Annotated in this window: 53 protein-coding genes (1 of these 53 only partly in view); 36 read left to right on the forward strand and 17 right to left on the reverse strand. The window is 55.7% G+C overall.

Annotation, left to right across the window (positions count from 1 at the left end):
• Positions 1–184, forward strand: the 3' end of a protein-coding gene (locus tag SB13_RS15890) for a citrate synthase (protein ID WP_026741289.1). It extends 1,100 nt beyond the left edge of the window; the window shows 184 of its 1,284 coding nt (coding positions 1,101–1,284); its start codon lies beyond the left edge, outside the window; its stop codon occupies positions 182–184.
• 21 nt (positions 185–205) lie between these two features.
• On the opposite strand, the gene poxB is transcribed toward SB13_RS15890, so the two are convergent.
• The 4 genes from poxB to greB form a co-directional block, all read right to left on the reverse strand.
• A complete protein-coding gene (poxB, locus tag SB13_RS15895; protein WP_026741290.1) occupies positions 206–1,927 on the reverse strand; it encodes a ubiquinone-dependent pyruvate dehydrogenase in 1,722 nt (573 codons plus the stop codon).
• A gap of 219 nt (positions 1,928–2,146) precedes the next feature.
• Positions 2,147–3,889: a bifunctional ornithine lipid synthase OlsF gene (gene olsF / locus SB13_RS15900; RefSeq protein WP_051616386.1), complete on the reverse strand. Its 1,743-nt coding sequence runs from the start codon at positions 3,887–3,889 to the stop codon at positions 2,147–2,149.
• A gap of 63 nt (positions 3,890–3,952) precedes the next feature.
• Positions 3,953–4,195: a hypothetical protein gene (locus SB13_RS15905; RefSeq protein WP_026741291.1), complete on the reverse strand. Its 243-nt coding sequence runs from the start codon at positions 4,193–4,195 to the stop codon at positions 3,953–3,955.
• 48 nt (positions 4,196–4,243) lie between these two features.
• The gene (gene greB, locus SB13_RS15910; RefSeq protein ID WP_026741292.1) at positions 4,244–4,726 is read right to left on the reverse strand and encodes a transcription elongation factor GreB; all 483 of its coding nucleotides are present in this window, start codon (positions 4,724–4,726) and stop codon (positions 4,244–4,246) included.
• Between the two features lie 248 nt (positions 4,727–4,974).
• Here greB and ompR point away from each other — a divergent pair, with 248 nt between their 5' ends.
• Both ompR and envZ read left to right on the forward strand, forming a co-directional pair.
• The gene (gene ompR / locus SB13_RS15915) at positions 4,975–5,694 is read left to right on the forward strand and encodes an osmolarity response regulator transcription factor OmpR (RefSeq protein WP_026741293.1); all 720 of its coding nucleotides are present in this window, start codon (positions 4,975–4,977) and stop codon (positions 5,692–5,694) included.
• The gene (gene envZ, locus SB13_RS15920; protein ID WP_051619136.1) at positions 5,691–7,064 is read left to right on the forward strand and encodes a two-component system sensor histidine kinase EnvZ; all 1,374 of its coding nucleotides are present in this window, start codon (positions 5,691–5,693) and stop codon (positions 7,062–7,064) included. The genes ompR and envZ overlap by 4 nt, the downstream gene beginning before the upstream one ends.
• 304 nt (positions 7,065–7,368) lie before the next feature.
• Here the strand turns inward: envZ and pckA are convergent, their stop codons facing one another.
• The 5 genes from pckA to SB13_RS15945 all read right to left on the reverse strand — a co-directional run bounded on the left by pckA (position 7,369) and on the right by SB13_RS15945 (position 13,432).
• A complete protein-coding gene (gene pckA, locus SB13_RS15925) occupies positions 7,369–8,988 on the reverse strand; it encodes a phosphoenolpyruvate carboxykinase (ATP) (RefSeq protein WP_026741294.1) in 1,620 nt (539 codons plus the stop codon).
• Positions 8,989–9,188: 200 nt separating this feature from the next.
• Positions 9,189–10,061 (reverse strand): Hsp33 family molecular chaperone HslO, encoded by an 873-nt coding sequence (gene hslO, locus SB13_RS15930; protein WP_026741295.1) that lies wholly within the window; start codon positions 10,059–10,061, stop codon positions 9,189–9,191.
• 25 nt (positions 10,062–10,086) lie between these two features.
• Positions 10,087–10,500: a ribosome-associated heat shock protein Hsp15 gene (gene hslR / locus SB13_RS15935; RefSeq protein WP_026741296.1), complete on the reverse strand. Its 414-nt coding sequence runs from the start codon at positions 10,498–10,500 to the stop codon at positions 10,087–10,089.
• Positions 10,501–10,509: 9 nt separating this feature from the next.
• Positions 10,510–11,196, reverse strand: a complete 687-nt coding sequence (yrfG, locus tag SB13_RS15940) for a GMP/IMP nucleotidase (RefSeq protein WP_026741297.1) — start codon at positions 11,194–11,196, stop codon at positions 10,510–10,512.
• Between the two features lie 91 nt (positions 11,197–11,287).
• Positions 11,288–13,432 carry an intracellular growth attenuator family protein gene (locus SB13_RS15945; protein WP_026741298.1) on the reverse strand — a complete coding sequence of 715 codons (2,145 nt, stop codon included), beginning with the start codon at positions 13,430–13,432 and terminating at the stop codon, positions 11,288–11,290.
• Positions 13,433–13,821: 389 nt separating this feature from the next.
• Between SB13_RS15945 and nudE the strand changes: the two genes are divergently transcribed.
• Complete coding sequence (gene nudE / locus SB13_RS15950) at positions 13,822–14,385, forward strand: ADP compounds hydrolase NudE (protein WP_026741299.1); 564 nt, start codon at positions 13,822–13,824, stop codon at positions 14,383–14,385.
• Positions 14,386–14,441: 56 nt separating this feature from the next.
• Here nudE and mrcA read toward each other — a convergent pair whose 3' ends face one another.
• On the reverse strand, positions 14,442–17,000 hold the full coding sequence (mrcA, locus tag SB13_RS15955) for a peptidoglycan glycosyltransferase/peptidoglycan DD-transpeptidase MrcA (RefSeq protein WP_026741300.1): 2,559 nt from the start codon (positions 16,998–17,000) through the stop codon (positions 14,442–14,444).
• 114 nt (positions 17,001–17,114) lie between these two features.
• On the opposite strand from mrcA, the gene pilM reads away from it, so the two are divergent.
• The 15 genes from pilM (at position 17,115) to argD (ending at position 30,220) form a co-directional block, all read left to right on the forward strand.
• Positions 17,115–17,975 (forward strand): type IV pilus biogenesis protein PilM, encoded by an 861-nt coding sequence (gene pilM / locus SB13_RS15960; RefSeq protein ID WP_026741301.1) that lies wholly within the window; start codon positions 17,115–17,117, stop codon positions 17,973–17,975.
• Complete coding sequence (locus tag SB13_RS15965) at positions 17,975–18,550, forward strand: PilN domain-containing protein (RefSeq protein ID WP_051616390.1); 576 nt, start codon at positions 17,975–17,977, stop codon at positions 18,548–18,550. The genes pilM and SB13_RS15965 overlap by 1 nt, the downstream gene beginning before the upstream one ends.
• A gap of 41 nt (positions 18,551–18,591) precedes the next feature.
• The gene (locus tag SB13_RS15970) at positions 18,592–19,095 is read left to right on the forward strand and encodes a hypothetical protein (protein WP_026741302.1); all 504 of its coding nucleotides are present in this window, start codon (positions 18,592–18,594) and stop codon (positions 19,093–19,095) included.
• Positions 19,092–19,502, forward strand: a complete 411-nt coding sequence (locus SB13_RS15975; protein ID WP_051616391.1) for a HofP DNA utilization family protein — start codon at positions 19,092–19,094, stop codon at positions 19,500–19,502. Before SB13_RS15970 ends, SB13_RS15975 begins: the two co-directional genes overlap by 4 nt.
• 20 nt (positions 19,503–19,522) lie before the next feature.
• Positions 19,523–20,788 (forward strand): DNA uptake porin HofQ, encoded by a 1,266-nt coding sequence (gene hofQ / locus SB13_RS15980; protein ID WP_026741303.1) that lies wholly within the window; start codon positions 19,523–19,525, stop codon positions 20,786–20,788.
• Between the two features lie 316 nt (positions 20,789–21,104).
• Positions 21,105–21,626 (forward strand): shikimate kinase AroK, encoded by a 522-nt coding sequence (aroK, locus tag SB13_RS15985; RefSeq protein WP_026741304.1) that lies wholly within the window; start codon positions 21,105–21,107, stop codon positions 21,624–21,626.
• Between the two features lie 52 nt (positions 21,627–21,678).
• Positions 21,679–22,764, forward strand: coding sequence for a 3-dehydroquinate synthase (aroB, locus tag SB13_RS15990; RefSeq protein ID WP_026741305.1), 1,086 nt, complete (start codon positions 21,679–21,681; stop codon positions 22,762–22,764).
• 127 nt (positions 22,765–22,891) lie between these two features.
• Positions 22,892–23,911, forward strand: a complete 1,020-nt coding sequence (locus tag SB13_RS15995; protein WP_026741306.1) for an SPOR domain-containing protein — start codon at positions 22,892–22,894, stop codon at positions 23,909–23,911.
• A 77-nt stretch (positions 23,912–23,988) separates the two neighbouring features.
• Positions 23,989–24,819, forward strand: a complete 831-nt coding sequence (gene dam / locus SB13_RS16000; RefSeq protein WP_026741307.1) for an adenine-specific DNA-methyltransferase — start codon at positions 23,989–23,991, stop codon at positions 24,817–24,819.
• Positions 24,820–24,939: 120 nt separating this feature from the next.
• Positions 24,940–25,617: a ribulose-phosphate 3-epimerase gene (gene rpe, locus SB13_RS16005; RefSeq protein WP_026741308.1), complete on the forward strand. Its 678-nt coding sequence runs from the start codon at positions 24,940–24,942 to the stop codon at positions 25,615–25,617.
• Positions 25,610–26,314 carry a phosphoglycolate phosphatase gene (locus SB13_RS16010; protein WP_026741309.1) on the forward strand — a complete coding sequence of 235 codons (705 nt, stop codon included), beginning with the start codon at positions 25,610–25,612 and terminating at the stop codon, positions 26,312–26,314. The genes rpe and SB13_RS16010 overlap by 8 nt, the downstream gene beginning before the upstream one ends.
• Positions 26,311–27,315 carry a tryptophan--tRNA ligase gene (gene trpS / locus SB13_RS16015; protein ID WP_026741310.1) on the forward strand — a complete coding sequence of 335 codons (1,005 nt, stop codon included), beginning with the start codon at positions 26,311–26,313 and terminating at the stop codon, positions 27,313–27,315. The genes SB13_RS16010 and trpS overlap by 4 nt, the downstream gene beginning before the upstream one ends.
• A 241-nt stretch (positions 27,316–27,556) precedes the next feature.
• Positions 27,557–28,126, forward strand: coding sequence for a peptidylprolyl isomerase A (gene ppiA / locus SB13_RS16020; protein WP_026741311.1), 570 nt, complete (start codon positions 27,557–27,559; stop codon positions 28,124–28,126).
• 164 nt (positions 28,127–28,290) lie between these two features.
• A complete protein-coding gene (locus SB13_RS16025; protein ID WP_026741312.1) occupies positions 28,291–28,872 on the forward strand; it encodes an aminodeoxychorismate synthase component II in 582 nt (193 codons plus the stop codon).
• 115 nt (positions 28,873–28,987) lie between these two features.
• A complete protein-coding gene (argD, locus tag SB13_RS16030) occupies positions 28,988–30,220 on the forward strand; it encodes a bifunctional acetylornithine/succinyldiaminopimelate transaminase (protein ID WP_026741313.1) in 1,233 nt (410 codons plus the stop codon).
• Between the two features lie 55 nt (positions 30,221–30,275).
• On the opposite strand, the gene crp is transcribed toward argD, so the two are convergent.
• Positions 30,276–30,908, reverse strand: coding sequence for a cAMP-activated global transcriptional regulator CRP (crp, locus tag SB13_RS16035; RefSeq protein WP_026741314.1), 633 nt, complete (start codon positions 30,906–30,908; stop codon positions 30,276–30,278).
• A gap of 322 nt (positions 30,909–31,230) precedes the next feature.
• Here crp and SB13_RS16040 point away from each other — a divergent pair, with 322 nt between their 5' ends.
• Complete coding sequence (locus tag SB13_RS16040) at positions 31,231–31,638, forward strand: OsmC family protein (protein ID WP_026741315.1); 408 nt, start codon at positions 31,231–31,233, stop codon at positions 31,636–31,638.
• 36 nt (positions 31,639–31,674) lie between these two features.
• Here the strand turns inward: SB13_RS16040 and SB13_RS16045 are convergent, their stop codons facing one another.
• The 3 genes from SB13_RS16045 to SB13_RS16055 form a co-directional block, all read right to left on the reverse strand.
• Positions 31,675–32,544: a phosphoribulokinase gene (locus tag SB13_RS16045; protein ID WP_026741316.1), complete on the reverse strand. Its 870-nt coding sequence runs from the start codon at positions 32,542–32,544 to the stop codon at positions 31,675–31,677.
• 126 nt (positions 32,545–32,670) lie between these two features.
• A complete protein-coding gene (locus SB13_RS16050; protein WP_026741317.1) occupies positions 32,671–32,901 on the reverse strand; it encodes a YheU family protein in 231 nt (76 codons plus the stop codon).
• 1 nt (position 32,902) lies between these two features.
• Positions 32,903–33,895, reverse strand: coding sequence for a hydrolase (locus SB13_RS16055; RefSeq protein ID WP_026741318.1), 993 nt, complete (start codon positions 33,893–33,895; stop codon positions 32,903–32,905).
• An 82-nt stretch (positions 33,896–33,977) separates the two neighbouring features.
• Between SB13_RS16055 and SB13_RS16060 the strand changes: the two genes are divergently transcribed.
• The gene (locus SB13_RS16060; protein ID WP_026741319.1) at positions 33,978–34,583 is read left to right on the forward strand and encodes a LysE family translocator; all 606 of its coding nucleotides are present in this window, start codon (positions 33,978–33,980) and stop codon (positions 34,581–34,583) included.
• Between the two features lie 40 nt (positions 34,584–34,623).
• Here the strand turns inward: SB13_RS16060 and SB13_RS16065 are convergent, their stop codons facing one another.
• Positions 34,624–36,528 (reverse strand): ABC transporter ATP-binding protein, encoded by a 1,905-nt coding sequence (locus tag SB13_RS16065; RefSeq protein WP_026741320.1) that lies wholly within the window; start codon positions 36,526–36,528, stop codon positions 34,624–34,626.
• 127 nt (positions 36,529–36,655) lie between these two features.
• Between SB13_RS16065 and kefG the strand changes: the two genes are divergently transcribed.
• The 4 genes from kefG (at position 36,656) to slyD (ending at position 39,925) form a co-directional block, all read left to right on the forward strand.
• On the forward strand, positions 36,656–37,207 hold the full coding sequence (kefG, locus tag SB13_RS16070; protein ID WP_026741321.1) for a glutathione-regulated potassium-efflux system ancillary protein KefG: 552 nt from the start codon (positions 36,656–36,658) through the stop codon (positions 37,205–37,207).
• A gap of 1 nt (position 37,208) precedes the next feature.
• Positions 37,209–39,020 carry a glutathione-regulated potassium-efflux system protein KefB gene (gene kefB, locus SB13_RS16075; protein ID WP_026741322.1) on the forward strand — a complete coding sequence of 604 codons (1,812 nt, stop codon included), beginning with the start codon at positions 37,209–37,211 and terminating at the stop codon, positions 39,018–39,020.
• A 32-nt stretch (positions 39,021–39,052) separates the two neighbouring features.
• A complete protein-coding gene (locus tag SB13_RS16080; protein WP_026741323.1) occupies positions 39,053–39,256 on the forward strand; it encodes a YheV family putative zinc ribbon protein in 204 nt (67 codons plus the stop codon).
• A 90-nt stretch (positions 39,257–39,346) separates the two neighbouring features.
• The gene (gene slyD, locus SB13_RS16085; RefSeq protein ID WP_026741324.1) at positions 39,347–39,925 is read left to right on the forward strand and encodes a peptidylprolyl isomerase; all 579 of its coding nucleotides are present in this window, start codon (positions 39,347–39,349) and stop codon (positions 39,923–39,925) included.
• Positions 39,926–40,016: 91 nt separating this feature from the next.
• Here slyD and eat read toward each other — a convergent pair whose 3' ends face one another.
• The gene (eat, locus tag SB13_RS16090; protein WP_026741325.1) at positions 40,017–41,384 is read right to left on the reverse strand and encodes an ethanolamine permease; all 1,368 of its coding nucleotides are present in this window, start codon (positions 41,382–41,384) and stop codon (positions 40,017–40,019) included.
• Between the two features lie 299 nt (positions 41,385–41,683).
• Here eat and SB13_RS16095 point away from each other — a divergent pair, with 299 nt between their 5' ends.
• Positions 41,684–42,697: a phosphotransferase enzyme family protein gene (locus SB13_RS16095; protein ID WP_026741326.1), complete on the forward strand. Its 1,014-nt coding sequence runs from the start codon at positions 41,684–41,686 to the stop codon at positions 42,695–42,697.
• A gap of 211 nt (positions 42,698–42,908) precedes the next feature.
• Positions 42,909–43,952, forward strand: a complete 1,044-nt coding sequence (qhpR, locus tag SB13_RS16100) for an AraC-like transcriptional regulator QhpR (protein ID WP_026741327.1) — start codon at positions 42,909–42,911, stop codon at positions 43,950–43,952.
• A 21-nt stretch (positions 43,953–43,973) separates the two neighbouring features.
• Here the strand turns inward: qhpR and SB13_RS16105 are convergent, their stop codons facing one another.
• Positions 43,974–44,192 carry a SlyX family protein gene (locus SB13_RS16105; RefSeq protein WP_026741328.1) on the reverse strand — a complete coding sequence of 73 codons (219 nt, stop codon included), beginning with the start codon at positions 44,190–44,192 and terminating at the stop codon, positions 43,974–43,976.
• 215 nt (positions 44,193–44,407) lie between these two features.
• Here SB13_RS16105 and fkpA point away from each other — a divergent pair, with 215 nt between their 5' ends.
• From fkpA to tuf, 9 genes are all read left to right on the forward strand, one after another.
• A complete protein-coding gene (fkpA, locus tag SB13_RS16110) occupies positions 44,408–45,244 on the forward strand; it encodes an FKBP-type peptidyl-prolyl cis-trans isomerase (RefSeq protein ID WP_026741329.1) in 837 nt (278 codons plus the stop codon).
• Between the two features lie 545 nt (positions 45,245–45,789).
• Entirely contained in the window at positions 45,790–46,512 is a 723-nt protein-coding gene (locus SB13_RS16120) for a helix-turn-helix transcriptional regulator (RefSeq protein WP_026741331.1), read from the forward strand.
• Entirely contained in the window at positions 46,512–46,901 is a 390-nt protein-coding gene (gene tusD / locus SB13_RS16125; RefSeq protein WP_026741332.1) for a sulfurtransferase complex subunit TusD, read from the forward strand. The genes SB13_RS16120 and tusD overlap by 1 nt, the downstream gene beginning before the upstream one ends.
• Positions 46,902–46,915: 14 nt before the next feature.
• Positions 46,916–47,275: a sulfurtransferase complex subunit TusC gene (gene tusC / locus SB13_RS16130; RefSeq protein WP_026741333.1), complete on the forward strand. Its 360-nt coding sequence runs from the start codon at positions 46,916–46,918 to the stop codon at positions 47,273–47,275.
• Between the two features lie 10 nt (positions 47,276–47,285).
• The gene (tusB, locus tag SB13_RS16135; protein WP_026741334.1) at positions 47,286–47,573 is read left to right on the forward strand and encodes a sulfurtransferase complex subunit TusB; all 288 of its coding nucleotides are present in this window, start codon (positions 47,286–47,288) and stop codon (positions 47,571–47,573) included.
• A 129-nt stretch (positions 47,574–47,702) separates the two neighbouring features.
• Complete coding sequence (gene rpsL, locus SB13_RS16140; protein WP_012768095.1) at positions 47,703–48,077, forward strand: 30S ribosomal protein S12; 375 nt, start codon at positions 47,703–47,705, stop codon at positions 48,075–48,077.
• A gap of 96 nt (positions 48,078–48,173) precedes the next feature.
• A complete protein-coding gene (rpsG, locus tag SB13_RS16145; RefSeq protein ID WP_009111198.1) occupies positions 48,174–48,644 on the forward strand; it encodes a 30S ribosomal protein S7 in 471 nt (156 codons plus the stop codon).
• 95 nt (positions 48,645–48,739) lie between these two features.
• Positions 48,740–50,848, forward strand: coding sequence for an elongation factor G (gene fusA, locus SB13_RS16150; RefSeq protein ID WP_026741335.1), 2,109 nt, complete (start codon positions 48,740–48,742; stop codon positions 50,846–50,848).
• A 68-nt stretch (positions 50,849–50,916) separates the two neighbouring features.
• A partial coding sequence (tuf, locus tag SB13_RS16155) for an elongation factor Tu (RefSeq protein WP_026741336.1) occupies positions 50,917–52,037 on the forward strand: 1,121 nt, incomplete at its 3' end.

Raw genomic sequence — 52,037 nt, forward strand, 5'->3', positions numbered from 1 at the left:
GGTGATCCTTAAGGCGATGGGCCTGCCGCCCGCGATGTTCCCGGTCATTGCCGCCGTGGGCCGCACCAGTGGTTGGATTGCCCATTGGAAAGAGATGCACGAGCAGGGACTGACTCTGTATCGTCCCCGTCAGGTGTACAACGGCCAGCCGCTCCGGGACTTTCGGTCCGCATTAAACGACTGACCGTGTTGCGCTGGCGGGCGGCTAGCGCAGCCAGTTGGTTTTCGCCAGCTCAATCACTTCGTCGCCGCGTCCGCTGATGATGGCTCGCAGCATGTACAGGCTGAACCCCTTGGCCTGTTCCAGCTTGATTTCCGGCGGCATCACCAGCTCGTCCGTGGCGGTGACCACATCCAGCAGAACCGGGCCGTCGTGGGCGAAAGCTTCTTGCAGCGCAGCGTCCAGCTCGGAGGCTTTCTCCACGCGGATGCCCTTGACGCCGCAGGCGTTGGCGATCTCCGCGAAGTTGGGATTGTGCAGTTCGGTGCCGTCCGTCAGGAAGCCGCCCGCTTTCATCTCCATCGCCACGAATCCCAGCGCGCTGTTATTAAACACCACGATTTTCACCGGCAGTTTGAGCTGGGCGACGGAGAGAAAATCGCCCATCAGCATGGTGAAGCCCCCATCGCCGCTGAACGACACGACCTGCCGGTTAGGATCGACCGACTGCGCGCCCAGCGCCTGAGGCATCGCGCTGGCCATGGAGCCGTGGCTGAAGGAACCGATAAGACGGCGTTTGCCGTTCATTTTCAGATAACGCGCGGCCCAGACGGTCGGCGTGCCGACGTCGCAGGTAAAGATGGCGTCTTCGCTGGCATAGTGGCTGATCTGCTGGGCGAGATACTGGGGATGAATCTCCTGTTTGTCGTTCGGCTTCGCCAGATCGTCCAGCCCCTTGCGCGCGTCCGCATAGTGCTTCAACGCCTTATCGAGGAAGTGGCGGTCGTCCTTCTGATCCAATAACGGCAGTAGCGCCGTCAGGGTAGATTTGACGTCGCCCAGCAGCGCCATGTCCACGTGGCAGTGGGAGCCGATACTGCCGGGATTGATGTCGATCTGGATAATCTTGGCGTCCGTCGGATAGAACGCGCGGTAGGGAAACTGCGTGCCCAGCAGTAATACCATATCGGCATTCATCATCGCGTGGTAGCCGGATGAAAAGCCGATTAGCCCGGTCATACCGACGCTGTAGGGGTTGTCATATTCGATGTACTCTTTGCCCCTGAGCGCGTGAACGACCGGGGCCTGTAGCGTGGCCGCCAATTGCACGACATCATCATGCGCGTCCGCGCAGCCGTTGCCGCACATCAGGGTAATGTTTTTAGAGGCGTTCAGCAGCTCGGCCAGCTTGTGCAACTCACTGTCCACCGGCAGCACGCGCGGCGCGGGGATAGGATACCAGTCGGTCGATGCGTCTTCCGGCGCAGGCTTCAGCGCGATGTCGCCGGGCAGTACGATGACCGAAACGCCACGGTTGAGGACCGCTTTGCGCATGGCGATAGCCAGCACGTGCGGAAGCTGTTCAGGGTTGGAAATCAGTTCGCAGTAGTGGCTGCATTCTCGAAACAGTTCCTCCGGGTGCGTTTCCTGAAAATAGTTGCTGCCGATCTCGCTGGAAGGAATGTGCGCCGCGATGGCGAGAACCGGAACGTGGTTTCGATGGCAGTCGAACAGCCCATTAATCAGATGAAGGTTGCCGGGTCCGCAGGATCCGGCGCAGACGGCCAGTTCCCCGGTCAACTGCGCTTCGGCGCCTGCCGCGAAGGCGGCGACCTCTTCGTGACGGGTCGGCATCCAAGCAAGGGTGCCCATGCGGTTCAGGCTGTCGCTCAGCCCGTTCAGAGAATCGCCGGTGACTCCCCAAATACGTTTTACTCCGGCGCTTTCCAGCGTTTTTGCTACAAAATCGGCAACGGTTTGCTTCATACGCTTTCGCTCCTTACGACGATGTGGCATCTCTTCGATGGCGAAGTATCTCCAGAAAAGCGTAGCTGAATAACGTGCCGCTCGGGCGCGCCGGGGCGCTGAAAAGTGTGAACTGATGTTGTGATCGTAAGCCTGGCGTCGGGGGATGACGCAGGAGGTGATTGGGAAAACAAGACGGGAAGGGGGGCAACCCCTCCGCGTCCATTGGTTCGATATCGGTTAGCCGGGGACCTCGGCTTTGTCGCTTTGCGGCGCGTCCTCGGGCGCGGATTCCGCAGCGAACGGCGCGATGTAGCGCTGATAACGCGAGGGTTTGAGCTGCTGTAAGTCCACCAGTACCAGCCCGTCGATGCAGTTGTTGAAGTCCGGGTCGATGCCGAAGTCGATGAATTGCACGCCGCCGGTTTCACACAGTTCGGAATACTGTTTGTAAAGCGTCGGGATCGCGCAGCCCAGGTTGTTGAGCATACTCTTGAGACGCGTGAGATCTTCCTGATAGTCGGTGCCTTCGAACTGCTTCAGGACATCCGGCAACGACGCGGGGTAAGGGCGCCGGGACCGCGCCAGCGGCTGACGCGGCGGGAAATACAGCCGATAGAACGCCACCAGCAGGTCCCGGGCGGTGATGGGCAGCGTGCCGGACAGCGACACCGGGCCGAACAGATAACGATATTGCGGATAGCGCGCCACATAGGCGCCGATGCCCAGCCACAGATATTCCAGTCCCCGTTTTCCCCAATACTTGGGCTGAATGAAGCTGCGACCTAGCTCGATACCGCTGGCGAGTATCGTCTCCATCTCGCTGCCGTACTGAAACAGGCTGTGGCTATACAGCTGATGCGGGTCCTGATGGGCGGTGGTCGTGAAACGGTAGGCCCCCACGATATCGAGCTTCTCTTCATCCCACAGCACCAGATGCAGATAGTGGTCGTCAAAGTGATCCAGATCTCGCCGCATCCCGCAGCCTTCGCCGACGGCGCGGAAGGCGATCTCCCGCAGGCGCCCAAGCTCCCGCAGAATCGGCGAATAGTCTTCGTCTTTACGCTGATAGAGATAAATCGTTTTACCGTCTGGGGTGGTGCCCAGTACGTCGCATTCGGTCAGCGCCCGCTTCAGCCGCGACCGATCTTCCGGCAGCGCGATAGGCTTCTCACCGGAGAAGCAGCCCGGTTTGCCCTGACCCAGCCGGTAAACATGGCGGCGGAAACGGGCCGCCATATCGTTGGCCTGCCACTCTCCCTGGCTCCATGTCGCGTAAGGGATCTGCGGCCCGATACGCAGGCTGAGCTTATTGCCGCGCTGATGAAACATCTCTCTTACCAGCAGCAGCGTGGATAATGGGCGATAGATCAGCGACGAGAGGTAAAAAAGTCCGCTGTTGCGTCCCTTGATGTGGATGGGGACGATGGGAGCCCGCGCTTTGGCCGCCATCCGAATAAAGCCGCTGTGCCAGTGGCCGTCGCGGATCCCATGCAGGCTGATGCGCGAGACCTCGCCGGCGGGGAACAGGATGACGGCGCCATCCTGATTGAGATGAGTTTGGATGTGGGCGATTTGCTGACGGTTGGTGCGGTTGCTGAAGTTGTCGACGGAGAAGAACAGCGATTTCAGCGGTTCTACGTAGGAAAGCAGCTGGCTGGCGACGATGCGGACATCCGGCCTCACGCTGGCGACGTGCCGCAGCAAGGCGAGACCATCCAGCGAGCCGATGGGATGATTCGCCACCAGAACCACCGGACCGTGGCTAGGTATGTTTTCCAGATCGCCTTCAACCATTTCACAGTCGAGGTCGAAATAGTCCAGTATTTCTTCAACCAGATCGAGTCCCCGCAGGTGGGGATGACGTTGAGCGAACTGCTGCATCTCCTGCTCAAACAGCAGCGTTCGTAATACCGTGCGTTGCCAGGTTGGCGTGTGTCTATGCGGAGCCAGATCCTGCAATAAGGTGTCTAAGCTGAACATATTCGGATCTCCATGATCAACAAGAGTCACGGTAAGTGATAAAAATGACACATATATTTCAGATTAGATTAAACCGGTGATTTTGCTTTTTTCGCCGCGTGTTTGGGCCTCTTCTATGGCCGCAAAAATAGCGCTGTAAAGCGGTGGGATATTGAGCGTTTTATTTCGTCGAAAGCGTAGAAATAACACGCTGATGAAAGGGGAAATAATGTTTTGCGCGCCAATGCGGTTATTTCTTGCGTGAAAAGCACCGCCGTTAATAAAGGAATCAGGCGCTTTATTGTTGTGATAACAGGGTATTTTCACGCATCCGCCTGACGTGTGAATGAGGGTGGCGGATGCGTGACAGCGGCGCTATGGGGCTGTCGTACCGTAGGCGATTTTATTGATGTACCAGGTTTTTCTCCCGGTGGGCGTCGGAACGTCCGCCTCTTCGTCGACGCTTTTTTTCAGCAGCGCCCGGGCCATCGGCGCGTCGATGGAGATGTAGTCCTTACGGCCGTATATCTCGTCCGGGCCGACAATACGAAACAGCTTCACGTCGCCGTCTTCATTTTCTACCTCGACCCACGCGCCGAAAAAGACTTTGCCGTCCTGCTGCGGCGAGTAATCCACCACGCGCACCACCTGTAGGCGTTTGCGCAGGTAGCGGACGCGCCGGTCGATTTCACGCAGGAGCCGTTTGTTGTACTGGTAGTCGGCGTTTTCGCTACGGTCGCCCAGACTGGCGGCCCACGCGACTTTTTCTGTGATTTCCGGTCGGCGCTCTTTCCACAGGTAATTGAGTTCCTGATGCAGGGACTCGTATCCTTCACGGGTAATAAGATCGGTTTTCATACGTCTCGGTTAAAAATATATGTTATTAAATCTCGGTGTCACGACGGTCGTCTGTCAACGATAACGGAATTAATGTTGTCTATATGTCATGCTCTTCGAATATGGACAAAGGAAATGTTTGATTACAACGTATTTTTATATGGTTTGTAACAATTATGATTAGAATATATACCAGAAAAGATTGTCCAGTGTTTAACAAGTTTTGAACAATATCAACATAGGCGTTCATCCCGTCTTTGGAGAATAAAATGCAAGAGAACTACAAAATTCTGGTCGTTGATGACGATATGCGTCTGCGTGCGTTATTGGAGCGTTATTTAACCGAGCAAGGATTTCAGGTACGCAGCGTCGCCAACGCGGAACAGATGGACCGTCTGCTGACGCGCGAGTCCTTCCACCTGATGGTGCTGGACCTGATGCTGCCGGGCGAAGATGGCTTGTCTATCTGCCGTCGCCTGCGTAGTCAGAGCAACCCGATGCCGATCATCATGGTGACCGCGAAAGGGGAAGAGGTGGATCGCATTGTCGGGTTGGAAATCGGCGCGGACGNCTATATTCCGAAGCCGTTCAATCCACGTGAACTGCTGGCCCGTATTCGTGCGGTACTGCGCCGTCAGGCGAACGAACTGCCGGGCGCGCCGTCGCAGGAAGAGGCGATTGTCGCTTTCGGCAAGTTCAAGCTGAATCTGGGGACGCGCGAAATGTTCCGCGACGATGAGCCGATGCCGCTCACCAGCGGCGAATTCGCCGTATTGAAGGCGCTGGTCAGTCATCCGCGTGAGCCTTTGTCTCGCGATAAGCTGATGAATCTGGCCCGTGGTCGCGAATACAGCGCGATGGAACGTTCCATCGACGTACAGATTTCCCGCCTGCGCCGCATGGTCGAGGAAGATCCGGCGCACCCGCGCTATATTCAGACCGTCTGGGGTCTGGGCTACGTCTTCGTCCCGGACGGCAGTAAGGCATGAGACGCTGGCGCTTCTCTCCGCGCAGCTCCTTTGCCCGAACGCTGTTGCTGATCGTCACCCTGCTGTTCGTCAGCCTGGTGACCACCTATCTTGTCGTGCTGAACTTCGCCATCCTGCCGAGTTTGCAGCAGTTCAATAAGGTGCTGGCCTATGAGGTCAGGATGCTGATGACCGATAAGCTGCAGCTGGAAGATGGATCTACGCTGGAAGTGCCGCCGGCCTTTCGGCGAGAAATCTACCGGGAGCTGGGCATTTCGCTGTATACCAATGCCGCGGCGGAAGAGAGCGGGTTGCGCTGGGCGCAGCATTATCAGTTTCTGAGCCAGCAAATGGCGCAGCAGCTGGGCGGCCCGACGGAAGTGCGGGTCGAAGTCAGTAAAAATACCCCTGTGGTGTGGCTGAAAACCTGGCTGTCTCCCGACATCTGGGTGCGCGTGCCGCTGACCGAAATTCATCAGGGCGACTTCTCGCCGCTCTTCCGTTATACCCTGGCGATTATGCTGCTGGTGATTGGCGGCGCCTGGCTGTTTATCCGGGTGCAAAACCGACCGTTGGTGGAGCTGGAGCACGCAGCGTTACAGGTCGGGAAAGGCATTATCCCGCCGCCGCTGCGGGAGTATGGCGCGTCTGAGGTACGATCGGTGACCCGCGCCTTCAACCAGATGGCGGCAGGCGTCAAGCTTCTGGCGGACGATCGCACCCTGCTAATGGCGGGCGTCAGCCATGATTTGCGCACGCCGCTGACGCGCATTCGTCTGGCGACGGAGATGATGGATAAAGAGGATGAGTATCTGGCGGAGTCGATTAATAAAGATATCGAAGAGTGCAACGCCATCATTGAACAGTTCATCGACTATCTGCGCACTGGTCAGGAGATGCAGATGGAGATCGCCGACCTCAACAGTATTCTGGGCGAGGTGGTCGCTTCGGAAAGCGGTTATGAACGTCAAATCGACAGCGAGTTTTGGGAAGGTGAGCTGTTGGTCAATGCCAGCCCGCTTTCCATCAAACGCGCGGCGCTGAATCTGGTGGTCAACGCCACCCGTTACGGTAATGGCTGGATCCGCGTCAGCAGCGGCAGCGAACTTCAGCGTGCCTGGTTCCAGGTAGAGGACGACGGAGAAGGTATCGCTCCCGAGAACCTCAAACATCTGTTCCAGCCGTTTGTCCGCGGCGACAGCGCCCGTAGTACCAGCGGTACCGGCCTGGGACTGGCTATCGTGCAGCGCATCATTGACGCGCATCACGGTTCGCTGGAAGTGGGCAGCAGCGAACGCGGAGGACTGCTGGTCAGAGTCTACCTGCCGCTGACCTACGCCAGAACGGCCCTCGAACCGGCAGACACGGCGGATAATCTCCCCGGCGCCTGAAGATAATGGATTTCCCGCTATCGCCGGTTTCCCAACCGGCGACACCTCTGGGTTTTACACGTCGTTAAGCTCGCTTCCCGGTTAGTCCTCCCACTTCGTTGGAGGGCTTTGCTCGGGTGAGTGTAGAGCGCAAAAACAGCGAGCGTCATTTCGTCTCCCTGCATAGTCTCCCGGTAATCCCCCGGACTATTCAACGATTATCGAATGGGCTGGCATCGATCTTCGGCGGCGCGACGGCCTGTCCTTTGGATCAAAAAAAATGCCTGCGGTTGCAGGCATTCGTTGTGGTGGTCGCTGATGACGATCAGATCTTCGGACCGGCGGCGACCAGCGCTGCCCCTGCCGGGGTATCGGTGTATTTGTCGAAGTTGGCGATAAAGCGTTGAGCCAGATCTTCGGCATTCGCTTGCCACTGTGCGGCGCTCTCATAGGTGTCGCGCGGATCCAGAATTGATGGGTCCACGCCGGCCAACGCCGTTGGGACAGACAGATTGAAGATAGGCAGCGTTTTTGTTTCCGCCTCCTCAATGCTGCCATTCAGAATGGCGGCGATAATGCCCCGCGTATCCTTGATGGAAATGCGTTTGCCGGTGCCGTTCCAGCCGGTATTGACCAGGTAAGCCTGTGCGCCGGAAGCCTGCATCCTTTTCACCAACACTTCGGCATACTGCGTGGGATGCAGCGTGAGGAAGGCGGCGCCGAAGCAGGCGGAGAACGTTGGGGTTGGCTCGGTAATGCCGCGTTCCGTCCCGGCCAGTTTAGCGGTGAATCCGGACAGGAAGTGATACTGCGTCTGATCGGACGTCAGGCGAGACACCGGCGGGAGCACGCCGAACGCATCGGCGGTCAGGAAAATGACCTTGGTGGCATGGCCCGCTTTGGAAACCGGTTTGACGATATTAAGAATGTGATCGATCGGATAAGAAACCCGGGTGTTTTCGGTTTTCGATCCGTCGTCGAAGTCGATGCTGCCGTCCGCGCGCACGGTCACGTTTTCCAGCAGCGCATCACGCTTGATGGCGCCGTAAATATCCGGCTCGGCTTCCTGCGAGAGCCTGATGGTTTTGGCGTAGCAGCCGCCTTCAAAGTTAAAGACGCCGTCGTCGTCCCAGCCGTGTTCGTCATCGCCAATCAACTGGCGGTTAGGATCGGTGGACAGGGTGGTTTTACCCGTGCCGGAGAGGCCGAAGAAGACTGCGACGTCGCCCGCTTCGCCGACGTTGGCGGAGCAGTGCATGGAGGCGATGCCTTTTAGCGGGAGCAGGTAGTTCATGATGGCGAACAGCCCTTTCTTCATCTCGCCGCCGTACCACGTTCCGCCGATCAGCTGGATGCCTTCGGTAAGGTTAAAGGCAACAAAGTTCTCTGAATTGAGTCCTTGTTCCCGCCAGTTCGGATTGGTGCACTTCGCGCCGTTCAGCACGGTGAAGTCTGGGACGAAATCGCGCAGTTCGTCGTCGCTGGGACGAATAAACATGTTTTTGACGAAATGCGCCTGCCAGGCGACTTCGGTAATGAAGCGGACTTTCAGCCGGCTGTCGGGGTTGGCGCCGCAGTAGGCATCAACGACAAAGAGGCGTTTCCCGGAGAGCTGCTCGCCGACCAGCTGTTTCAACTGTAGCCAGACGTCCTGGCTGAGGGGATGGTTGTCATTCTTGCCGGTGCCCTGATCGGCCCACCAGACGGTATCGCGCGTCACGTCATCACGGACGATGTATTTATCTTTCGGGGAACGTCCGGTGAAAATACCGGTGTTGACGGCGACGGCACCCAGCTCAGTTTCGATGCCGCGTTCGTAACCTTCTAATGTAGGGGATGTTTCTTCTTCAAACAGTAAATCGTAGCTCGGGTTATAGACGAGTTCGCGGATGTCATGAATGCCGTAAGCGGAAAGCGCCTGTGACATCTGGCCGTTGATCTCCATGTGGCTACTCCTCAGTGGGTATTGTCCTACTGCCTATTAGTGTAGGGCCAGAGCTTATTTTAACTACGAGAACTATCATAAAATTAAATAAATTCTTTAATAACTTTGCTTATTCTTGTGACGTAAAAGTAATTAAAATGTGATATCGAGCACAGATTGAAAAGAAAGGGCGCCTGACGGCGCCCTCTTCATAGGCGGGATTAGTGCAGGTGGGTGCGTGAGGCGGACTGACGAATTTCGTTAATGTCGGCCGTGTTGAAGATGTAATGGCTACCGCAATAATCGCAATGCATGTCGATGTTGCCGTCCTGCGCCAGAATATCGTCCACTTCGCTTTCCGACAGCGTTAGCAGGGCGTTCTCACAGCGTTCGCGCGAGCAGTGGCAGTGGAAACTGACCGACTGCGGCTCATACACCGTTACCTCTTCCTGATGATACAGGCGATATAACACTTCGTTGGCTGGCAAAGAGAACAGTTCCTCGCCTTTCACGGTGGTCGTCAGCTGAGAGAGATGATCGAAGTCGTCTCGGTGACCTTCCTGGGCTGGCAGCACCTGCAGCAGCATACCGGCGGCGCAAGGTTTGCCTTCGTGCTCGCCGGTACGGATAAACAGGCGCGTCGGCAGCTGTTCTGACTGCAGGAAGTAGTTTTCCAGGCAGGCAGCCAGCGTGTCGCCTTCGAGGCCGACGACGCCCTGATAGCGCTCGCCTTCGGTTGGCGTGATGGTGATCACCAGATAGCCGTTGCCGATCATGTCGTGCAGCGAGCTTTCAGGGGCGATGTCTCCCTGCAAGCGAGCCACGCCGCGCATCTGCTGATCGTTGTTGCCATTGATGACGGCCAGTTTGAGCGGACCATCGCCCTGTAGCTGAACCGTGATGTCGCCGCTAAATTTCAGCGTGGCAGTCAGCAGGCTGGTGGCCACCAGCAGTTCGCCGAGCAGAGTTTGTACGGGGGCCGGGTATTCATGATTCTCCAGCACCTGCTGGAGCGTGTCGCTGACCGTAACCAGTTCACCGCGAACGGCGTGGCTTTCGAACAGGTAACGGTGCAATTGATCGTGTGTGGACATAATATTTTCTCGCGGCGACGGCGGGTTATTCCGCATCGCTGTATTTAAATTTAATCAAATCCCGGCGCTCTTTTTTATCTGGGCGACGGTCGGGGTGGGGCATGGACAGCGCGTTCATTTTTCTTGCCTGCGCCATTTTTTCCCGTTTTTCGATACTGACCTCGGTTTCCCGGTACATTGCCTGCGCCTGAGGCGCAGAACGGCGCTGCGCGCAGATTTCCTGGATCACGATAGTGCGTTCGTCGTTGCCCTGACGTAGTTTGAGCTCGGCATTCAGTTCGACCAGTTTGCTGGGCTTGCTGCGCTGACCGTTATAGTGAACCTTGCCGCCTTCAACCATATCGCGGGCGACGGCACGGGTTTTGTAAATCCGCGCCGCCCACAGCCACTTGTCCAGCCGGACCGCGGCGTTGTCTTCATGCTGGCTGGCTTTGCTCATACATGCTCCTCAAAAACCGGTTGCGCCTGTTAAGGCGGGGATCAGCGTCCGGTAATCGTTGGTCGCCGGATGACGATGGAACGTTTTTCCCTCGGGCAGACTGGAGTCCGGATTGCTGACGCCGAGACAGTAGCCGATTCCGAAGGTCTTGGCCGCGTCCAAAATGGGTTCGCTGTCATCCACAAACAAGGTTCTCGCCGGGTCGAATCCGATTTGAGTTTGTACCGCCTGCCATAAACGCTGATCTTCTTTCGGAAAGCCATAAGTATGGGTGGAAAGTAATAAATCAAGGTGCTGATCGAGTCCTGTGCGTTCAATTTTGACCGACAGGCTGTGCGGATGGGCGTTAGTCAGCAAAACCGTGTGGCGACCGCTATCCCTTAATGCACGAAGAAACGGCGCGGTATCGTCCCGCAGCCGGGCGCGTGAAGCGATGTCGCGCGTCATCTGACGTATATCCAGATCCAACTGCTGGCTCCAATAGTCGAAGCAGTACCAACTGAGCGTGTGCTGAACGGACTGATATTCGTGCGCCATCTGTTCTTTCGCTTCTTCCAGCGAAATGCCGCGCCTTTCGCTGAGTGATTGCGGCACCAACTGCAGCCAGAAATAGCTGTCGAAAGCGAGGTCAAGCAGGGTGCCGTCCATGTCCAGCAGCACGGTATCTATCTCATTCCAGTCGAGTTCGGAAATCATCATCACTCCGGCAAAGAGGCCATTGCCGCCGGAGGCGGCCGTCAGGCTGAGGGTGTCTGTACGCCAGTATACCGGTTTAAGGCTGATGATTTCACGACGGGCGAGAGGCGCTGCCGTGTAACGCTGGCGTAGCGGAGGTCTCCGGCGCCAGGTATCTGGCGTAATACTGTTGAATATCGGCAATACGCTGTTTGCTGCGGCGGTGTTTCATGACCAACTGCACGACGTTGATAATGAACACGCTCGTAAACAGCAGAAGCAGCACGCTGCTGCCGAGGTAACGCCACAGCGTGACCGCATCGGGTTCGCTGTGAAGGGAGATATGGCGTGTGCCGTTGGCGTCAAGCGCGATGGCCGTGATCACGCCACTGGCTTCGAACGAAGTGTGCAGCAGCATAGCGGACAAACGCTGCAATTCCTGCCACTGTTCCGCCGGTCGATACTCCGGCAACGGCGTCATCGGCTCTGGGTGGGTGACGAACTGGTTGCCTTCATCGCTACGGATTAGGAACCCGGCCGGCGGCGGACTGTTCAACGCATTGGTGGCGTTGCGAAGCTCCTGCAAATAAAAGTAGTCCGTGGCGTTGTTGACCAGAGTATCGAGCGTTTCGGCACTCACCGGGCGTAGTATGACGCTGGTGCCTTTCAGCGCGCCAGAGCTGGCGCGCCGCACCAAGACGTTCCAGCTTTTCACATTACCGAGGTTAATCAGCGCGTTCTTCAAACGCGTGCAGTCCTCTTCCTTTTCACACAAGTCTTCGGTTTTCAGCACGATGTCGGAAAAATCATTGAGCAGAATCATGCCGGACTTCTGGATCGCGCTGGCTAGCGGTGAGCTGGCCCCGTCGCCGCTCGTGGAGGGATGCAGCTGATCGTTAACCGTGGCGCGCAGGGCGATGGTTTTTTCGATGATATCGGATTCAGGCAGCGGTAGCGGGTCAGCTTTGTTCCAGTAGATGGCGGAACAGTCGAAGGGCTGGAAGGCCGACGTGCTGGGAGGCGTAGGGCCATGATCGACCGGTGGAACGTAACACATGCCGGTGCCGCGCACCTGCAAGGTATCACCGACATGGAGCGGCATCTTCTCCAGTTCGTCGACCTGCGTGACCTTGATGTTATTCGCGCCTTTGATCCAGGCGAGGCTGAGCTTGAGCGGTAGATCGAGCGGAACGTAGCTCAACAGCAGCAGCAGGCTGCACAGCGCGCCGCAGGCCAGCACCATATTTTTGCCGCGTTTCTGCAAGGGAAAGCGTTTCACTTCATTGTGCAGCGACAGATATTTTCCCTGCCGTACGACCTGCCGGTTCTGATAGATGTCCACATCGGTCTTTTTCCCTAAATCGTGACCGATATAAGGCTGCCAGTGCGGCGGATAAATCAGATCGATGTTCCCGAGAGAGATGTTGCCAAGACGGCCCTGATTCGACTCGCCGAAAAGCCCCAGACACTGTGGCGTGCCATTCAGGCAGTGAACGTCCTGCAGCTCCTTTTCCCGAGGCGCTCGAAATAGCTGCCAACAGCTCCATGCGGCCAGGATACAGGCGGTGCCCGCCAGCCAAGGTAGCACTGCCAGCGGGCTGTTGAGGCTGAAGACCAAAAGCAAAAAGGCGCAGCAAAGCACGGCGGCGTCTTTAAGCCCGCGAGAGCGGTGCGTGGCGTACTCTTCCCGCGTTTCCTTCCGCACGGAGAGCAGTTCGGTATGCTCGTTTTCTTCCGGAAGGATCGACGCATTGCCAATCGGCAGTTCGCGGTTGTTCGAGGAATCTCGGTTGTTGATATATTCCGTGATCGAGTGTCCGTTAAGCGAAATGACCAGCGGCATCGAACGTGTGGTGATGAGTTCGATCTCGTTATTTTGCGTGATGTATTGTTCCCAACTGGGAGGAAGGTGAACTTCTTGTGTATCAATGAAGTATCGCCATTTATTCGGCGCATCGGTGCTAAGCCCATAGCGGGTGATACTGTGTGTGATGGGATAAACACGGTTGCTGAGCAGAGAACGTGTCAGACGTGGGGAAGACGCCGACGCGGTAAGCGGCAGCGTATTGCCAGCGTCTTTCGACACCAAATATTGTTCTACAGCCTTGCGTTCCGTCGAGGTCAGCTGGCGATGTCCAGAGACTACGGGCAGGCGTTTAGCAAAAAGAAAACGACGATACATGCGATAGCCAATGAAACCCCCTACCGCAATCAGACAGGCTAACAATACAGACAATATGATGAGTATTGTACTCATATCATTACCATCCAATAGCGTCAGGTTTCCTCTGTTTTTTTTTGGATACTAACAAAGATACATAGGCTAAGTTACCCCATCTAGCTTTGCTGGCTGCCTTTGCTAACTGAATTTATATATTCTTGTCTTGATCCTTGGATGCTAACAAGGCCAGACATGAACAAAAATGAGGATAATCCTATTTTTTTTTCATTCAGGTGCCTCTTTGGTTTACATGAGTAAAGCTTATGTTTTTAAGGTGTTACAATGTTGTTGTTTTGGTATGGTAAAGTTGCAGGCGGCAACGCGATTGCCGCAAAATGCCCGTACCAACCATGCTGTGAAGCGTACCAGTATTTTTCCAAATATGCGGTCAGCGTCAGTCAATTTCCTCTGTAACCGGGGCTTCTATGGAAAATAACCTGCAAAAACCCAAAATTCTCGGGGTTGAAACCGTAGCCCGCTCGCGTCTGTTTAATGTTGAATCGGTGGATCTGGAGTTCAGCAACGGCGAGCGCCGCGTGTATGAACGGATGCGTCCTTCCGGCCGCGAGGCGGTAATGATAGTGCCGGTTATCGGCGATGACCTGCTGCTGATCCGCGAATACGCGGTCGGGATTGAACAGTATGAACTGGGCTTTCCCAAAGGGCTGATCGATGCGGGGGAAACGGTGTTTGAAGCGGCTGACCGCGAATTGAAGGAAGAAGTCGGATTTGGTGCGGAGCACTTCGAACTGCTGGCGACGTTGACGCTGGCCCCCTCCTATTTTTCCAGTCAGATGAACATCGTCATTGCCCGTGGGCTTTATCCTCAGCGCTTAGAGGGCGATGAGCCGGAGCCGTTGATCCCTGTCCGTTGGCCCCAGGCGCAGATGATGTCGCTGTTGCAGGAGCCGGATTTCCGCGAGGCTCGCAACGTCAGCGCGCTATTCCTGGCACACGCCCACCTCGTCTCGCCGTCTTCCCTGAAATAGCATCGCACTTCTGCAGGCAGGCGCGCTGGTCTCAGCGCACCTGCCTGATAGCGCAATTAGAATAACTCCTCGGATTGACCGCTGCCCTCGTCGTACAACGTCGTGCCGGAATCATGAGTCGCGTGCTGTGTCGGCTGCGTCCCGTCGATGAAGTACTCCTGACGACTGTTACCGCCTCCGTCTGACAGCATGCCCGTGCTGCGATCGATAGTGACGGTGGTAATGCCCGGCGGCGGCGAGGTTTTCTGCTCCGGTACGCCGCTCAGTGCGACTTTCATGAAGCTATCCCAGGCCGGTTGCGCGCTCTTGGCGCCCCCTTCGTATCCGGAAATCTGATCGCGGATCGCACCCGACAGCGTCGAACGCCCCAGATCGCGGCGATGATCGTCGAAGCCAATCCAGATGGACGTCACGATATTCGGCCCATAGCCGGAGAACCAGGCATCCTTGGAGTTGTTGGTTGTCCCAGTTTTCCCACCGATATCATGACGTTGCAGTACTTTTCCTGCGCGCCAGCCAGTCCCCATCCAGCCCGGTTCGCCGAAGACATTACTGTTCATGGCATCCTTGATAAGGAAAGCCAGCGGCGTGCTGATGACGTGCGGCGCATACGGCTGATTGGCTTGCCGTGCCGCTTCCGGCGGGGTAATTGGGTCGGGCTGCGGCGCGGCGTTGGGCTGTGGATGCTCCTGCGACGTGGCCACATTCTCCATTGAATCCGGAGACAGCTCCACGGAACGTTGGGTTTCGCCGTAAATTACCGGCAAATTACAGCTGTCGCAGACAATTTTCGGTGCGGCGGCGAACAGCGTATTACCGAAGTCATCGACGATCTTGCTGATGAAGTACGGATCGACCAAATAGCCGCCGTTCGTCATCACTGAATAGCCGCGAACCATCTGCAGCGGAGTGAATGCAGCCGCGCCCAGCGCCAGTGACTCGGTGTGTACGATGTTCTGCTGTGGAAAACCGAAGCGCTCCAGATAGTCAGCCGCATAGTCCACGCCCATCGCGCGCATCGCGCGTACCATCACGACGTTTTTCGACTGTCCGAGACCCTGACGAAGCCGGATGGGGCCGTCATACTGCGGCGGGGAGTTTTTCGGACTCCAGTCGGAACCGGCGCCCGGATCCCAGCGGGTAATAGGGGCGTCGTTTAGCAGGGTCGCGAGCGTCAGCCCTTTATCCATCGCCGCCGTGTAAAGGAACGGTTTAATGTTCGACCCGATCTGGCGCAAAGCCTGAGTGGCGCGGTTGAACTTGCTCTGGTTAAAGTCGAAGCCGCCCACCAACGCTAATACGGCGCCGTTGTTCGGGTCCAAAGACACCATGGCGGAATTGACGTCGGGCACCTGAGCCAACCACCAAACGTTGTCAACTTGGCGCACCCAGATCTGCTGGCCCGCCTGCAGGACGTCCGTCACGCGTCGCGGTATGGCTCCCTGCAAGTAGTCGGTTTTGAACGGGCGCGCCCAGCGTACGGTTTCCAGCGGCAGAACGACTTTTTCGCCTGAAGATAGGGTCGCGGTGGCCTGATCGGCGGCGGAGGCCGTGACTACCGCTGGCTGCAGTGGCCCGTAGACCGGCAGTTTTTTCAGGGTTTCAATGATTTTCTTTTCGGGCCAGGCCGGCATACCGACTTTCCACAATTCCTGGTCCGCGCCGCGGTAACCGTGGCGCATATCGTAGTCGATCACGTTGTTGCGCACGGCTTCATCAGCGGCCTGCTGAAGTTTCTGAGTAATAGTGGTGTAGACCTTGTAGCCGTCGTTATAGGCGCCGTCGCCATAACGTTTCACCATTTCCTGACGCACCATCTCCGCCATATAAGGCGCGGAGAAGGCGATTTTAGGCGCATGGTAGTCGGCGTCCAATTTCTCGCTTCGTGCCTGATCGTACTGGGCCCGAGTGATGTAGTTTTCATCCAGCATTCGTGACAAAACCACGTTGCGGCGAGCGAGCGCACGGTCGTAGGAGTAGAGCGGATTAAAGGTCGACGGCGCTTTGGGCAGGCCGGCGATCATCGCCATTTCTCCCAACGTCAGCTGATCCACCGTGCGGCCGAAATAGACCTGAGCCGCCGCGCCGACGCCGTACGCGCGATACCCCAGATAGATTTTATTGAGATACAGCTCGAGGATTTCATCCTTCGTCATCATCTGCTCGATGCGGATGGCGAGAAAGACCTCTTTGACCTTACGCAGCAGCGTGCGCTCAGGGCTTAAGAAGAAGTTACGCGCCAGCTGCTGAGTGATGGTGCTTGCGCCCTGGGACGCATGGCCCGACAGCATCGCAATTGATGCCGCACGCAGGATGCCCTGGGGGTCGATGCCGTGGTGTTCATAGAAGCGGCTATCTTCGGTGGCGATAAACGCGTGCACCAGCTCGGGCGGGATTTGGGATAGCTGCAACGGAATGCGGCGTTTCTCGCCAAATTGAGCGATGAGCTCGCCGTCGGCACTGTATACCTGCATCGGGGTTTGCAGACGAATGTCTTTGAGCGTCGCGACATCGGGTAACTGGGGCTCAATATAGCGATAAAGGCCATAGAGCGAGGCGGCTCCCAGCAGAATGCAAGTTACTGCAAGGATGAATAAATACTTTACGAGCTTCACCTGAGATTTTCCATTCAGTAGCGGTTGAATAGTTTATAAGCAATCGGGCGCTAAGTATAAAGGTAAGCCAGCGCTGAGAACACGTTCTTTTAGCTGACGATAAGGAGATCGAACATGGCTTACCACATCTGGCGGGTTGGATTGGATATACAAAATGGCGTCGTACGCGCTCTGGCGGTGCAACGTCGCCGCGAAGGCTGGCAACTGCGCCACTGGTGGCAATTACCGTTGCCGGGCGATACGTTACGCGCAGGTAGTCTACATGATCCAGACTCACTTTGTGAGGTGCTTCATCAATGGCGGCGGGAGTTGCCGCGCTTCATTTCTCTGCGCATCGCACTGCCGCCAGCGCTGATATTTCAACAGCGGATGGCGGCTCCCGATCCGCGCTTGCGCGAGCCGGAACGCAGCGGATATATCGAGAAGATGGCGTCGCGCACGCTCCCGGTGAGTCGGGAAGCGCTGACGTTGGACTATCGCGACGACCCGCATACAGCGGATACGGTGCTGGTGACGGCCGCCAGAAAAACAGCGCTGGCGGCATGGTTGTCCTGTCTGGCCAAAGCCGGTCTGAATGCCGACGTGGTGGATATCAGTCCCTGCGCTCTGCGCTGTGCTGCCAGACAGGTCGGGATTTCGCCCCATGCGCCGCTGTTGCACCGCTTCGAGGATAGCTGGCTGTGGATCTCGCCGGTCGGACAGCCGCTGCACTTTGGTACCTTCACTGCGCAAGACTCAGGCGAAGATGCCACGCTGCTCGACTATATCAGCGAGATAGACGAGCGTTTCCCGGCTTCTTCGCATTATCCGGTCTACCTGAGTTCGTCGGTCTCAAGTCCGGAGATCGGCAACACGGAACGCCTGATCCCTTGGTCGCCGCTGGCGGCGTTCAGCTATCAGCAACCGCCGTTGCCGACGGAGCCGTCGACGTTCGCCATCGCCGCCGGACTGGCGCTGCGTCCGGGGGATGACTGATGCCGGTTATCAATCTGCTTCCCTGGCGCCGCCGTCGGCTCATTCGGCGTGTTCGCCTATGGAGTTCGCTGTTGATCGTGCAACTGGCGGTTGCGGCGTTCGTTATCACGGGAGACTACCTGGCCTCTCAACGACGGCACGCGACGCTGACGCAGCGCATCACCCAGCTGCAATCAGCCAGGCAGGCATACGAGGCCCAGTATCAACGCGTTCTCCTGAGCACTCAGCAACAGGCGGTCGAACAGGTCCAGCAGACGTTGAGTGAGCAGGGGAAGAGACACAATCGGCGCTATCAGGAACTCTTGAAATATCTCCCTCGGCTGATGCCGGAGGCGTTGTGGCTGACGGAAATCAGCGACAGCGAGCGCGGCCTGTTGCTGTCGGGCGTGAGTCATCATTATCAGGCGATTGTCGATTTCTCCCGACGTCTGGCGGGAAAACCGCTGGCTGCGGCCCCCCAACTTCGGCAAACCCGTCGCCATTCGAAGGATGCGACGCTGCTGGAGTTCACTTTGCAATTGGGGAAAACGGAGAGTGTCCGTGGGACAACGCGGGTTGGGAGAAGAGAAAAATGAGGCATGTCTCCCCCCTCGTTTGTCGGTGGTTCAATACTCCGATGCGAACGTTGTTAACGACGCAGTGTGGACTGGTAGCGGCGCTATCGCTGGTGATTTGGGGCTCGGTAAATAGCGTATTGCGCCAGCAAACGGAGCTGTTGCAGGAACAGCGGCAAAGAGAGCAGAAGGCGGTCTCACAGTGGCAGAGAAGGCTGGCGGCATTGCCTGCTCCGGCCGAATTGCCGCCGGATTCAGAGGCGCGGCCGTTGGCGGAGAAGCATTTGGAACCGGGTGTCGCCTTACCCACGGAGGCGCTGCGGGCGTCCGGCGGACAGTTGATCGCCTGGTCCCCATTGTCTCCTGACGCCAATGAAAGCGACGACAGCGGATGGCTGCTGGTCTTCAATGCGGACTACGTGGGCATACGGCGCTTCATGACTCGGCTCAACGGTTCCACTGTCGTTCCCCGTATTGATCGACTGGTGATGACGCGGGGAGGGGAGGGCATCCGAACCGAGCTGCTGCTGCGTTCTCCCGTGCCGGAAACGGGAGAACAGCGATGACATTGGCGTCAGCGTTTTTCAACGGCAAATCGGGCATGGCGATGGCTTGCCTGTCGCTGGCACTGGCTTCGGGTGCCTCGCGGTCCTCTTCGCTGGTGTCAGAGAGAGAAAGGGATCCGTTTCAACCGCAGGCTGCGCCTTGCGCCATGTCGGCGTCCCCGAACCAGTGGCGGCTACAAGGGTTGATTGGCGATACGTCGCGCTGGGTGGGATGGGTAAAGCAGGCGGAAAATGGATGGCTGAGGGTGAGGTATGACGAGGCGATAACCCAAACTGAAGGCTTAAAGGCCCGGCTGGATCAAGCGCATGGAACGCTGCGGCTGTTTCCTTCAGAAGTCGATTGCCCGGTGTCGGAAATTCCGCTGTCTTCGTCGTTTCCTGACTGGTCACAAGGAGCTGTGCCATGAGGTTTTGTCACGTTTTGCGCATGCGAAAAGCAACATTTCGCTATGTGCTGCTGGTGTGTCTTTGCGTCAACCGACCTGTCATGGCGCAGGATGCGCTCCCGGTTTCGCTAGCCTTCGACGATGTCCCGGTCGCGCGCGTGTTACAAGCGCTGGCGGATCATCAGCGATTGAACCTTGTCGTCGCGCCCGGCGTGGAGGGTAACATCAGCTTGCAGTTGAATCACGTTCCCTGGCAGCAGGCGTTGGATATCACGCTAAAAATGGCCGATCTGACGTTGGAGAGGGAAGGCGATGTGCTGATGGTGTACACCCGCGGGAAGATCTTGGACATGCCGCAGGCGGAGCGGGAAGCTCAGAATGCGGAGCCTCTGAAAAATGCGTCTCTAATGCTGCAGTACGCGGAGGCGAGCGACGTTGCCGCCGGTTTACAGGGGCAACGCGGCACGCTATTGAGTGAACGCGGTCGGGTGACGGCGGATAAACGCACCAATACGTTGCTGATAAGGGACGAAGCGGCGGCGGTAGCGGAGATTGAAGCCTGGATCCGAGAAATGGATAAACCGCTGGCTCAGGTGCAACTGACGGCTCACATCGTGACGATAGGCAGCGAACAGCTGGAATCGTTGGGAGTGAACTGGGGNCTGGGTGAGCGCGTGGGACCAGGTAAAGGCCTTAGCGTGAATCACTTTAATATCGATCTGCCGGTGACGACGCCCGCGATTAAGGCGGGCATTCATCTCGCCCGACTTGACGGCCGACTGCTCGATCTGGAGCTACAGGCGCTGGAACAGGAAAACGCGGTCGAGATTATTGCCAGTCCGCGGCTGTTCACCGCGCACCGGCAGACGGCCAGCATCAAGCAGGGGACGGAGATCCCCTATCAGGTGTCGAGCGGAGCGAGTGGTTCGACGTCGATAGAGTTTAAAGAAGCGGTATTAGGTATGGAGGTGACGCCACGAGTTCTGCCCCAAAACCGGATCAGCCTGAATCTGCTTATCAGCCAAAACATGCCGGGAAGAGCCATCAAACAGGGGGAAGGAGAAATACTGGCGATTGATAAGCAGGAAATTCAAACGCAGGTCACGGTCACCGATGGTGAAACAATTGTTTTAGGCGGTATTTTTCAGCAGCAGAAAAATCAGGCTGAAAATCGCGTGCCCGGACTGGGTCAGTTGCCAGTCGTCGGCGGGCTGTTTAAAAGCCGCAGTCAGCAAAACACACGGCGCGAGCTGGTGATCTTCATCACGCCGACGCTTATTCACGACGCGCCACAGACCGAGTTATAGCTTTCTCGGTGGTAGTGAGGGAAAACTGCGCATTTTATCAATAATTCCCTTCACCGTTTGACGATGCGGCGGTTTTAGCATACAAGGATTAGCGAATTGAGTACTGAAGTGTCGTTCCACCGGCGATGACGATAACTTACATCATCCTTGTTTGGATAATGTGAAATTTTATTAGGTTGCCAAACTACCCTGAGTATTGAGATAATTTTTCGTCTGATTCTCGCACTATCGCTCATGAGGTTTCAGTTTAGGTTCCGCCGCAGGTTACATGGCGGGGCGGGTTATCATTAACGAATTTCTTAGTAATACCAAAAAAATGGCAGAGAAACGCAATATCTTTCTGGTTGGGCCTATGGGTGCCGGCAAAAGCACTATTGGCCGTCAGTTAGCTCAGCAACTCAACATGGAGTTCTTCGACTCCGATCAAGAAATTGAGCGACGTACCGGGGCTGATGTGGGCTGGGTATTTGATGTGGAAGGCGAAGAAGGCTTCCGCGAGCGCGAAGAGAAAGTCATTAATGAATTGACGGAGAAACAAGGGATCGTGCTGGCAACCGGCGGCGGTTCGGTAAAAACACGCGAAACCCGCAATCGCCTTTCTGCGCGAGGCGTTGTTGTGTACCTGGAAACCACCATCGAGAAGCAGTTAGCTCGCACTCAGCGTGATAAAAAGCGCCCATTGTTGCAGGTTGAGGCCCCTCCGCGCGAAGTACTGGAAGCGTTAGCGAGAGAACGTAATCCACTGTACGAAGAAATCGCAGACATCACGATTCGCACCGATGAACAAAGCGCCAAGGTAGTTGCTAACCAGATCATCAGCATGCTGGAAAACAACTGATTTTGTATAGCCGCCTGCACTCTACGGGCTTCCGACAGGTCATGGAACGCGCATGGAAAGAATTATCGTCACTCTCGGGGAACGCAGTTATCCCATTACGATAGCCGCTGGATTATTCAGCAACGCAGACTCTTTTTTGCCGTTAAAAGCGGGCGATCAGGTTATGTTGGTGACCAATGATACATTGGCGCCGCTCTACCTGGACGCCGTGCGGACCGTTCTGGAAAATGTAGGGGTGCGGGTTGATCAGGTGATTCTTCCCGACGGAGAGAAGTACAAATCTCTGACGATACTTGATCAGGTCTTCTCCGCGCTATTGGAGAAGCCCCATGGCAGGGACACCACGTTGGTGGCGCTGGGCGGCGGAGTTATCGGTGATTTGACCGGTTTCGCAGCGGCCTGCTATCAGCGCGGCGTTCGCTTCATTCAGGTTCCTACCTCTCTCTTGGCTCAGGTAGATTCATCCGTTGGCGGTAAAACCGCGGTGAATCATCCCTTAGGCAAAAACATGATTGGCGCTTTCTATCAGCCGGCCTCCGTCGTGATAGATATCGACTGTCTGAAAACGCTGCCTGCCAACGAACTCTCTTCCGGTCTGGCCGAAGTCATCAAATACGGCATCGTATTCGACAGCGACTTTTTCGCCTGGCTGGAAACACATATCGACGCAGTGCGCGCGTTGGAAAACGCCCCAGTGGCCTACTGCATTCGACGCTGCTGTGAACTCAAGGCAGAAGTCGTCGCGGCTGATGAACGTGAAAACGGCCTGCGCGCCTTACTGAATTTAGGCCACACTTACGGCCATGCTATCGAAGCGGAAATGGGCTACGGCAACTGGCTGCATGGCGAAGCGGTGGCGGTAGGTACGGTCATGGCCGCTCAGGCCGCATATCGTCTTGGCCTGCTGGGTTCGGCAGAGGTTGATCGCATCAAGGCGTTATTGACGCGCGCCGGACTGCCGATCACGGGGCCGGCTTCAATGACTCCCGAGTCTTATCTGCCGCATATGATGCGCGATAAAAAAGTATTGGGTGGCGAGCTACGTCTGATATTGCCTATGGCTATCGGCCAGGCTGAAATACGCAGCGGCGTCGCCCATGATGTGGTTCTGGCTTCCATTGCTGATTGCCTTCCCTGACATAGACTTAGTGAGAAGTCTCCCTGTAGGGGCGATGGTTTTTATTTGTACTATGATACCTGATGATATAGCTATTCGCGGCGGGTGCATCACCACGAGCAGCTGCCGTTCAGTGGGAGGGGTATAGATGGGTGAGTTCAATCCGGAAGACGAGCTGAAGCCGGATACCAGCGATCGTCGGCCACAGCGCCAGCAAAAAAGAAAGCAGGGGATCACTCTGCCCAGCGTGGCGTTATCCAAACAGCATGTCATGATTGGCATCGGCATTATCGTGCTGGTGCTGCTGATTGTTGCCGTCGGCGCCGCGCTTCAGTCGCCGAGCCAGGATGCGACGCCGCCCGCCGCCCCTAGCGGCGGTTCGAAGAGCATTGAACTTGCATCGCCATCGGCTTCAACCAATAGCTCCACCGCGCCGGCCTCACCTCAAGCGCAGGTTCCCGGCCAGACGCCAGCTGGCGAGCCGCAGTCGTTGAGTGCGCCTCCTGTCGCGGAAGCGCCCACTCAGGCGCCATTGCCCGCCCAGAACAAGAACCAGCAGCGTATTGAGCTGCCGGGCAATATGATGGATACGCTCTCTCAGCCGCAGCAACAGCAGCAGTTGAATGCGGTAGCACAGAACAGCGCTGGCTCAGAGGTGACTTTGCCGACGTCGCCGGCTTCGGTGTCACCTGGCAGCAAAGTGCGCCCTCCGCGTGAGACAACGACGCCGCTGCGTCCCGGCACGGAAAAATCTCGCCACACGGATGCCAATGGCTCGTCGCATAAGGCTCCCGCAAAGAACAGCAGCGTGTCCAAAGCGCCGACGACGGCTATCACACCAGCGCCGTCAGGCAAATCGGTTGCATCGGCTGGCGGCGCTCAGGCGAATGGTTCGATTCAAAACGCGCCGGCCGGCCACTTTACGCTTCAGCTTAGCGGTGCGTCCCGCGAGAGTTCGCTGCAGGCCTATGCCAAATCGCAGCGGCTGACGAATTACTGGGTCTATCAGACTCAAAGGGGTGGCAAACCCTGGTATGTGCTTGTGAGCGGCGTTTACGCTTCCTCGGATGAAGCCAAACGCGCCGTTGCATCACTGCCTGCCGATGTTCAGGCCAAAAAACCATGGGTTAAGCCGATCCGACAGGTGAAGCAGGACTTAAGTAAGTAACACCAATTAGCCCTGATGTGCTGTCTGAAACAGAGTACAATCCGCGGCTCTGAAAAGTATGAGTAACTAACGACGGCATGAAGAAAAACCGCGCTTTCTTAAAATGGGCTGGTGGTAAGTATCCGCTGGTAGAAGAGATTCGCCGATATCTACCAGCGGGAGATTGCTTAATCGAACCCTTTGTGGGTGCCGGCTCGGTGTTTCTCAATACCGACTACGACAACTACATCCTGGCTGATATCAACAGCGATCTCATCAATCTTTACGATATCGTTAAAACCAAAACGGAACATTTCATCCGCGATGCCCGCGAGTTATTCACGCAAGAAATGAATACCTCGGAGGTTTTTTATCTGCTGCGCAGCGAATTTAATGCTTGTGATAACGCCTACCGACGCGCGCTACTGTTCCTCTATCTAAACCGCCACTGTTACAACGGGTTATGCCGTTATAACATGAGCGGCGAATTCAATGTGCCGTTCGGGCGTTACAAGAAACCCTATTTTCCCGAAGACGAACTGCGCTGGTTTGCGCAAAAGGCTCAAAATGCCACGTTCGTCTGCGAGCACTACCGGGACACGTTGACGAAGGCGAAGCAGGGATCGGTGGTGTATTGCGATCCGCCTTATGCGCCGCTGTCCGCCACTGCGAATTTTACGGCGTACCACACCAATAATTTTAATCACGACGATCAGCGCGGTTTGGCGCAGCTGGCGGAACAGCTATCGGCGGAAAGCCAAATACCGGTTCTGATTTCCAATCACGATACAGAGCTGACGCGTGAATGGTATCAGTCGGCCTCTTCCCTGTACGTGGTCAAGGCCCGGCGGACAATTAGCCGCAATATCGCTGGTCGCAGCAAGGTGAACGAACTGCTGGCTTTGTACCGCGGCGTCGAGTTAGGGTAAAAACATTAGGCTGGGCTGAATTAAGCCCCGCATTGTCGCCAACACAGAGGCTGTACGAGTCCTTTTGAACCCGAAGTGGCTTCGGCAGCAATATGCAGACTTGATGGTTTGGAGAAGCGAATGAAACCGTTTTTAATCGCCCCGTCTATATTGTCGGCTGACTTTGCCCGGCTGGGAGAAGATACCGCCAAAGCGCTGGCGGCGGGAGCCGATGTCGTCCACTTCGACGTCATGGATAATCATTACGTGCCCAATCTGACCATGGGACCGATGGTGCTTAAGGCGCTGCGAGATTACGGCATTACCGCCCCGATTGACGTACACCTGATGGTCAAGCCGGTGGACCGTCTCATCCCGGACTTTGCCGAGGCCGGCGCCAGTTACATCACTTTTCATCCCGAAGCCTCAGAGCATGTCGACCGATCGCTGCAGCTGATTAAAGATCACGGCTGCCGCGCGGGATTGGTGCTGAATCCCGCCACGCCGTTAAGTTATCTGGATTACGTCATGGATAAACTGGACATCATTCTGCTGATGTCAGTCAACCCAGGCTTCGGCGGACAGTCGTTCATTCCCTCAACGCTCACCAAACTGCGCCAGGTGCGCAAACTGATCGATGACAGCGGGTATGACATCCGCCTGGAAGTCGACGGAGGCGTCAAAGTGGACAATATCGGTGAGATTGCCGCCGCCGGAGCGGATATGTTTGTGGCGGGGTCGGCGATTTTCAATCAGCCTGACTATCAGGCGGTAATCGATAACATGCGTCAGGAATTAGCGAAGGTGTCCCATGGCTGAACTCAACGCCGTTCGCGGGCTGGCTTTCGACCTCGACGGCACGTTGGTTAACAGCGCGCCGGGCCTGTCTCAGGCGCTGGACCGAGCGATGCAGACTCAGGGCCTGCCAGCGCCGGGTGAAGCTCTATTGACGACCTGGATCGGCAACGGTGCCGATAAAGTCGTCGAGCGAGCGCTGCATTGGGCCAACATCGAGCCTTCTCCTGAGCGCATGCAGGCCGTGCGCAAGCAGTTTGATATCGCCTACGCGCAAACGGTCGATGCTGGCAGCCAGCTTTATCCTGAGGTCAAAGATACGCTGCATGCGCTGGCCGATCGCAACGTCCCTATGGCGCTGGTAACAAATAAACCAACGCCTTTCGTGGCGCCGCTGTTACGTTCGCTTGGGATCGACGCCTACTTTACGTTAGTGCTTGGCGGCGATGACGTCCCGAGCAAGAAGCCCCATCCCGCGCCGCTTTATCTGGTGTTGGGAACGCTGGGATTGCGAGCGAACGAACTGTTGTTCGTCGGCGATTCCCGCAATGATATACAAGCCGCGCAGGCGGCCGGTTGCCCGAGCGTCGGCATGACCTACGGCTATAACTATGGCGAAGCGATAGCCCTAAGCCACCCGAGTGTGGTGTTGGATCGCTTTGCGGATCTCTTGTCCCTTGTCGGACCGTCCAATTCAGATAATCAGGAAGCATTAGCATGAGTAAGCCCATTGTATTTAGCGGCGCGCAGCCGTCTGGCGAGTTGACCATTGGTAACTACATGGGTGCGTTACGTCAGTGGGTCCATATGCAGGATGATTACGACTGCATCTATTGCATCGTGGATCTGCATGCCATTACGGTTCGTCAGGATGCGGAACAGCTGAGAAAAGCGACGCTGGATACGCTGGCCCTGTATCTGGCCTGCGGCATCGACCCGCAGAAGAGCACCATCTTCGTACAGTCGCACGTACCTGAGCATACACAGCTGGCCTGGGCGCTAAACTGCTACACCTATTTCGGCGAACTGAGCCGCATGACCCAGTTCAAGGACAAGTCCGCTCGCTACGCGGAAAACATCAACGCCGGTCTGTTCGGTTATCCGGTGCTGATGGCGGCGGATATCCTCCTGTATCAGACAAACCAGGTGCCGGTTGGGGAAGACCAGAAACAGCATCTGGAGCTGAGCCGCGATATCGCGCAACGTTTCAACACGCTGTACGGCGACACCTTCAAGGTGCCGGAACCGTTTATTCCCAAGTCCGGTGCGCGCGTGATGTCGCTGCTGGAACCGACCAAAAAAATGTCCAAATCGGACGATAACCGCAACAACGTGATTGGCCTGCTGGAAGATCCGAAAGCAGTGACTAAAAAAATCAAACGCGCGGTGACCGATTCGGATGAGCCGCCGGTGGTGCGCTATGACATCGCCAATAAACCGGGCGTGTCGAACCTGCTTGATATCCTCTCCGGCGTTACGGGGAAATCTGTCCCGCAGCTGGAGCAGGAGTTTGAAGGCCAGATGTATGGTCACCTGAAAGGCGCCGTGGCGGAAGCGGTGTCCGGCATGCTGGGCGAATTGCAGGAGCGTTACCATCGTTTCCGCAACGACGAAGCCTATTTGCAGCAGGTGATGGGCGATGGCGCCGAGAAGGCCCGTGAGCGCGCCAGTCAGACGCTGAACAAGGTTTATGACGCCATTGGGTTCGTCGCTCGTCCATAAGCCATAGCGCGCCCGTTGGGCGGATATCCATGAGATCCGAAGACGAGCCAAACGGCTCGTCTTTTTCGTTTCAGGTCAGCGATATCAAGGTTACCGCCGTGGAAAGCGCTGCATCAGCCGTATTGCCGCTGTCAGCAGGTTTCTCAATCCTGCGTAAAAAAAGGTAAATCGGTAGCGCGCGGGCAGGCGGCTATTTACAATCGATACGCTTTCTGTAGTTGGCCCCTAAAAGGAATTCTTCATGTCAAAACGTATATTGGCAACGATAGCGACCGTATTTACTTTGTCTGCGTTCTCGCCAGCATTTGCTGCAACTGCGTCAACGCATGTGTTGCTTACCACTTCGGCCGGCAATATTGAACTGGCGCTGGACGATCAAAAAGCGCCAGAGTCAGTGAAAAATTTTGTGAGTTATGTCGATAGCGGTTTCTATAACGGCACTGTTTTCCACCGCGTTATCCCTGGATTTATGGTTCAGGGCGGCGGATTCACCAGCGATCTTAAACAGAAGGCGACTAACCCGCCGATCAAAAACGAAGCTGACAACGGATTGCGTAATCTGCGCGGCACCATATCGATGGCGCGTACCACTGAGAAAGACAGCGCCACCAGCCAGTTCTTCCTCAACGTGGCGGATAACGCATTTCTGGATCACGGCCAGCGCGACTTCGGCTATGCCGTCTTCGGCAAAGTGGTGAAGGGGATGGATGTGGCGGATAAGATTTCCCAGGTGCAGACGGAGAACGTTGGGCCTTACCAAAACGTACCTATCAAGCCGATCGTTATCCAGTCCGCCAAGATCATCAAATAATTACGGCCATTAAGGCTCTGGCGTTGTTCGCCGAGGCTTTTACAGCATGCTCCCGACGCTCACCATCGGGAGCATGTCTGGTTGCCCTATCCCGTCTTGAATCCTCTTTCTGCGCGATAATCGAGTGTGTTACCGGTTATCGCCAGCCTGTTTCAGAGTGATGAATGTTACTGATCATAGATAACTACGACTCCTTTACCTACAACCTGTACCAGTACTTCTGCGAGCTGGGCGAGGAGGTAGTGGTCAAGCGTAATGATGAGCTGAGTCTCGAGGCGATTGAACGCCTGTCGCCGCAGCATCTGGTGATATCGCCGGGCCCCTGTACGCCGAACGAAGCGGGCATCTCGCTGCAGGCCATCCGTCATTTCGCCGGGCAGTTGCCGATTCTGGGCGTTTGTCTGGGGCATCAGGCGCTGGGGCAGGCCTTTGGCGCTCAGGTTGTGCGTGCGCGCGAAGTCATGCACGGTAAGACCTCTCTAATCCGCCATCGTGACGTCGGCGTTTTCACCGGGTTGGCGCAGCCGCTGACGGTGACGCGCTATCACTCTCTGATCGTCGATAGCGCCTCGCTGCCGGACTGCTTCGAAATCACCGCCTGGACGGAAAATAGCGCAGGAACCCTGGATGAAATCATGGGGATCCGTCATCGAAGTCTGCCGCTGGAGGGCGTGCAGTTTCACCCGGAAAGCATTTTGAGTCAGCAAGGGCATGAGCTGTTGCGTAATTTTCTGCACGGAGAATGAGTCCGCCGCTTATTTGCTATCCACGCGGATTAATAATTGCCTGTCTTTGATTTTTTATGCATATTTGATGACTATAATTTCAAATTAAACATGAAATCTTAAAGCGGGGCAGCAGATGGCAACAGATAAAACCGCAGTGACGCGTGATACCTACGACAAGGTCATTCTTCCTGTTTATGCACCGGCTCAGTTCGTACCGGTGAAGGGGAAAGGCAGCCGGGTATGGGATCAGCAGGGTAAGGAATACATCGATTTTTCCGGCGGTATTGCCGTTACGGCGTTGGGTCATTGCCATCCTGCTCTGGTGAATGCCCTCAAGACGCAGGGCGAAACGCTGTGGCATACCAGCAACGTTTTCACCAACGAGCCCGCGCTGCGCCTGGCGAGCAAGCTGATTGCAGCGACGTTCGCTGAACGCGTCTTTTTCGCCAACTCAGGCGCGGAAGCCAACGAGGCGGCCTTCAAACTGGCGCGTCACTATGCCATCGAACGTTTCAGCCCGTATAAAACCAAGATTATCGCTTTCCATCAGGCATTTCATGGCCGTACGCTCTTTACCGTCTCGGTCGGCGGGCAGCCGAAGTACGCAGATGGATTCGGGCCGAAGCCCGCCGATATCATTCATGTGCCGTTTAACGATCTGGATGCGGTGAAGGCGGTGATCGACGATCATACGTGCGCCGTGGTACTGGAGCCGGTGCAGGGCGAAGGCGGCGTGCTGCCAGCCACGCAGGCATTTATGGAAGGCGTGCGTGAACTGTGCGATCAAAATCAGGCGCTGCTGGTGTTTGATGAGGTGCAGTGTGGCATGGGGCGTACCGGCGAGCTGTTCACCTATATGCACTATGGCGTGACGCCTGACATCTTGACGACCGCTAAGGCGTTAGGAGGCGGATTCCCCATCAGCGCGATGCTGACCACCGAGGACGTTGCCTCTGTCATGAAGGTCGGCACTCACGGCACCACCTATGGCGGCAACCCTCTGGCCTGTGCGGTGGCGGAAGCGGCGTTGGACGTCATCAATACGCCAGACGTGCTGTCAGGCGTTTCCGCCCGACACGATCGCTTCATTTCCGCGCTGGACGCCATCAATCAGCAATTCGACATTTTTGACGGTGTGCGCGGCATGGGCCTTTTGCTCGGAGCTCAGCTGAAACCCCAATGGCATGGACGGGCGCGTGATTTTCTGACGGCCGCCGCCGAGCTGGGCGTGATGATCCTGGTCGCAGGTCCTGACGTTATTCGCTTCGTGCCGTCTCTGGTGATTGAACTGGACGATATTGATGAGGGTATGGCGCTGTTTGCGAAAGCGGTCGCACGGGTTGTGAACGGAGAATCGAATCGCTGAGCGAAGCGTGAACAGCGCGTTGGTTGCGCGCTGTTCATGTGTCGGGATGTTGAGGTTAACGAGTGCCGAAGACCACGATGGTTTTACCGTGCGCTGAAATCAGTTCCTGATCCTCCAGCATCTTCAGAATTCGGCCGACGGTTTCGCGGGAGCAGCCCACGATCTGGCCGATTTCCTGCCGGGTGATTTTAATCTGCATGCCGTCTGGGTGCGTCATGGCGTCAGGCTGTTTGGCGAGGTTTAGCAGGGTCTGTGCGATGCGGCCGGTGACGTCAAGAAACGCCAGATTGCCCACTTTCTGGGAGGTGACCTGAAGTCTTCGCGCAATCTGGGATGACAGGCGCATCAGAATATCGGGGTTGACCTGAATCAGCTGTCGGAATTTTTTATAGGAAATCTCGGCAACTTCGCAGGCGCTTTTGGCTCGCACCCAGGCGCTGCGTTCCTGATCTTCTTCGAACAAGCCTAGCTCACCGATAAAATCCCCTTGATTCAGATAGGAAAGGATCATCTCTTTGCCTTCTTCATCCTTTATCAATACGGCAACGGAACCCTTTACGATGTAGTAAAGCGTTTCTGCTTTTTCACCTTGGTGAATCAGCGTACTCTTTGAGGGGTACTTGTGAATATGACAATGAGAAAGGAACCATTCAAGAGTCGGGTCTGTTTGCGGTTTGCCGAGAACCATTCGCTGTTATCCTCTGTTGTAATTCACTACGTAAATCACAGGGCTCAGAGTTCCCTGTAAGGCATGATAACTCTAGTTATAATTCAAATTCCGATGGGCGAAATTTGTCAGGGAATTGACTGAAACCTCTCTGTCAGGTGACTCTGCAAACTGCTGTTTTCAGCATTGCGCAGAACGCACCGGATGCTGCCTTTGTTTGTAACACAGGTTGAGAGTACTGTCTTGTGTTGTCTCGCTTCAGCATGATTACGCCTTGATACTCAGGCATTTTCTACATAAGCGCGATAAAATTTCAAAAAAAGTTGAGTGGGAGTGTAAGTCTATGCAAGCGCGGGTGAAATGGGTTGAAGGGTTGACGTTTATCGGCGAATCCGCCTCCGGCCACCAGATTGTTATGGACGGCAATGCGGGCGACAAAGCGCCGAGTCCGATGGAAGTACTCTTGATGTCGGCCGGGGGATGCAGCGCTATCGATGTCGTGTCCATTCTGCAAAAAGGACGTCACGACGTGGCGGACTGCGAAGTCCGACTGACCTCTGAGCGGCGGCAGGAAGCGCCCCGGCTATTCACGGCCATCAACCTGCACTTCATCGTGACCGGCAAAGCGCTGACCGAACAAGCCGTGTCGCGTGCGGTGTCCCTGTCGGCAGACAAGTACTGCTCGGTTGCGTTGATGCTGGGCGCGGCGGTGACCATCACGCACAGCCACGAAGTGATCCCCCTCGATTGACAGAGATACGGCCGTTGAGGCCGTATTGTTACGATCTTACGTGATCGTCTTGCCTTCCAGCAGCTGCTGCACCAGCGGCATCATAATCAGTTCCATCGCCAGCCCCATTTTACCTCCAGGCACCACCAGCGTATTGATATGGGAAATATACGACCCCTGCAGCATGGCGAGCAGATAGGGAAAGTCGATGTTCTCCAGACGTTGGAAATGAATGACCACCAGACTTTCATCCAGCGACGGGATCGCTTTCGCGGCGAAAGGGTTGGACGTATCGACGGTCGGCACCCGCTGGAAGTTAATGTGCGTGCGGGAAAACTGCGGCGTGATGTAGGTGATGTAGTCTTCCATCGAGCGTACAACGGAGTCCATGACCGCATCGCGCGAGTGCCCGCGTTCGTTGACGTCGCGATACAGCTTCTGGATCCACTCAAGATTCACGATAGGCACTACGCCAACCAGCAGATCGACATGGCGAGCCACGTTGTGCTGCTCGGTGACGACGCCGCCGTGCAAGCCTTCATAGAACAACACATCCGTGGGATCGGGCATGGCCTCCCAGGGCGTAAATGTGCCGGGCACCTGGTTGTAGGGGATCGCTTCATCGTAGGTATGCAAATACTTGCGGGTTTGTCCGGTCCCCTGGCTGCCGTAGTCGGCAAACGTCTGTTCCAGCAAAGGAAAATCGTTGGCCTCCGGGCCGAAATAACTGATGTGGCGGCCCAGATCGCGTGCTTTACGAATGGCCATGTCCATTTCCGGACGGGTATAGCGGTGAAAGCTGTCGCCTTCCAGTTCTGCGGCGCGGATTTTCAACTGCTGAAAAATTTTTCGGAATGCCAGACTGGTCGTGGTCGTGCCTGCGCCGCTTGAACCGGTCACGGCAATAATAGGGTGTTGATGCGACATAGGGCTGCAACTCCGCAATTGACGGTAAAACCCTGCAGGAAACGCCGGGGATTCGACCTTCATTGTTACCCTGTTTGCGCCGATGCGCCACGCCAATTTTGTATGGGTGGGCGGGCCTTTATGCCGTCATGAATCGTGTCCGGTTTTAAACTGGGTGCGCGGCATGAGATTGACCGTCTCATGCAGTTCGGACCAGACCAGCACCACGTCGCCGCTTTCCAACTGGCGGCGAACATCCGCCACCTTTTGTTCCAGCGTGCGCTCATGCTCGCCGTAGTCGGTGCCTTCGCGCAGAACGAAGGACTCAATCAGATTCTCCAGCGTATCCGCCGCGAGTTCTTTCCAGGGAATAATCACCTTATCGCTCCAGATGTGGGGTGAGCCAGTCGGGAATCCGCTGCTCCAGCCACAATGTCGGTTTTAATAATGAACCGCCCACAAAGCCGACGTGCCCGCCGTACTCCGTCAGCTGATACTCAACATTAGGCGGTAACGACGTGGCGGCAGGAATGACATCCTCCGTCATGAACGGATCGTCTTTGGCGTGAATGATCAGCAGCGGCGTGCGGNCGNTGGGCAGAAAGGGCAGGGCGCTACAACGCTCATAGTAGTCATTGGCGTCGGTAAAGCCATGAATGCGCGCGGTAATAATGTTATCGAACTCCCGCAGTCCCCGAATTTTTCTCAACTGATGCAGGTGAACCGGTAGCGTATCCGGATAGGCCGCCAGTTTGCGGATGGCATTCCGTTTTAACAGCCGCAGCAAATAGTGCTGATAAAAGCGTGAAAAGCCTTTTTCGATATGCCGACAGCACGGCTCCAGCATCAGCGGCGCGGAAACGACCGTCGCCGCGTCCAGCAACGGCTCTTCCGTCTGCTGACCGAGCAGGCAGGCCAGCATATTGCCGCCCAGCGAGACACCAATGGCGGCGGTCGGCGCATCGCCGTAGGTAGATTTCAGCCAGCGCAGAAAATAGCGGGCATCCTCGGTCTCGCCGGAGTGATACATCTGGGGCGTGCGATTGGGCGTGCCGCCGCAGCCGCGAAAATGCATGACGACGGCCAGCCAGCCCCGTTGGTGGCAGGCGGCCACCAGACCATGCGCATACGGACTGTAGAAACTGCCTTCCAGCCCGTGAAACAGAACCACCCGCGGTTTATGGCGAGCCAGCATGGGATCTTCGCTCCAGGCCAGGTCGAGAAAATCGCCGTCCGGCAGTTCGAGCGTCTGCCAGAGTGGATTGAGCAGCGCGCGTCGCCGTAACAGACGGGGAAGCAAGGTTTGCAAATGGGGGTTGTTCATACCGGCCAGGGGACGAAACATCTGGCTAGTGGTGGGATGAATATTCATAGTCAAAAGCTTGTACCGGCGACATCACGCTGCTAGGTTGAAGAACTGCAAATTTCGTTTGTTAGAAGGCCTTTTTAATTACATGGCGCACTTCAATCTGTTTCTTTCCATGCTTGGCTTCCTGTGGGTTGCAGCGATTACCCCAGGTCCCAATAATATGCTACTTACCGCTTCCGCTGCTAATTTTGGTTTTCTCCGCTCCATGCCGCTGATGGTGGGTATCATGATCGGGATGCAGAGTGTCTTGCTGCTGGTGGCGCTGGGATTGGGGAGCCTGATTCTACTCTATCCTTCGCTTCACCTCGCGCTCAAAATGTTGGGCAGCGCCTATTTGCTGTGGCTGGCGTTCAAAATCGCCAGCGCTCGCTACGAAGAGCTCGACACTCAAACCGCGCCGCCGCGTCCGATGCCCTTTTATCAGGGCGGACTGCTGCAATTTCTGAACCCGAAGGCCTGGCTGATGGCGCTGGGCGCCGTTGCCGGTTTCAGCCTCTCGGGGAGTGAGTACGTGGGTTCAGTCATCGCCATCAGCATCGCCACGTTCAGCGTGAATCTGGTCGCCGGTATTGTGTGGCTGGGGTTCGGCACGATGATCGGTAAAATGCTGCGCGGTCGCCGATCATGGCGGATATTCAACCTATTTATGGGGCTGCTGACCGCCGCCTGCGTGCTGATGATCTGGCATTAACCGAAACGCTTGGGCTGGCTATGACGCCCGCCCAGCGTTATCAGGACTGCAGCATCTGCTCAAGCTGTTCCTGCGCGTCCAGCCAGCCCATTTCGGTCTCCTCCAGTTCGCCTTTGACGGCGATCTGCTCCTGCAGGCAGGTCGTCAGCTCCGCTTTGCGGCTGGCGTCGTAAATCGCCGTATCCGCCAGGCGGTTTTCCAGCTCCGCCAGCCTGGTATTCAGCTTTTCCATCTGCTGCTCCAGCTTGGTGATTTGCTTGCGCAGCGGTTGGGTTTGGGTGCGTAGCTCAGCCTCCCGCCGCTTCTGGTCTTTTCTGGCCTGAGCGCTGTTGCCGGCGCTTTCTTTGGCCGGTGTCGATTCGCCGGCGTCCTGTTTTTGTGCGTCCAGCAGCCACTGTTGATAATCCTCCAGATCGCCGTCGAACGGTTCCACCCGGCGATCGTGAACCAAATACAGGTCGTCCGTCGTGGAGCGAATCAGATGGCGATCGTGCGAGACGACGACCAACGCGCCTTCGAAATCGATCAAGGCTTCGGTCAGCGCCTGACGCATATCCAGATCGAGGTGGTTAGTCGGTTCATCGAGCAGCAGCAGATTAGGACGCTGCCAAACGATCAGCGCCAACACCAGGCGCGCTTTCTCGCCGCCCGAAAAGCGCTCGGTGGGCTCGACCACTTTGTCGGCGCCGAAGCCGAAGCCGCCCAGATAGTCACGCAGTTGCTGTTCGGTTTCCTGCTCGGCCAGGCGGGTCAGATGCTGCAGCGGCGATTCGTCCGCGCGGAGGTACTCCAGCTGATGCTGGGCGAAATAACCCAGTCGAACGCCTTTCGCCAGCCCGACTTCACCGCTTTGTGGCTGGAGTTCTCCCGCCAGCAGTTTAATCAGCGTGGATTTCCCGGCGCCGTTGTGGCCGAGCAGACCGATGCGCGAGCCGGGCACCAGATTGAGTTTGATGGATTCCAGAATCAGCCTGTCGCCATAACCCGCACTCACTTTCTCCATCCGCAATAACGGATTGGGCAACGCCTGCGGCGCGCGGAAACTGAAGCGAAAGGGATTGTCGACATGCGCTGGCGCAATCAGCTCCATTTTTTCCAGCATTTTGATGCGGCTCTGCGCCTGCTTGGCTTTGGTTGCCTTGGCGCGGAAACGGTCAATGTAATGCTGCAAGTGCGCGACGCGTTCCTGCTGGTGTTCATACAGCGACTGCTGCTGAGAAAGCCGCGTTGCGCGCTGTTGCTCGAAAGAGGTGTAGTTGCCGGTGTATTCGAACAGGGATTCCTGCTCGATATGCAAAATCTTGTTAACAATAGGATCAAGAAAATCCCGGTCATGGGAAATCAGCACCAGCGTGCCGGGATAGTTTTTGAGCCATTTTTCCAGCCAGATGACTGCGTCGAGATCCAAATGGTTGGTCGGTTCGTCCAGCAGCAGCAGATCGGAACGACAGAGCAGGGCCTGCGCCAGGTTGAGACGCATACGCCAGCCGCCGGAAAAGGCGCTGACAGGCTGTTGCAGCTGTTCCTGGCTGAATCCCAGCCCGTTCAGCAGGCTGGCGGCGCGAGACTGGATCGACCAGGCGAGGATCGCATCCAGCTTGCCGTGCACGGTGGCGATAGCGTTGCCGTCGTTGCGTTCGTTGGCGTGCGCCAGTTCGCTCTCCAGCTGGCGAAATTCCCGGTCGCCGTCTATCACATACTCTATCGCAGGACGTTCCAGCGCGGGCGTTTCCTGATTGACCCAGGCGAGGGACCAGTGCTGAGGAAAAGTGGCATTGCCGCCGTCAGCGCTAATTTCTCCTTTCAGCAGGGACAGCAGCGTCGATTTTCCGCAGCCATTTTTACCGACCAGACCCACTTTCTGACCCGGATTGACGGTCGCTGTGGCGTTATCCAGCAGTACCCGCGTACCACGTCGAATTTGTAAAGAGGAGAAGACAATCATAAAGCGCCAAGTAATGAGAATATGTTAAATTATGGATCAAGATTCAGGGCGGCAGCGTCCTGGTAATCCCCGCTGCGCTGCATGGTAGCGGAAAATATCTACGATGACGACGCTTTGGAGGGGAATGATGTCGCAGCCACCCAAGATTTTGCTGCTGTTTGCCCATCCGGAATTACAGGACTCGGTTGCGAATAAGCTGTTATTACAATCCGCTCGGGGTTTAGAGCACGTGACGGTACACGATTTGTACGCGAACTATCCTGATTTTTTCATTGATATCCACCATGAACAACAGTTACTGCGAGAGCACCAAATCATCGTGTTTCAACATCCGCTTTATACTTACAGCTGCCCGGCGTTATTGAAAGAGTGGCTCGACCGCGTATTGAGCCGCGGCTTCGCCAACGGCGTCGGCGGCAATGCCCTGTCGGGCAAATACTGGCGCAGCGTGGTGACGACAGGCGAACCGGAATCCCGCTACACCTCGGAAGGCCAGCAGCACTCATTTATGGATGATGTGCTGCGTCCTTTCGAGATGACGGCGACGATGTGCCACATGCGCTGGATGAAACCGCTGGTGATTTACAACGCGCGGCGGATGTCTCGCGATGCGTTGCGCGAGCATGCCCATCGCTACGGAGATTGGCTGGCGGCGCCTTTGTCTGAGGGAGGGCACTGAGATGGATAGCGCTTCTACCCTGAGCGCGGGGGTTTTGTTCCTGTTTGTCACCGTACTGGCGGTGCCTATCGCGGCGCGTCTTGGTATCGGCGCGGTGCTGGGCTATTTGCTGGCGGGTATCGCTATCGGTCCTTGGGGCCTCGGTTTTATTCGCGACGTTTCCGCTATTCTTCATTTCTCTGAACTGGGCGTTGTGTTCCTGATGTTTATCATCGGACTCGAACTCAACCCGGCCAAATTGTGGAAACTGAGACGATCTATTTTCGGCATCGGTGCGGGCCAGGTATTGCTCAGCGCAGCGATACTGGGCGGCGTGCTGTTCATGAGTCAATTTTCCTGGCAGTCGGCCCTGATTGGCGGGATTGGGCTGGCGATGTCATCCACCGCGATGGCGCTACAGCTGATGCGTGAAAAAGGGATGAACCGCAACGAATCCGGGCAGCTCGGTTTTTCCGTTTTGCTGTTTCAGGATTTGGCGGTCATTCCCGCGTTGGCATTGATCCCTATTCTATCGGGGGTGCAAGGGCAGATCGACGACTGGCAGCATGTCGTGATGAAAGTGCTGGCGTTCGGCGGCATGCTGATTGGCGGTCGTTACCTGGTACGTCCGCTGTTCCGGTTTATCGCCGCCTCCGGCGTGAGTGAGGTGTTTACCGCCGCTGCGCTGCTGCTGGTTCTCGGCTCCGCGCTGTTTATGGAAGCGCTGGGCTTGTCGATGGCGCTCGGCACGTTCATTGCCGGCGTACTGCTGGCGGAAAGCGAGTATCGCCATGAACTGGAGATTTCCATTGAGCCGTTCAAGGGACTGCTGCTGGGGCTGTTTTTCATCTCGGTGGGGATGGCGCTCAATCTCGGCGTGTTGTACGCCAATATCATTGAGGTCCTGCTGGGCGTCGTGATTTTGGTGTCCGTCAAAGGCCTCATCCTCTACGTGCTGGCGCGGATCTACGGACTGCGTTCGTCGGAACGGTTACAGTTTTCGGGCGTGCTGAGTCAGGGCGGCGAGTTTGCCTTCGTGCTGTTCTCCGCGGCGGCGGCTCAGCATGTCCTGCAGGGCGATCAACTGCCGCTGCTGCTGGTCACCGTGACCCTGTCGATGATGGTGACGCCGCTGCTGATGCAGCTGATCGACCGTATCCTGGCGCGTCGCTACAACGCCCCGGAAGAGTCGACGGAAAAACACTATGTGGAAGACGATGAGCCGCAGGTGATTGTGGTGGGCTTCGGGCGCTTTGGTCAGGTGATTGGCCGACTGCTGATGGCGAACAAAAAGCGCATTACCGTGCTTGAGCGAGATATCAGCGCAGTCAGTCTGATGAGGAGCTACGGTTATAAGGTGTATTACGGCGACGCCACCTCGGTGGACTTACTCCGTTCCGCGGGCGCGGAGCAGGCGCAGTCGATCGTGATCACCTGCAACGATCCTGAAGATACGATGGCCATCGTGCATCTGTGCCAGCAGCATTTCCCGCATTTGGAAATCCTGGCGCGCGCCCGCGGTCGTGTGGAAGCGCACGAGCTTTTACAGTCAGGCGTGACGCAATTTTCCCGAGAAACGTTCTCCAGTGCGTTGGAGCTGGGGCGTAAAACGCTGGTCTCTCTGGGGATGCATCCCCATCAGGCTCACCGGTCGCAACAGCATTTCCGTCGTCTGGATATGCGTATGCTGCGTGAACTGATGCCGGAGCGTCAGGCTGAAGGCGAGGGCGCTCAGATCTCGCGGGTCAAAGAGGCCCGTCGTGAACTGGAAGATATCTTCCAGCGTGAGATGCAGCATGAGCGTCGGCGGCTGGATGATTGGGACGAAACATAATCGCTCACAGGTTGATTGGACGGAAAAACATCATGTCGACGCAACGAAAACGGTTTATTGCCGGTGCGGTTTGCCCTGAGTGTCATACGCAGGATACCCTGACGGTCGGTATGGAAGATGTCGAGGAAGTCGTGGTCTGCGTCAAGTGCGGCTATCGACAAAGTCGGCCGGAGGCAAAGCAGCAGACTGCGGAGCGTCAGGCCGGGCACATTATCGGCATGTTTCATCCTGAATAAGCGTGGTAGCGATTTTGGATTCCGTGCAGTAATGGAAATGTTTTTCAGCTACAATTTGCGCCAAAGCGATTTCCAACGGTAGGAGATATCATGAAAGTAGCAAAAGACCTGGTGGTCAGCCTGGCCTATCAGGTACGTACAGAAGACGGTGTATTGGTTGATGAGTCTCCGGTGAGTGCACCGCTGGACTATCTGCACGGTCGCGGCTCGCTGATTTCCGGCCTGGAAAAAGCGCTGGACGGCCGCGCGGTCGGAGAACGTTTCGATATTAAAGTAGGCCCGAACGAGGCTTACGGCAACTATGACGAAAATCTGGTACAGCGCGTACCGAAAGATGTCTTCATGGGTGTGGACGAGCTGCAGGTCGGCATGCGTTTCCTGGCTGAAACCGATCAGGGTCCGGTGCCTGTCGAAATTACCGAAGTGCAGGACGAGCACGTCGTGGTTGACGGTAACCACATGCTGGCGGGCCAGAACCTGAGCTTCAACGTCGAAGTCGTTGCAATTCGCGAAGCGACGGCGGAAGAGCTGGAGCACGGTCACGTTCACGGCGAACACGATCATGACCACGATGGTTGCTGCGGCGGTCACGGCCACGACCACGACCATGACCATGACCACGGTAACGGCGGCTGCGGCGGTCACGGTGGATGCGGCTGCCAGCACTAAGGGCGGCTTCACCATTAAAAAACCCGGCGCTGCGTCATGCAGGCCGGGTTTTTTTACGTCGGATGTTTTCGAGGGCAGGAAGGCTGAGGAGTTACTCTTTTCCCATCAGCATGTCATCCTGCGGCGCATTGAAGCGTTGGGCTTTAGTGAGCAGGAAGTAGATATAGGCCGCGGCCATCAGCGCAATGAACAGAGTGCCGATGAGTGGGTTGAACCACAGCATCGCCAACAGGCACACGCAGGCCAGCACCAGGGCAATCGCCGGAATCACCGGGTAGCCGGGCGCGAGGTAGGTCCGTTCCAGCTCGGGTGCGGTACGACGCAAACGGAACAGGCTTAGCATACTCATGATGTACATCACGATAGCCCCGAAGACGGCCATGGTGATCATGGCGGCGGTCAGACTCATTCCCTGCAGGTTAATCCAGCTGTCGCTGAAGATAGCGGCAATCCCGATAACGCCGCCGGTGAGGATCGCCCGGTGCGGCGTTCTGAAGCGAGACAGCTTGGCCAGTCCGGTCGGCAGATAGCCCGCTCTGGCGAGGGCGAAGAACTGCCGGGAATAGCCGAGAATGATGCCGTGGAAGCTGGCAATCAGCCCGAACAGCCCGATCCAGACCAGCATGTGCATCCACCCGGAATTGGCACCTACCACGGCTTTCATCGCCTGCGGCAACGGATCATTAATGTTGGAGAGCGTTCGCCAATCACCCACGCCGCCCGCCAGCAACATCACGCCTAGCGCCAACAACACCAGCGTCATAATGCCGGTGATATAGGCTTTGGGAATGGTCCGCTTCGGATCTTTGGCTTCCTCTGCCGCCATTGCCGCGCCCTCTATCGCCAGGAAGAACCAGATAGCGAAGGGAATGGCCGCGAAGATGCCGGACAGGGCAGGCAACCCGAAGCTATCGCTACCGGCCCAGCCGTTGGCGACAAAGTGACTGAAGCTGAAACCGGGGGCGACGACGCCCATAAACACCAGCAGTTCGAATACCGCCAGCAGGGTGACGCAAAGTTCGAACATCGCGGCGAGTTTCACACCCAGAATATTCAGCCCCATAAAGACCAGATAGGCGCCTGTCGCGGCATAGCGCGGATCCAGATCGGGGAACTGCACGTTCAGGTACGCGCCGATCGCCATCGAGATAGCGGGAGGCGCAAAAACGAATTCGATGAGCGTGGCCATGCCTGCGATCAGTCCACCGGTTTCGCCGAAGGCTCGGCGACTATAGGCGAAAGGGCCGCCAGCGTGAGGTATGGCAGTGGTCAGCTCCGTGAAACTGAAGATGAAACAGGTATACATGGCGGCGATCATCAGGGTCGTGACCAAAAAGCCGAGCGTGCCTGCGACGCCCCAGCCGTAGCTCCAGCCAAAATACTCGCCGGAAATGACCAGGCCGACGGCGATCCCCCAAAGATGCAGGGCCCCCAACGTGGGTTTCAACTGCATTGTCATGACGTTATCCCCTCTAAAGTATGGATGAAACCAACCGCATTTTTATAGGTACAACAGCTGGTTATGGAGTCTAAGGGCGTTTTCTGCGGTGGGGCTGCATCCGCTCGATGATGACGCCGTTATGGGCGCGGATACTTGACACTAACGAGGTGTTTTTTGCGCTCTGGAGTCAAAGAAGAAAAGGAGAGAGGGCAAGTTGTCGTCTGCGGTCAACTTTTACTGCCTTTACGTCAAGCATCGGAATGGCCGTCATTACATGCTGAAGGTCTGTAAGCCCCTTCCTTTGATGAGATCTTACGATGGCAGAACAATACGATACGCTTGACGACATCACAATGAGCCGGTTGGCGGAGCGAGCGATGGGCCGCTACTCTGCCGAGCTTCAGGGAACGCTGACGCTGCTGTGCCGTTCGGAAAATGCGACCTATCGGCTGGATGCCGGCGGAAAANGCTATGCCATGCGCATTCACCGGCCCGGCTATCACCATCGCGATGATATCAACGGCGAACTGAGCTGGCTGGCTGAATTGCGTCAGGAAGGCATCATCGTGCCGGAACCGCTGGTGGGTCGGGATGGAAGTGCGGTGCAGACCGTGTCGTTGGATGACGGCGTGGAACGCAACGTAGTGCTCTTTCACTGGATAGAGGGTGAGATGCCGACGACCGATGTGGACGGCGCGGCCTTTGAGCAATTGGGCCGGATCACCGCCCGGTTGCATCAGCACAGCCGCCGATGGCAGCCCCCTGTTGGCTTTCGTCGTATCGTTTGGGATCACGAAACGATGGTCGGGCCGAACGCGCACTGGGGCCGTTGGCAGGACGCGCCCTACCTTTCTCCGTCCGACCATCCGGTTATCGAAGAGACGATAAAGCGGGTGAGCGCGGCGCTGGCCGACTACGGTAAATCATCGCAGCGCTACGGGTTGATCCATGCGGATCTGCGTTTGACGAATCTCTTGCTGCTGCGCGGGGAAACACGGGTGATTGATTTCGATGACTGCGGTTTGGGCTGGTATCTGCACGATCTCGCGGCGGCCATCAGCTTTGTGGAGCACCATCCGCGTGCGCCTGAATGGGTAGCGGGGTGGTTGAGGGGCTATCAACAGATCTGCCCCCTGAGCGACGCCGACTTAGTAGTGATCCCTTCGCTAATTGTGCAGCGGCGTATCCAGATGACGGCCTGGATTGGTTCCCATCAGCAAACGGAACAGGCCAAAAGCATGGGGGAACGTTGGTGTCCCGATACCGTCAGGCTGTGTCGGCTTTATCTGGCGGGCGCGCTGCCGGTGGGCGATACATCCGCGCCGTCCTGAAATTTTTGCACCATCTCAACGCACTGCTGTACCGCGGCAGTGCTTTTTTTGATTTTTGCCGACGCGTTTTCCTCCGTATTCTTCGGCCCTCCCAATATTATCCCTCTGTTTTCCCGGGTAACCGCCTGATGCCGTCAGCCTTGGTCATCCGCTGGTATGGAAATTGCTTTTTCTGTTCGATTTGGCGTCTTGTATTACAGAGGGGGAAATTATGGGAACACTGTCATTTCGGCTTCCTCCGCCGGCGGGAATTCCGCTCGGCCACCGGGGTGTACTGGCCGCGGCGGCTTCAGGGTTGGGTCAATTCATCGGAGATAATGGCGGCGATGCCGATCGCATTCTCGGCATTAGCGGTATTGATCCGGAGTTGTTGGCCTGCCCAACGCTCAGTGTCGGGTTGGTCAACTACTGTCGCGTACTGGAAGAGGCGGCGCGTTACTCCGACTGCACCAATTTTGGTCTGCATTACGGCAGGCAGTTCAAGCCGCAGGCGCTCGGGTTAATAGGCTATGTTGGGTTATGCAGTGCCACCCTTGAGCAGGCATTGCATAACGTTGCCCATGCTTTTCCATTCCATCAGCACGATACGCTGGTTCGCCTGGTCGATAAGGGCGAGTGCTGGCGTTTCGACTATCAGGTGCGTCACGGTGCGATCTTGCACTGCCGGCAGGATGCCGAGCTGACGTTGGGTATGATTCTGAACCTTGTGCGCCACGCAGCAGGCAAGCATTGGGCGCCGCGGGAGGTGCATTTCGAACACCCTCGGCCGGAACAGTGGCATGAGCACTGCAAAGTGTTTGATGCGCCGGTTTACTTCGATCAGCCGTTCAATTCGCTGTTGATTCCCAAGCGCGATTTGCTCAAAGCCATGCCGGAACACGATCCGTTGCTGCTGCTGGTGATACAGGATTCGCTGCGGCAGTTGAACAGCGATGTGCAGCAACAGAGCGTGGTGGATATGGCGCGCGCCCAGCTGCGCCAGGGGCTTTCACAGGGAGAACCTTCGCTGGACGAGGTGGCGGAAAATATTGGGTTGTCGAGCTGGTCGCTGCAGCGGAGGTTGAAGGATGCGGGGATCAACTTCACTCAACTGGTGGAGAAAGTGCGCTGTGAAATGGCGACGCACTATTTGCAGCAGCGGCAGCTCTCAATTTCTGAAATGGCTTTTTTACTGGGGTACTCGGAGGTGAGTGCGTTTTCCCGGGCATTTCGTCGTTGGTTTGGTATCAGTCCGCGCCAGTGGCGCAAGGCTTAGCACGACGGCAGAACGATGTATTTAGTAGTGCGGCGGCGGTGTTTCTTCAGATTGCGAGGCAATCAGGGACGGCGCCGTCGCCTTCAGTTTATCCACCAGCAAGTGCAGTTGTTCACGCACTCTGGCCATCTCCAGTTCATGCTGGACCACGGTTTGGTTCAGCTCCTCAATCGTTATCTCCTGAAACGCGATGCGGCTTTCCAGCAGTTCAAGGCGCTGTTCGAGTAATTGCTGCGACATGTGACTTCCTCCCAGACGGTCAGCGGTAGAGTTTGTCAGAAAGCGGAAACTTCTGGTAGTAAAAATGGTCGGAGTAGGGCGCAATGAGCGCATAAGGGAATTTTATCGAAGATAGTGGTGTGTTCGTTGTAATGTCTCCGTACACACAGCTATAGTAGTTTCGACTTTTTAAATGATTACCGGGACCTGCCGGGTCTCGGATGCTGGAGAGATGGATGAAATCACTGTTTAAAGTAACGCTGCTAGCGACCACAATGACACTGGCTTTGAATACCGGCGCAATGGCCGCGGAGACAGCAAAAGCGTCCGATAGCAGCTCGACAAGTACGACAACAGCAAAATTCAACAACGATGAACAGGCTGCGGCATACGCGTTGGGCGCCTCTCTGGGACGTTACATGGATAATTCCCTGAAAGAGCAAGAAAAACTGGGCATCAAGCTGGATAAAGAACAGCTGATCCAAGGCGTGCAGGACGCGTTTGCGGACAAGAGCAAACTGTCTGATGAAGAAATCGAAAAAACGCTGCAGTCATTTGAAGGTCGTGTGAAAGAAGCGGCCAAAACCAAAATGAAGCAAGATGCGAAAGAGAACGCGGACAAAGGCACTAAATATCGTGATACCTTCGCCAAAGAAAAAGGCGTGAAGAAAACTAACTCCGGCCTGCTTTATCAGGTAGACAAGGAAGGGACTGGCGCTGCGCCGAAAGACAGCGATACCGTGGTAGTAAACTACAAAGGTACGCTGGTTGACGGCACTGAGTTCGACAACTCCTACAAACGCGGTGAACCGCTCTCTTTCCGTCTGGATGGCGTCATTCCGGGTTGGACCGAAGGTCTGAAACACGTGAAGAAAGGCGGCAAAATTAAAATGGTCATCCCGCCGGCACTGGCTTACGGCGAAACGGGCGTACCGGGCATTCCGGCCAACTCTACGCTGGTATTCGACGTAGAACTGCTGGATATCAAATCTGAAGCGGAAGCTAAGGCGGCTGATGCTGCAAAAGCTGAAAAACCGGCTGACGAGAAAGCCGCTCAGCCAAGCGCTAAGTAATACAGCGCGTTGTCACGAAGAACCGCAGGTTATCCTGCGGTTTTTTTATGCGTGAACGTCGCGTCTTTAGGTGCTAAGGAATGCGTGCCTTTAAATTCCACCTCGCGAGTTCGTGACGTAGATATGACGATAAGCGTTTGTCGCCAATAGTGAATTTCAATAAGCAGAAGCAAACTATCGTCCGCGTTCATGGTGATTTCAGGTACCAAAATAGTACGCATTGTCATGATGTATCTTCCGTCATTGGACCGGGGCAGCGTGCCGTACCTCAACGATCTTTCTCCTCCGCGTGATAAAGGCGGCAAAAACCTTCACAGACGTTATACTGCTCCAGCGCGGTAGCCAATCCCAAGCTGATCCTCCCGTTTGTTAAGCCTGCCTTTTTGGGGCGAAAAAATGCCGATGAATGCAGGCATCATGGAGGTCTCATCGCATCAGCCTTTCGATATGACGCCGCGAATTTCAGGGACGAGAGAGAGGAGTTTTGTTAGACTATCCCTCCTGTCAATACGATCAATTGAATGACATTGAAGGTGGTGTTTGCCATGCCTAGTTCGCTTCTTTCAGCAGAGTCGAATGAGCTTGATTTGCTGGATGAACGTCCGTTTTCCCAAACGGATTACGAAATCCTGAAGTCGTATGAAGCCGTCGTTGATGGTTTAGCGATGCTAATCGGTGAACACTGCGAAGTCGTGCTGCATTCGCTGGAAAATTTAAAATGTTCCGCGGTGCGTATCGCGAACGGCGAGCATACCGGGCGTAAAATCGGTTCGCCTATCACCGATATGGCGCTACGGATGGTGCATGATATGGCCGGTGAAGACAGCAGCGTGTCGCAGGTGTATTTCACACGCGCCAAAAGCGGCATGCTGATGAAGTCAATCATCATCGCTATTCGTAACCGTGAGCAGCGTGTGATTGGTCTGCTGTGTATGAACATGAATCTGGACGTGCCGTTCTCACAAATCATGCAAACATTTATGCCGCCTGAGATTAAAGCGGTGGCATCTTCCGTTAATTTCGCGTCTTCCGTGGAAGATTTGGTAACGCAAACGCTGGAGTTCACCATCGAAGAGGTGAACAGCGATCGCAATGTGTCCAATAACGCCAAGAACCGGCAGATTGTGCTCAACCTTTATGAGAAAGGGATTTTCGATATTAAGGACGCCATCAATCAGGTTGCCGATCGGTTGAATATCTCCAAGCACACCGTGTATCTCTATATTCGCCAGTTCAAAAACGGCGACCTCAGCGGGCACGATCGCTAATGTTGGAATACTGTCTGCTGGTCACTGGACCGGCATATGGAACCCAGCAGTCCAGCAGCGCATTGCAGTTTGCGCAGACGCTGCTGGCCGCAGGCTATCGGCTTCAAAGCGTATTTTTTTATCGGGAAGGCGTACTCAACGCGAACCAGTTGACCTCCCCGGCTAACGACGAATTCGATATCGTGCGGGCCTGGCAACATTTACATGAAGAGCATCAGGTCGCGTTGAATGTCTGCGTCGCGGCTGCGCTACGCCGCGGCGTCACCGATAGCGAGCAGGCGGCTCAGCTAAAACTGAACGGCGCGAACCTGCAGCCGGGATTCAGTCTGAGCGGCCTAGGCGAATTGGCTCAATCCGTACTGACCTGCGACAGGGTCGTGCAGTTTTAACGCGGGCTCATGCTATGAAACGTGTCGCTTTTGTATTTACCCATTCCCCACACGGCAGCGCTTCTGGTAGAGAAGGGCTGGATGCGCTTTTGGCGATGTCTGCGTTGACGGAAGACATCGGCGTGTTTTTCCTCTCAGACGGCGTTTTTCAGCTTCTGCCAAGGCAACAGCCGGATGTTATTCTCATGCGCGACTACATTGCGACCTTTCGCGTCCTACCGCTATACGATATCGACCAATGTTATGTTTGCGAGCAGTCATTGCAGCAGCGTGGCATTTCAAAAGACACCCAGTGGGTTCTGCCAGTCGAAGTACAGCCTTCAGAATTACTATCCCAGACATTGAAAACCTACGATACCGTCCTTACCTTCTAGTGAGACATTTATGCTGCATACGCTTTCTCGTTCTCCCTACCAGATCGATATAGACGCCATGTTGCGCAACGTCGGAAGCGAAGATGCCATTCTTCTGTTTCAGGATGGCGTGACGGCGGCGCTGGTCGGTGCTGCGATGCTCATGCCGATACTGGCAGTGGGCGTGACCGTTTATGCCCTAAAAGAAGATGTCGCAGCGCGGGGAATGGCCGCTCAAATTTCGAGCAATGTGGCGCTGATTAGCTATAATGAATTTGTGAAACTCACGGCCCAGCATTCCGGACAAATGGCCTGGTAGCGGTATTTTTGTATATTTCTTGACTCCTCATCCGGGCAGCCCTAAAATTCTGCGTCCTTATACTTTGCCTTGTGCGAGTACGAGACGATTTATTACGTGTTTACGAAGCAAAACCCAGGAGCTTTTTGAATGGCAACAATTAACCAGCTGGTACGCAAGCCGCGCTCACTGAAGGTTGCTAAAAGCAACGTTCCAGCGCTGGAAGCATGCCCGCAGAAACGTGGCGTATGTACTCGTGTATATACCACCACCCCGAAAAAACCGAACTCCGCACTGCGTAAAGTTTGCCGTGTTCGTCTGACTAACGGTTTTGAAGTTACCTCCTATATTGGCGGTGAAGGTCATAACCTGCAGGAGCACTCCGTGATCCTGATCCGCGGCGGTCGTGTTAAAGACTTGCCGGGTGTGCGTTACCACACCGTTCGTGGCGCGCTGGACTGCTCAGGTGTTAAAGACCGTAAGCAATCCCGTTCCAAATACGGCGTGAAGAAGCCAAAGGCTTAATGGTTCTCCGTTAAGTAAGGCCAAACGTTTTAACTTTAATGTCAAACTAAACTCGTAGAGTTTTGGACAATCCTGAATTAACAACGGAGTATTTCCATGCCACGTCGTCGCGTCATTGGTCAGCGTAAAATTCTGCCGGATCCTAAGTTCGGATCTGAATTACTGGCCAAATTTGTCAATATCCTGATGGTAGATGGTAAAAAATCTACTGCAGAAGCAATCGTCTATACCGCGCTGGAGACCCTGGCTCAGCGTTCTGGTAAAGACCACCTGGAAGCCTTTGAAGTAGCTCTGGACAACGTGCGTCCGACTGTCGAAGTTAAGTCTCGCCGTGTTGGTGGTTCTACTTATCAGGTACCAGTTGAAGTACGTCCGGTTCGTCGTAATGCCCTGGCAATGCGTTGGATCGTAGAAGCTGCTCGTAAACGCGGTGATAAATCCATGGCTTTGCGCCTGGCGAACGAACTTTCCGATGCAGCAGAAAACAAAGGCACTGCTGTTAAAAAACGTGAAGACGTTCACCGTATGGCTGAAGCCAACAAGGCGTTCGCTCACTACCGCTGGTAATACCGGTGTAGATGTTAATAACCCAGCGGGCGCCTCAAAGGCTAACCCGTTTGGGTTTTTTACTACTTTGAACGCCCTAGGAATAGAGGAAACAAATGGCTCGTACAACACCCATTGCACGCTACCGTAATATCGGTATCAGTGCACACATCGACGCCGGTAAGACCACCACCACTGAACGTATTCTGTTCTACACTGGTGTGAATCACAAAATCGGTGAAGTTCATGACGGCGCTGCCACCATGGACTGGATGGCGCAGGAGCAGGAGCGTGGCATCACCATCACCTCCGCGGCGACGACTGCCTTCTGGTCTGGTATGGCCAAGCAGTATGAACCACATCGCATCAACATCATCGACACCCCGGGGCACGTTGACTTCACCATCGAAGTTGAACGTTCCATGCGTGTACTGGATGGCGCGGTAATGGTTTACTGTGCGGTAGGTGGTGTTCAGCCGCAGTCTGAAACCGTATGGCGTCAGGCTAACAAATATCATGTTCCGCGCATCGCGTTCGTTAACAAAATGGACCGCATGGGCGCGAACTTCCTGAAAGTGGTAAACCAGATCAAAACCCGTTTGGGTGCGAATCCGGTTCCACTTCAGCTGGCTATCGGTGCTGAAGAGCACTTCACCGGTGTTGTTGACCTGGTGAAAATGAAAGCCATCAACTGGAATGAAGCTGACCACGGTATCACCTTCGACTACGAAGAAATTCCAGCTGATATGCAGGAACTGGCTCAGGAATGGCACCAGAACCTGATCGAGTCTGCAGCTGAAGCTTCCGAAGAGCTGATGGATAAATACCTCGGCGGTGAAGAGCTGACCGAAGAAGAAATCAAGAAAGCACTGCGTCAGCGCGTTCTGAACAACGAAATCATTCTGGTTACCTGTGGTTCCGCGTTCAAGAACAAGGGCGTTCAGGCAATGCTGGATGCGGTAATTGATTACCTGCCGGCGCCGACAGAAGTTCCGCCAATCAGCGGTATTTTGGACGATGGTAAAGACACTCCGGCTGTACGTCATTCAGATGACAAAGAACCGTTTGCTGCCTTGGCGTTCAAAATCGCTACCGACCCGTTTGTTGGTAACCTGACGTTCTTCCGCGTGTACTCCGGTGTGGTTAACTCTGGTGATACCGTGCTGAACTCAGTGAAATCAGCTCGCGAGCGTTTTGGTCGTATCGTACAGATGCACGCTAACAAGCGTGAAGAGATCAAAGAAGTTCGTGCAGGTGATATCGCTGCTGCTATCGGTCTGAAAGACGTGACTACCGGTGATACGCTGTGTGATCCTGATAACTCGATCATCCTGGAACGTATGGAGTTCCCGGAACCGGTTATCTCTATCGCCGTAGAACCGAAAACCAAAGCTGACCAGGAAAAAATGGGTCTGGCTCTGGGCCGTCTGGCGAAAGAAGACCCGTCATTCCGCGTATGGACTGACGAAGAGTCAAACCAGACCATCATCGCTGGTATGGGTGAGCTGCACCTTGAAATCATCGTTGACCGTATGCGTCGCGAATTCAACGTGGAAGCCAACATCGGTAAACCGCAGGTTGCTTACCGTGAAACCATCCGTGACACCGTTAAGGATGTTGAAGGTAAACATGCTAAACAGTCCGGTGGTCGTGGTCAGTATGGTCATGTCGTAATCGATATGATGCCGCTGGAGCCAGGTGGTGAAGGATACGAATTTGTTAACGAAATCAAAGGTGGTGTGATTCCTGGTGAATATATCCCGGCCGTTGACAAAGGTATTCAGGAACAGCTGAAAGCGGGTCCGATGGCGGGTTACCCTGTTGTGGATATCAAAGTGCGTCTGCACTTCGGTTCTTACCATGACGTCGACTCCTCTGAACTGGCCTTTAAACTGGCTGCTTCTATCGCGTTTAAAGAAGCATTTAAACGTGCGAAGCCTGTCCTGCTTGAGCCGGTCATGAAGGTTGAAGTAGAAACGCCGGAAGACTACATGGGTGATGTGATCGGTGACCTTAACCGTCGTCGTGGTATCATCGAAGGTATGGAAGACACTGCTACTGGCAAGACTATCCGTGCCCAGGTTCCGTTGTCAGAAATGTTTGGTTATGCTACTGACCTGCGTTCGCAGACTCAGGGTCGTGCTTCTTACTCCATGGAGTTCCTGAAGTACGCTGAAGCACCGAACAACGTTGCCCAGACTGTTATCGAAGCCCGTGGTAAATAATCCGGGTTTAACATATTGATCCCGTGCTCTCTCCGTGAGGAGGGAGCATTCGAGTAAGGAATAACGCCGTGTCTAAAGAAAAATTTGAACGTACAAAACCCCATCTCAACGTCGGTACTATCGGCCACGTTGACCATGGTAAAACCACTCTGACTGCAGCTATCACTACCGTACTGGCTAAAACCTACGGCGGTGCTGCTCGCGCATTCGATCAGATCGATAACGCGCCGGAAGAAAAAGCACGTGGTATCACCATCAACACGTCTCATGTTGAATACGATACCCCGACTCGCCACTACGCGCACGTTGACTGCCCAGGGCATGCCGACTACGTGAAAAACATGATCACCGGTGCTGCCCAGATGGACGGCGCGATCCTGGTAGTTGCAGCGACTGACGGCCCGATGCCGCAGACTCGTGAGCACATCCTGCTGGGTCGTCAGGTAGGCGTTCCGTTCATCATCGTGTTCCTGAACAAATGCGACATGGTTGATGACGAAGAGCTGCTGGAACTGGTTGAAATGGAAGTTCGTGAGCTGCTGTCTCAGTACGACTTCCCGGGCGACGACACTCCGGTAATCCGTGGTTCTGCTCTGAAAGCGCTGGAAGGCGAAGCAGAGTGGGAAGCGAAGATTGTAGAACTGGCCGAAGCACTGGACAGCTACATCCCGGAACNAGAACGTGCTATCGACAAGCCGTTCCTGCTGCCGATCGAAGACGTATTCTCTATCTCTGGCCGTGGTACTGTAGTTACCGGTCGTGTAGAGCGCGGCATCATCAAAGTGGGTGAAGAAGTTGAAATCGTGGGTATCAAAGACACGACTAAAACGACTTGTACCGGTGTTGAAATGTTCCGCAAACTGCTGGACGAAGGCCGTGCGGGTGAGAACGTTGGTGTTCTGCTGCGTGGTACTAAGCGTGACGAAGTTGAACGTGGTCAGGTACTGGCTAAACCGGGTTCAATCAAGCCGCACACCCAGTTCGAATCAGAAGTTTATATTCTGAGCAAAGATGAAGGCGGCCGTCATACTCCGTTCTTCAAAGGCTACCGTCCGCAGTTCTACTTCCGTACAACTGACGTAACGGGCACCATCGAACTGCCGGAAGGCGTAGAAATGGTCATGCCGGGCGACAACATCAAGATGGTTGTCAACCTGATTGCTCCGATCGCAATGGACGATGGTCTGCG

Source organism: Lonsdalea quercina subsp. quercina, assembly GCF_000688695.1.
Taxonomy (GTDB): Bacteria; Pseudomonadota; Gammaproteobacteria; order Enterobacterales; family Enterobacteriaceae; genus Lonsdalea; species Lonsdalea quercina_D.

Coding starts and splice junctions, on each gene's coding strand:
- poxB (WP_026741290.1), bottom strand. CDS start 1,927: ATGAAGCAAACCGTTGCCGATTTTGTAGCAAAAACGCTGGAAAGCGCC.
- olsF (WP_051616386.1), bottom strand. CDS start 3,889: ATGTTCAGCTTAGACACCTTATTGCAGGATCTGGCTCCGCATAGACAC.
- greB (WP_026741292.1), bottom strand. CDS start 4,726: ATGAAAACCGATCTTATTACCCGTGAAGGATACGAGTCCCTGCATCAG.
- envZ (WP_051619136.1), top strand. CDS start 5,691: ATGAGACGCTGGCGCTTCTCTCCGCGCAGCTCCTTTGCCCGAACGCTG.
- pckA (WP_026741294.1), bottom strand. CDS start 8,988: ATGGAGATCAACGGCCAGATGTCACAGGCGCTTTCCGCTTACGGCATT.
- hslO (WP_026741295.1), bottom strand. CDS start 10,061: ATGTCCACACACGATCAATTGCACCGTTACCTGTTCGAAAGCCACGCC.
- hslR (WP_026741296.1), bottom strand. CDS start 10,500: ATGAGCAAAGCCAGCCAGCATGAAGACAACGCCGCGGTCCGGCTGGAC.
- yrfG (WP_026741297.1), bottom strand. CDS start 11,196: ATGATTTCCGAACTCGACTGGAATGAGATAGATACCGTGCTGCTGGAC.
- SB13_RS15945 (WP_026741298.1), bottom strand. CDS start 13,432: ATGAGTACAATACTCATCATATTGTCTGTATTGTTAGCCTGTCTGATT.
- nudE (WP_026741299.1), top strand. CDS start 13,822: ATGGAAAATAACCTGCAAAAACCCAAAATTCTCGGGGTTGAAACCGTA.
- pilM (WP_026741301.1), top strand. CDS start 17,115: ATGGCTTACCACATCTGGCGGGTTGGATTGGATATACAAAATGGCGTC.
- SB13_RS15965 (WP_051616390.1), top strand. CDS start 17,975: ATGCCGGTTATCAATCTGCTTCCCTGGCGCCGCCGTCGGCTCATTCGG.
- SB13_RS15970 (WP_026741302.1), top strand. CDS start 18,592: ATGCGAACGTTGTTAACGACGCAGTGTGGACTGGTAGCGGCGCTATCG.
- SB13_RS15975 (WP_051616391.1), top strand. CDS start 19,092: ATGACATTGGCGTCAGCGTTTTTCAACGGCAAATCGGGCATGGCGATG.
- aroK (WP_026741304.1), top strand. CDS start 21,105: ATGGCAGAGAAACGCAATATCTTTCTGGTTGGGCCTATGGGTGCCGGC.
- aroB (WP_026741305.1), top strand. CDS start 21,679: ATGGAAAGAATTATCGTCACTCTCGGGGAACGCAGTTATCCCATTACG.
- SB13_RS15995 (WP_026741306.1), top strand. CDS start 22,892: ATGGGTGAGTTCAATCCGGAAGACGAGCTGAAGCCGGATACCAGCGAT.
- dam (WP_026741307.1), top strand. CDS start 23,989: ATGAAGAAAAACCGCGCTTTCTTAAAATGGGCTGGTGGTAAGTATCCG.
- rpe (WP_026741308.1), top strand. CDS start 24,940: ATGAAACCGTTTTTAATCGCCCCGTCTATATTGTCGGCTGACTTTGCC.
- SB13_RS16010 (WP_026741309.1), top strand. CDS start 25,610: ATGGCTGAACTCAACGCCGTTCGCGGGCTGGCTTTCGACCTCGACGGC.
- trpS (WP_026741310.1), top strand. CDS start 26,311: ATGAGTAAGCCCATTGTATTTAGCGGCGCGCAGCCGTCTGGCGAGTTG.
- ppiA (WP_026741311.1), top strand. CDS start 27,557: ATGTCAAAACGTATATTGGCAACGATAGCGACCGTATTTACTTTGTCT.
- SB13_RS16025 (WP_026741312.1), top strand. CDS start 28,291: ATGTTACTGATCATAGATAACTACGACTCCTTTACCTACAACCTGTAC.
- argD (WP_026741313.1), top strand. CDS start 28,988: ATGGCAACAGATAAAACCGCAGTGACGCGTGATACCTACGACAAGGTC.
- crp (WP_026741314.1), bottom strand. CDS start 30,908: ATGGTTCTCGGCAAACCGCAAACAGACCCGACTCTTGAATGGTTCCTT.
- SB13_RS16040 (WP_026741315.1), top strand. CDS start 31,231: ATGCAAGCGCGGGTGAAATGGGTTGAAGGGTTGACGTTTATCGGCGAA.
- SB13_RS16045 (WP_026741316.1), bottom strand. CDS start 32,544: ATGTCGCATCAACACCCTATTATTGCCGTGACCGGTTCAAGCGGCGCA.
- SB13_RS16060 (WP_026741319.1), top strand. CDS start 33,978: ATGGCGCACTTCAATCTGTTTCTTTCCATGCTTGGCTTCCTGTGGGTT.
- SB13_RS16065 (WP_026741320.1), bottom strand. CDS start 36,528: ATGATTGTCTTCTCCTCTTTACAAATTCGACGTGGTACGCGGGTACTG.
- kefG (WP_026741321.1), top strand. CDS start 36,656: ATGTCGCAGCCACCCAAGATTTTGCTGCTGTTTGCCCATCCGGAATTA.
- kefB (WP_026741322.1), top strand. CDS start 37,209: ATGGATAGCGCTTCTACCCTGAGCGCGGGGGTTTTGTTCCTGTTTGTC.
- SB13_RS16080 (WP_026741323.1), top strand. CDS start 39,053: ATGTCGACGCAACGAAAACGGTTTATTGCCGGTGCGGTTTGCCCTGAG.
- slyD (WP_026741324.1), top strand. CDS start 39,347: ATGAAAGTAGCAAAAGACCTGGTGGTCAGCCTGGCCTATCAGGTACGT.
- eat (WP_026741325.1), bottom strand. CDS start 41,384: ATGACAATGCAGTTGAAACCCACGTTGGGGGCCCTGCATCTTTGGGGG.
- qhpR (WP_026741327.1), top strand. CDS start 42,909: ATGGGAACACTGTCATTTCGGCTTCCTCCGCCGGCGGGAATTCCGCTC.
- SB13_RS16105 (WP_026741328.1), bottom strand. CDS start 44,192: ATGTCGCAGCAATTACTCGAACAGCGCCTTGAACTGCTGGAAAGCCGC.
- fkpA (WP_026741329.1), top strand. CDS start 44,408: ATGAAATCACTGTTTAAAGTAACGCTGCTAGCGACCACAATGACACTG.
- SB13_RS16120 (WP_026741331.1), top strand. CDS start 45,790: ATGCCTAGTTCGCTTCTTTCAGCAGAGTCGAATGAGCTTGATTTGCTG.
- tusD (WP_026741332.1), top strand. CDS start 46,512: ATGTTGGAATACTGTCTGCTGGTCACTGGACCGGCATATGGAACCCAG.
- tusC (WP_026741333.1), top strand. CDS start 46,916: ATGAAACGTGTCGCTTTTGTATTTACCCATTCCCCACACGGCAGCGCT.
- tusB (WP_026741334.1), top strand. CDS start 47,286: ATGCTGCATACGCTTTCTCGTTCTCCCTACCAGATCGATATAGACGCC.
- rpsL (WP_012768095.1), top strand. CDS start 47,703: ATGGCAACAATTAACCAGCTGGTACGCAAGCCGCGCTCACTGAAGGTT.
- rpsG (WP_009111198.1), top strand. CDS start 48,174: ATGCCACGTCGTCGCGTCATTGGTCAGCGTAAAATTCTGCCGGATCCT.
- fusA (WP_026741335.1), top strand. CDS start 48,740: ATGGCTCGTACAACACCCATTGCACGCTACCGTAATATCGGTATCAGT.